This is a genomic window from Bacillus cereus group sp. Bce041, from assembly GCF_052646455.1.
This window is the reverse complement of the sequence record NZ_JBQXON010000011.1, coordinates 115344-171328: the sequence shown is the minus strand read 5'-3', so window position 1 is coordinate 171328 and position 55985 is coordinate 115344. Positions and strand designations below refer to the sequence as shown.

Below are 55985 nucleotides of genomic sequence, written 5' to 3'. Positions count from 1 at the left end.
ACCTTGAACACCTTGAGGTCCAGTAGCACCAGTAGCGCCGGTAGCACCTGTGTTACCTTGAACACCTTGAGGTCCAGTAGCGCCGGTAGCACCTGTGTTACCTTGAACACCCTGAGGTCCAGTAGCACCAGTAGCGCCGGTAGCACCAGTAGCGCCGGTAGCACCTGTGTTACCTTGAACACCTTGAGGTCCAGTAGCGCCAGTAGCGCCGGTAGCACCTGTGTTACCTTGAACACCTTGAGGTCCAGTAGCGCCAGTAGCGCCGGTAGCACCTGTGTTACCTTGAACACCCTGAGGTCCAGTAGCACCAGTAGCGCCGGTAGCACCTGTGTTACCTTGAACACCTTGAGGTCCAGTAGCGCCAGTAGCGCCGGTAGCACCTGTGTTACCTTGAGGTCCAGTAGCGCCGGTAGCACCTGTGTTACCTTGAACACCTTGAGGTCCAGTAGCACCAGTAGCGCCGGTAGCACCAGTAGCGCCGGTAGCACCTGTGTTACCTTGAGGTCCAGTAGCGCCGGTAGCACCTGTGTTACCTTGAACACCTTGAGGTCCAGTAGCACCAGTAGCGCCGGTAGCACCTGTGTTACCTTGAACACCTTGAGGTCCAGTAGCGCCAGTAGCGCCGGTAGCACCTGTGTTACCTTGAACACCCTGAGGTCCAGTAGCACCAGTAGCGCCGGTAGCACCTGTGTTACCTTGAACACCTTGAGGTCCAGTAGCGCCAGTAGCGCCGGTAGCACCTGTGTTACCTTGAACACCTTGAGGTCCAGTAGCACCAGTAGCGCCGGTAGCACCTGTGTTACCTTGAACACCTTGAGGTCCAGTAGCACCAGTAGCGCCAGTAGCACCTGTGTTACCTTGAGGTCCAGTAGGTCCGGTAACTCCTATACCAGTAGCGCCAGTGGCACCCGTGTTACCTTGAGATCCAGTAGCACCAGTAGCGCCGGTAGCACCTGTGTTACCTTGAACACCCTGAGGTCCAGTGGCACCAGTAGCACCTGTGTTACCTTGAGGTCCAGTAGCGCCAGTAGCGCCCGTGTTACCTCGAGGTCCAGTGGCACCAGTAGCACCTGTGTTACCTTGAGGTCCAGTAGCGCCCGTGTTACCTTGAGGTCCAGTGGCACCAGTAGTGCCCGTGTTACCTCGAGGCCCAGTGGCACCGGTAGGTCCAGTAGCGCCCGTGTTACCTCGAGGCCCAGTGGCACCGGTAGGTCCAGTAGCGCCCGTGTTACCTCGAGGCCCAGTGGCACCAGTAGCGCCTGCTGGTCCAGTAGGTCCGGTAGGTCCTTGAATGAACGAAGCAGAATTAACTAGAGCAGTTTGTAATGCTGCTATTAATTTAAGGAGCTCTTGAAGTGTGCAAGGGTCAATTCGGAATAATTTTGTAATGTATAGTAAATAGTTAATGAGATTTTGAAGCTCAATAAATACAGCGCTTGCTACAAAGGTTGGATTTCTTAATATAGTTATTAAGTTTTTAATAATAGCTAACCCTTGTGCTTTCAGGGAGGAAGTAGCGTCTAGTGAACAAATAAATTTACTCAGTAGGTTCAATGTATCGATTAGATCTTCAATATTTTGGGGAGATGGATTTGCGAAAAGTTTTGGGATTATTTTTGTTAAATCAATAATAATCGCACGAAATGTTCTAAGTTGAGCTTTAGTAATTGGGATTGATGGAGTATTTGGAATTCGTCCGGCGCTACTTGGAAAGCATGGTTTGGAGAATTTGTTTTGATTGTCGTTATAACGAGACATTAAATCTCTCCTTTCTCACGAAAATGTGAACGAAACTCATCATAGTAGATGCAGAAATTAGTTAAATGGTCATAATAAAATCGTTTGTTTAAAGAAAAAATAGAAAAAACGCCTTACAATAAGGCGTTTTTTCTATTTTCTGCGTATTGATAATATCGCTTTAATGAAATTTTTGATTTGAATCCAGCGAGTTTTATAATTTCTGATTCAGGAGTTTCTTTTTTTATTAAGTTTAAAATATAGGTGTTACGAAAATGTTGTCCTGAAATTCCTTTACGTAAATTGGCTCTAGCCACTTCGAGGCGAATCATTTTTTGTATAGCAATTTCCGTTAATGCCTTTGGTGCATCATTTTCATATACCCACCTGTATGTTCCACGGTTAAAATCGAATGCGACAAATAATGGATCATCACTATGGTATTTAGGACGAACTGGTTCCGGGATGCTTTTGTAATAATTATATAGTTGTTTTTTGTCTTCTTTTGCTAATGTAATTGTTCTTTCTACACCTGCGGTTGCTGGGATTGATAATGTGTTAGTTTCAAAGTGAACGTGATGCATTGTTAATGCTGTAAGTTCTTGTAAGGATAAACCGTAGTCAATCAATAGATTTAAAATAGCAATATTGCGATCCATTAATAAAGGGCGCACAGGAAGTTGTTTTTCTGAAAGTCCTTCTAATGAAGTGACTATATACTTTAACCTTTTTTCTTCATCAGGTGAAATGAAATCTTCGTTACGAAGTGTACGGTCTGGTTGAATAGAAATTTCCATATTTTTCAACGGGTTAGGAATGTTTAGAAAATGATGCATTCTATTTAGTACAATAAATACACGATGCATCGTTTTTTCTGAGTAATGTCGATTCGTTTTTAAATCGGAAAAGTAATCTTCGTAGTCTTTTGTACAAAGTGTAGCCCATATATTACTGGAAGGGAGCTTTTTGTTTTTTTCTAACCAATGTCCGAAGTCTTCAACGTCATAAACATAACGTTTAATAGTTGAGGGTTTTCGGCCTTTATTCAATAAAAAAATAGAAAAGGCTTGTATTGTATCATGGAATTCCGTTGTCTCCATAGTCCCACCACCTTAATTATTTCTTATATTATAGCAAACTTTTCTGAAAATAGGCATTTACAAGGGGGACAGGAATAATAATATTTGGTGAGTGGATAAAATGAGGTGATTGTATGGAACAATCGATGCGAAAGAAAAACAACAATCAAATTAATATTGTGTTAAACCATCGAAAGAAAATTTCTTTGCCAGCCGCAGAAAATAAAACGGTAATTTCAAATGAAACTACAATTAAACATGAAATGCTGCAGAGAATTGAAGAAGAGATGGGGAAGCTTGTTGGGATGGATGATATAAAAAAGATAATAAAAGAAATATATGCTTGGATTTATGTGAATAAAAAAAGACAAGAGAAGGGATTGAAGTCTGAGAAGCAAGTGCTTCATATGCTGTTTAAAGGGAATCCGGGTACAGGGAAGACAACTGTTGCTAGAATGATAGGAAAATTGCTGTTTGAGATGAATATTCTATCGAAAGGCCACTTGGTTGAAGCTGAACGTGCTGATCTTGTAGGAGAGTACATCGGCCATACAGCTCAAAAAACAAGAGACTTAATAAAAAAAGCAATGGGAGGTATTTTGTTTATTGATGAGGCGTATTCTTTAGCTCGAGGAGGAGAGAAGGACTTTGGAAAAGAAGCAATTGATACGCTTGTAAAACATATGGAAGATAAACAACATGGTTTTGTATTGATTTTAGCTGGATATTCAAGAGAGATGAATCACTTTCTTTCATTAAATCCAGGGCTGCAATCTCGTTTTCCATTTATTATTGAATTTGCGGATTACTCGGTAAATCAGCTATTGGAAATTGGAAAGAGAATGTATGAAGATCGTGAATATCAGTTATCAAAAGAAGCTGAATGGAAATTTAGGGATCATTTACATGCGGTGAAGTATTCGTCGCAAATTACATCGTTTAGTAATGGGCGGTATGTACGGAATATTGTTGAAAAATCAATTCGTACACAGGCGATGCGGTTGTTGCAAGAAGATACGTATGATAAAAATGATTTAATTGGAATATCGAGTATGGATTTGATGCTCGAAGAGGAGACGCACAGTACATAAACTGTGCGTCTATTTTTGTGTATAAGTTCGTTTACTCTTTTTTTGCTTTTTCTTGGTGCGCTTTATGGAAGCGTTCCATTTTAGCGCTCTTTTCGTGTGCTGAATTAGGATCGTGTCCAAATTGGTTTACTGAACTTTTTTGAGCTCCTTTATTAACGTGGTTTGTCATTTGTATTCACCTCACTTTAAAAATTAGTATAAACATTATATAAAGAAAAAATCGTTAGAAAAGAAAAACCTCTTTACGATATGTAAAGAGGTTAGATTGCTATTTATGGATTGAACGTTCTTTCGTTTCGATACGTCTGTGTGGTAAATGCCATTTGTAATGAATAGAAACCATGCGGAAGCAAACAATTAAAATGAATAAAATGTAAAGAGCCCAATCGCTAACAATAATTTGAGCGCCAATTAAAAAACCTGCTAAAATTGTCCAAAAGGCATATACTTCAGCTCGAAGAACGAGAGGTTTTCTGCGGGCTAAAAGGTCGCGAATGATACCACCGCCGATACCAGTTAAAACAGCTGCCACGATTGTGGCGCTAATTGGTAAATTTAATTTTTGAGCATATAATGCTCCTTGTACAGCAAATGCTGATAAGCCGATAGCGTCAGTGATATTTTCCCACTTTTTCCAATGTCTAATTAACTTATTTGGAAAAAGAAAAATAATAGTCATTGATAAAAGTGCGATTTGGAATAACATGTCTTGTTGCCAAAACGCGACAATCGGATAACCGATTAATAAATTACGAAGGGCACCTCCCCCAAATGCGGTTGCCATTCCTAAAATATACACCCCGAAAATATCATAATCCTCTTCCATTGCAACAATGGCTCCGCTTAGTGCGAAAGCGATTGTGCCTATGATGCTAAAAATCTCCCATGCCATGAATTTTCTCCCCCGCTAACTAGATGAAATGTGCTTCCTCTGCTATTATATTAGAAGGTTTAAATTTCGAAAAGGATGAGTGAACATATTTGATGGAAGAAAAAGAAAAAGTCATATTAGTAGGCTGTCAATTGCCACAAGATGATGATGAAAAATTTATGCATTCCATGAAAGAGCTTGCATCACTAGCGAAGACTGCACGAGCAGAATTGTTAGTGTCAACAACGCAAAAACGACCAAAGTTTCATCCGGCAACTTACATAGGTAAAGGGAAATTAGAAGAGCTTACAATGTTAACTCAAGAATTAGAGCCGGATGTTATTGTATTTAATAATGAATTAACGCCGAGTCAAATTCGGAATTTATCCTCAGTATTAAATGCGAGAGTAATTGATCGAACGCAACTAATACTGGATATTTTTGCGCAACGTGCGAAGTCGAGGGAAGGTAAGCTTCAAGTAGAATTAGCTCAGTTGCAATATACAATGCCGCGTCTTATGGGGCAAGGATTGTCCTTATCGCGTCTTGGTGGTGGTATTGGAACGAGAGGACCAGGTGAGACGAAATTAGAGACGGATCGTCGTCATATTCGATCCCGTATTGATGAAATAAAGAAACAACTTGCAGTTGTTGTGGAACATCGAAAAAGATATCGAGAGAGAAGAAAAGATAATAAAGTATTTCAAGTTTCGTTAATAGGGTATACAAATGCAGGGAAATCGACACTGTTTAATAGATTAACGGAAGCTGATACGTTTGAAGAAAACCTTCTGTTTGCAACATTAGACCCAACGACGAGGAAGATGCCGTTACCTTCTGGTTATACAGTATTACTAACTGATACTGTTGGTTTTATACAAGATTTACCCACTTCATTAATCGCTGCTTTTCGTTCGACACTAGAAGAAGCGGGGGAAGCAGATGTCATTTTACATGTAGTTGATTCCGCGGATCCTAACTACATAGGGCATGAAAAAACAGTAAAACGATTATTATCAGAACTTGAAATTAACCATATTCCTATTATTACGTTATATAATAAAAAAGATGAATTACATCAAAACTTTATTCCGTTTCCGAAAAGTGATTTCTTAATGACTAGTGCTTTTGAAGAAAGTGATTTATTGCGTATAAAAGAAGCGATAGAAACGAAGATGAAGAAAGAAATGGATTGTTATCGAGTGGAAATCCCTCCGAGTGAAGGTAAGTTGTTAACGCTTTTAAAGACGGAAACTCTATTAGCAAAGATGGAGTTTCTAGAAGATAAATTTGTATATGATTGTGCAGGGTATATTTTTACTCATTCATCGCTTAATGTGCAATTAAAGAGATTTTTAGTGGAAGAAGGAGAAAATAAAAATGTTTGATCGTTTGAAAAATGGAGAAAAAATTGCTCCAATTGTAAAAGAAGTAGAGAGTCAGATTACAGAAGTACATAAACGTGCGGATGAAGTGATTGAAAGTAATCAGTTTCGTGTATTAGAAAGTTTTCGGAAACATAAAATTAGTGACTCGCATTTTATCCCGACAACAGGTTATGGTTATGATGATATTGGCCGTGATACGTTAGAAAAAGTGTATGCTGATGTATTTGGGGCGGAAGCTGGACTTGTTCGTCCGCAAATTATTTCAGGTACTCACGCTATCTCTACAGCGTTATTTGGTATTTTACGCCCGGGAGATGAGTTATTGTATATCACTGGGAAACCGTATGATACGTTAGAGGAAATTGTTGGTGTACGTGGGAAAGGTGTAGGTTCATTTAAAGAATATAATATCGGTTACAATGCAGTTCCGCTAACTAGTGCTGGGCTTGTTGATTTTGAGGCTGTTGCAGCAGCGATTCATAATAATACGAAAATGATCGGTATTCAGCGCTCGAAAGGTTATGCTACTCGTCCATCGTTTACTATTTCTCAAATTAAAGAGATGATCGCGTTTGTTAAAGAAATTAAACCTGATGTTGTTGTGTTTGTAGATAACTGTTATGGCGAGTTTATTGAAGAGCAAGAGCCATGTCATGTTGGTGCAGATTTAATGGCGGGTTCGCTTATTAAAAACCCGGGCGGCGGAATTGTTAAAACTGGTGGTTATATTGTCGGGAAAGAACAGTATGTTGAAGCGTGTGCATATCGTTTAACATCTCCGGGAATTGGTGCGGAAGCTGGAGCGTCTTTATACAGTCTGCAAGAAATGTATCAAGGGTTCTTCTTAGCGCCACATGTTGCAGGGCAAGCGCTGAAAGGTGCGATTTTTACAGCTGCGTTTTTAGAAAAGTTAGGAATGAACACGTCACCAGCGTGGAATGCACCAAGAACAGACTTAATTCAATCGGTTCAATTTGATGATAAAGACCGTATGATTGCCTTCTGCCAAGCGATTCAATATGCATCTCCAATTAATTCGCATTTTACTCCGTATGCAAACTATATGCCAGGTTATGAAGATGATGTAATCATGGCGGCGGGAACGTTTATTCAAGGTGCAAGCATTGAATTGTCTGCTGATGGTCCAATTAGACCGCCATATGTTGCGTATGTGCAAGGTGGCTTAACGTATTCGCATGTTAAAATTGCGATTTGTTCTGCGATTGACGAATTGATTGAAAAGAATTTATTAACAATTTCTTAAAGGGAAGCTGTCGATGTCGGCAGCTTTTTTCGTATAAAAGTAATAATTTATGCGATTAGAAAAAAGAATGAAAAAATTTATAAAAAAAATTATAAAAAATCATGTAAGAAAAGCTAACATCTATTGACACTAAACATAACATGGTATAAAATGAGAAGCAGTTAAGGCGAAGGAGGAACTGAAAAATGAAAGAAGATAGACGTTCTGCCCCGCTGTTTCCTATTGGTATTGTTATGGATTTAACACAATTGTCTGCACGTCAAATTCGCTACTATGAAGAGCATAATCTTGTTTCTCCAACCCGTACAAAAGGGAATCGTAGATTATTTTCATTTAACGATGTAGATAAGTTGTTAGAAATTAAAGATTTGTTAGATCAAGGCTTGAATATGGCTGGTATTAAACAAGTGTTACTAATGAAAGAAAATCAAACAGAAGCAGTGAAAGTAAAAGAAGAAACGAAAGAAATTTCAAAAACTGAGCTTCGCAAAATACTTCGAGATGAACTACAACATACAGGTAGATTCAATCGAACTTCATTGCGACAAGGTGACATTTCAAGATTTTTTCACTAAAGATAACTGATTCTGAAGGCGATTAGAGGGACTAAGGAGGAATTTATAATGTCTAGATACACAAAAGAAGATATTTTCCGTTTGGCGAAAGAAGAGAATGTAAAGTATATCCGTTTACAATTTACGGACCTTTTAGGGGTAATTAAAAACGTAGAGATTCCAGTGAGACAATTAACGAAAGCTCTTGATAACAAAATGATGTTTGATGGATCTTCGATTGAAGGTTTCGTACGTATTGAAGAGTCTGATATGTATTTATATCCTGATTTAGACACTTGGGTAATTTTCCCTTGGACAGCTGAAAAAGGTAAAGTAGCTCGACTAATCTGTGATATTTACAATGCAGATGGCACTCCATTTGATGGAGACCCACGTAACAACTTAAAACGTGTGTTAAAAGAAATGGAAGCTTTAGGATTTTCAGACTTCAATCTTGGACCAGAGCCAGAATTCTTCCTATTTAAGGTTGATGAAAAAGGAAATCCAACATTAGAACTAAACGATAACGGTGGATACTTCGACCTTGCGCCGATGGATCTAGGGGAAAACTGTCGTCGTGATATCGTTCTTGAACTTGAAGAAATGGGATTTGAAATTGAAGCATCTCACCATGAGGTTGCTCCAGGACAGCACGAAATTGACTTTAAATATGCAAATGCAATTCGCTCATGTGATGACATTCAAACATTCAAACTTGTTGTAAAAACAATTGCTCGTAAACATGGTTTACACGCAACGTTTATGCCAAAACCACTATACGGTGTGAACGGTTCAGGTATGCACTGTAACTTATCATTATTTAAAAATGGTGAGAACGTATTCTTTGATGCAAACGGTGACTTACAATTAAGTGATGATGCTCGTCACTTCATCGCAGGTATTTTAAAACATGCACCAGCATTTACAGCGATAGCAAACCCAACTGTAAACTCATATAAACGTCTAGTACCTGGATATGAAGCGCCTTGTTACGTAGCATGGTCTGCACAAAACCGTAGTCCGTTAGTACGTATCCCTGCATCTCGTGGTATTAGTACACGCGTAGAAGTGCGTAGTGTTGACCCAGCTGCAAACCCATATTTAGTAATGGCTACATTATTAGCTGCAGGTCTTGATGGAATTAAAAACAAATTAACTCCACCAGCAGCAGTAGATCGTAACATCTATGTAATGACAAAAGAAGAGCGCGAAGAAGCAGGTATCGTTGACTTACCAGCAACATTAGCGCAAGCATTAGTTACATTACAATCTAATGAAGTAGTATGCGGTGCACTAGGAGAACACTTACTTGAGCACTTCATCGAAGCGAAAGAGATTGAGTGGGATATCTTTAGAACACAAGTTCACCAATGGGAACGCGATCAATATATGTCTCTATACTAAGAGGCTTGAACCCTTGATACAACTAGTATCAAGGGTTTTTTAATTCCCTATTATTACAATTTTATGTGGTTGCAAAATGAAAAACAACCACATAAAAGCCAATAATTAATAACAAGTAGTGATATCATAGAAAAACATTATCAGATAAACGTAAGTTTTATATAATTTATGAACTAAAAAAGCCTTGATACTACGGTATCAGGGCTTTTTTAGTGAAGTTATTGGATATATTAACTACTAGATAATGGATTGTTTTTGGTTATTTTGAATCATGTTACTAAGAAAATCTTTTCAAAAGAATTGATTTTATCTTTTTTAAATCACTTGTGCTATAACTTAATAATTCTTTACTGCCTGTACAACGCGAGCGATGATTTTTATGTCCTCATCTGCAAGGCTATAAGTTTGTGGCTTGTGAATCAGATTATCACTCAATGATATTAACGTAATGATGCTTAGTTATAACACAGTCTTATTCAGGATTTCGTTAGTTCATTTTCTAAATTTAGGGAATAAATATAGTTTAGTACCTTGCAATAAACAATACTAAGTGGTATATTATGGATAAAACAGGTACCGTGTATTGAACAGTACTAAGATAGGAAAGGAGGATGGCACTTGAACGTTCAGTTTAAAAAAGGTGTGCTTGAACTTTGTGTATTAGCACTTGTAAAACGTAAAGATAGTTATGGTTATGAACTTGTTCAGCAAATTTCTAATAAATTTTTAATATCGGAAGGGTCAGTATACCCTTTATTACGTCGTTTGACGAAAGAAGGGTATTTTCAAACGTATTTAAAGGAATCTACGGAAGGGCCACCTCGTAAATATTATCAATTAACAGAGCAAGGGGAGACGCAATTTCATTTGTTAGTAACAGAATGGCGTGATTTTGCGAAAGGGGTACAAGAAATTATTGAAGGGGTGGAATGGGATGAGTAAAGAAGGGTTTCTTAAAGAATTATCAAGTTATCTTAGAAAGTTACCAGAGGAAGAGAGGCAAGATATTTTATTGGATTATGAAGAGCACTTTCAGTTTGGACTAGAAGAGGGGAAAACTGAATCGGAAATAATACAGGGCCTTGGTTCTCCGAAAGTAATCGCGAAAGAATTACTTGCGATGTATCGCTTCGATGAAATGAAAAAAAATCCATCGACTTCAAATGTGACAAGAGCTGTTATGGCAGCGATTGGACTTAGTTTGTTTAATTTTATTATTGTGTTAGGCCCGTTAGTCGCAATTATTGCTTTTATATTTTCTTTTTGGATCGGTGGTATTGCTAGTGTAGTAACACCATTTTTCGTTATTGGAAAAGTATTTATGGGTACTTTTATATGGTTGGATCTTTTCGTTAGTATAACGTTTGTTGGGGTAGGTTTATTGTTATGTATTATCGCTTTTTATAGTACAAAGTGGTTTAAGAGATTGTGTGTACGATATGTAATATGGAACTTCAAAATGATAAAAGGAGAGTAAATGATGAAAAAACTATTTTTAATCGCTATCGCTTGTATCATTATTGGAGTAATAGGAATTTCCCAAACATATGAAAAAGCAGTACAAACTGCTGAAAAAGGAGATAAAGAAAATGTAATTAAAAACGAAACATTAAAAAATATAGAAGTTAAGTTAGATGCCGGGGATATTATTGTCCAAAAATCTCCTGACTCTTCTTTTTATGTAAAGCAATCGGGAGATGTACGTAAACAAGAGATTCGTATCGCAGAAGATGGTGACACATTAAAAATTATTGGGGAAAGAGAAAAAGGTGCTTCATTTGATTTTTCTTTTTACAATTTTAGGTTTCAAACGTCTAAATTGACTCTCCTTGTGCCCGAACGCTCTTACCAAGATATAAAAGTAAATTCATCTGCTGGACAAATCGAAATGAGTGATGTGAAAAGTGATAGCGTAAGTGTTAGAACACTTGCTGGAGAAGTAGAGTTGAAACAAGTAACGGCTAAGAATGTGGAGGGATCGACAAAAGCTGGTGAGGTGAACTTTAAGAAGGTATTAGGGAAAGTGACCGCAAAAACAACAAGTGGGGAAATAAATATTCAAGATCATGATTCTAAGTATAATCTAGAAGCAAGTTCAACTGCGGGAGATATAGATATTACTTTATCGGAAAAACCACAAGATGCGGTAATTACTGGGCAAAGTGCTGCTGGAGATGTAACAATTTTTAATGAAGAAAATAAAAATGTAACAATTGGAAATGGTAGTAAAAAGATTAGCGGTAAAACGGCTGCGGGAGATGTGACGATTGAAACTCGTTAATAAGAAATAGAATGCATGGAAATCTATCAAAATACAAAAAGAAGATAATTACCGTATATAAATAAGGTAATTATCTTCTTTTTGTTATTTTTAATGTAAATCACGATATACGCCAATTACTTTCCCGATAACTGACACTTGTTTTAAAATGATAGGTTCTAATGAAGAGTTTTCTGGTTGTAGACGGAAATGGTCTTTTTCTTTATAGAAACGTTTAACTGTTGCTTCGTTATCCTCTGTTAAAGCGACTACAATTTCACCATTATATGCAGACTGCTGTTGGCGAACAACAACTAAATCTCCATCGAAAATACCAGCTTCAATCATACTATCTCCAGAAATACGTAACATGAACACTTGGTCTGCTCCAGCAACAATACTAGCTGGAAGTGGGAAGTGTTCTTCTACGCTTTCGACCGCTGTAATTGGTAAACCAGCAGTGACTTTTCCGACAATTGGAACTTGAATAACAGATTGTGTTTCCGTATCCATTCGGTCTTCACCTAAAATTTCAATGGCACGTGGTTTTGTTGGATCGCGTCGAATGTATCCTTTTTCTTCTAATCGTGATAAATGTCCGTGCACTGTAGAACTAGAAGCGAGGCCGACTGCTTGACCAATTTCACGTACGGAAGGTGGATATCCTTTTTCTTGTACTTTTAGCTTAATAAAGTCGAGAATGTCTTGCTGGCGTTTCGTTAACTTTTCCATGTTTTCTAACACCTCGTTTTCTTTCATTTTTCTTATTAATAAGTATAACATGTGAAAAAACATTCTACAAACATAAGTTCGAACAAATGACGGATTTATGTTACACTATAGGGAAATAATAGGGAGAAAGAGGGGTTCAAAATGAATGCAATTATTTATGCACGTGTGAGTACAACGAAAGAAGCGCAAGAAACATCATTATTACGTCAAAAAGATGAATTATTGCATTTAGCTGAGCGCTATCAAATGAATGTTACTAAGGTGATTGAAGAGCAGGCTAGTGGATATACAATTGAACGTGACGGTATATTAGAGGTGTTGGATACAATTCGAGACGAACAAATTGATGTGTTACTTATACAAGATGAAACGCGTCTTGGTAGAGGAAATGCGAAGATCGCGTTAATGCATTGTTTACATAAAGAAGGCATAAAAGTATATACGCATACACATAATGGTGAATTACAATTGTCGGATTCTGATTCAATGGTATTAGATATTATTGGTATTGTTGAAGAATATCAAAGAAAGATTCATAATTTGAAAATTAAACGAGGTATGCAACGTGCAGTAGAAAAAGGTTATCGTCCAGAAAAAAATTTAAAAAATCGTCATTTAAGTGTAGGAAGAGAGAAAAAAGAAGTGCCGATTGAGGAAATTGTACGTTTGCGAAAAAGTGAACTCACGTTTGAAGAAATTGCAGCAACATTACGTGGATTTGGTCATAATGTTTCAAAGGCGACTGTACATCGTAGATATGTAGAGTATACGAAGCAATTGCTTGATAAAGAAGAGTAACTATTGTATGATAATAATCAGTTTTGATTAGAAGGGGGATTCGAGATGATTAATCACGAACTCGTTGAACGCATTAACTTCTTAGCGAAAAAAGCAAAAGCTGAAGGTTTAACTGAAGAAGAGCAACGTGAGCGTCAATCGCTACGTGAACAATATTTAAAAGGATTTCGTCAAAATATGTTAAACGAACTTAAAGGTATTAAAGTTGTTAACGAAGAAGGTACAGATGTTACACCGACGAAATTAAAAGCTTTAAAAAAGCAAGATAATGCAAAATTAAATTAAAAGATGGGCGAAGCCCATCTTTTTTATATGTAAAAATCGTTATTTAATAACTTTCCAGTTGTTATTAACTGTTGCTTCTATCGTTTTATGTTCCAATATATAATTAGCGATAAGTTCAGACATATCTGTGGGTATATCTTTTACTACCGGTTTGTTTTGAAACATAAAGAAATTTCCCCCGCCACTAGCACGATAATTATTCATTACAACGTCATATTCTTCATTCATATTAAGAGGAGCACTGTTATACTGTAAAGATTCTACTCTTTCACCAATTGGTTTTGAAATGTTTAATACGTATGAAATCCCTTCCCACATATCATAATTATAATGTTGTGGCTTTGGTTCTATGTAGGTAGGACTTACGGTGATGGATCCATCTGTTTTTAATGTGAAATAAGAAGCAGAGAGTTCAAGAGCATTTTTTATATCCGCTCCAGTTATTCTAATTACTTTTAATGTGTTTGGATAAATATAATTAGAAACGATGTCACGCATTGTTACATGTTCCGGGAAACCTGGAGATGTATTATGGAACAAACTTGTACAAGAAATTGATACATTAGCTATATCCATCTGTATTTTATTTATGAATTCGATAAAAGGATGATCATGCAAACGAGTTTGCATAGCATCTGAAATTTGCATATCCCCCTGAATGATTCCAATAGGTTGATCAAGCCACTTTTGTGTTTTCTCTTCGTAATCGGCTACCAATGAAAGTACATCTTGGTCAGCCTCAACTCCTTGTACAGATAATAATTCAGAAGAACTCTCTTTTTTAACCCATTTATGTTTTGTTTTTTCGAATGTTATTTTTACTTTTCCAACTGAGTTTCCATTACATCCGGTCTGTAAAATTGTTACACCGTTAGCCATTGTGTGAGCAATTTCCCGGTGTTGGTGGCCTGTTAATAAAATATCTATGTCGTCAATTTCATGGCACATTGCATATCCTTGGTTTTCTCCTGTTAAAACTTCAGTCGGTACCCCGGTTTGTAAATCTCGTTCAACTCCCCCGTGATACGCTACGACTAGTAAATCTGGTTTCTCATGTTTGCGAATGTAAGAAACCCACTTTTTCGTTGTTTCTAATGCATCTTCAAATTGTAAGTCTTTAATGTGATGGGGTTGTTCCCAATTGGTAATGTAGTGCGTTGTCACCCCTAAAATAGCAATTTTTATATTGGATTCAATCTGTTTGATTATATAAGGTTTTCCGAAATAAGGTTTCTTTATGTTTTTATCTAAAATGTTTGCTGATAGGTACGGGAAGTTCGCAGTAGTCACAGCGTTATTTAATATACCCATCCCGTAATTAAACTCATGATTGCCGATAATTGCAGCGTCATACTGTAAGTAATTTGCTAATAAGGACATTGGGTTTTTTTTGTTTTTTTCGTATGTAACATAATGATAAGTAAATGGTGTTCCTTGAATAAAGTCGCCATTATCAATTAAAAGAACGTTTGTATTTTGGGAACGTTCTTTTTTTATAAGAGTAGAAATTTTAGCTAAACCAAGTTCTGCTGGGGAGTTATCTTGGTAGTGAATAGGATAAACAGTGCCATGTATATCGCTTGTTAATAAGATGTTTAAAGTTACAGTTTGATTTTGTTCCAATATGACTCACCTTTTCTATTGTTATCTTCCAATTCATCATATCAAATATGTGAAGAGAATTTTAATGTGAGTGTATAGAATGTGTAAAGATTCTGTAAATAATCAATTATTTGTAAAAATATGTGATATATTTCTTCATGTTTATGAAAGGTTATTTTATAACAATGAAAAATGGAGGCATTAATATGTTGAAAAAAGTTTTTGCAATGAGCACAACAGTTGTACTAGCAGCGGGATTATTAAGTGGCTGTGGAACGAAGGAATCAAGTGCAAGTAAAAATGAAGATACGAAAAAAGGGTATGTACCGAAGACTTTAAATGTTCAATTTGTTCCTTCTCAAAATGCAGATACGTTAGAGGCGAAGGCAAAACCGCTTGAGAAGCTATTAAGTGATAAGTTAAATATTCCAGTAAAAGTTAGTATTTCAACGAACTACAATACAATTGTAGAAGCGATGGCATCTAAACAAGTAGATGTAGGATTTTTACCGCCAACAGCGTACGTATTAGCACATGAAAAGAAGGCTGCAAATGTAATTTTACAAGCACAACGTTTTGGAGTAGAGGATGAAACAGGAGCTCCTACAAAAGATTTAGTAGATTATTATAAATCTGAGTTTGTTGTTAAAAAAGACTCTAATATAAATAGTGTAAAAGATTTAAAAGGTAAAAAGATTGGTTATCAAGACGTAACATCATCAGCAGGGTATGTATGGCCTGCAGCTGTTCTATTAAAAGAGGGAATTGATCCGTTAAAAGATGTGAAACCTGTTACATTAAAAGGTCACGATCAGTCGCTTATTGCTCTTTTAAATGGTGACGTAGATGCAGCTGTTGTATTCCAAGATGCTCGTAATATTGTAAAAAAAGATTATCCGAATATATTCGAGCAAACGAAAATAGTGAAATTTACGGAGAAAATTCCAAACGATACGATTTCGGTACGTTCTGATTTAGATGAAGAGTGGAGCAAGAAATTACAGGATGCTTTCATTGAAATTGGAAAAAATGAGGAAGGTCACAAAATCATTAAAGAAGTATATTCACATGAAGGATATGTTAAATCTGATGATAGTAAATTTGACATCGTTCGTGAATATGGGAAGAAAGTAAAAACGCAATAATACATATGGAAATGGCAGCTAGCTGAAAGGGAATATTTTCAGTTAGTTTGCCGTTTTGAATACATAGAAGGTAGGTAAGATGTGTGATAGAATTTCGAAATGTCTCCAAAGTGTATCCAAATGGTACAAAAGGATTGAATAATATAAACTTGAAAATTCAAAAAGGTGAGTTTGTTGTAATGGTAGGGCTGTCCGGAGCTGGAAAGTCTACACTTCTAAAATCGGTAAATCGTCTTCATGAGATTACAGAAGGCGAAATCATGATTGAATGTGAGTCTATTACTGCTGCAAAAGGAAAAGATTTACGACGTATGCGCCGGGATATTGGTATGATCTTTCAAAGTTTTAACCTTGTAAAGCGATCAACAGTATTGAAGAATGTATTAGCTGGCCGTGTTGGATATCATTCGACATTGCGTACAACGTTAGGTTTGTTTCCGAAAGAGGATGTGGAGCTCGCATTTCAAGCGTTAAAAAGAGTGAATATTTTAGAAAAAGCATATGCACGTGCTGATGAATTATCAGGAGGACAACAACAACGTGTATCGATAGCTAGAGCATTGGCGCAAGAAGCAAAAATCATATTGGCAGATGAACCTGTTGCGTCGTTAGATCCGCTAACAACAAAGCAAGTATTAGATGATTTAAAGAAAATTAATGAAGATTTTGGAATTACAACAATTGTAAACTTACATTCTATTGCTTTAGCTAGGCAATATGCGACGCGTATTATTGGATTACATGCAGGCGAAATTGTTTTTGATGGTTTAGTAGAAGCAGCAACGGATGAAAAGTTTGCTGAAATTTATGGTGACGTAGCACAGAAAAGTGAATTGTTAGAGGTGGCAGCTAAATGAATGATGTGACGATATATTCGAAGTCGATACCGAAGCCGCCGAGTAAGTTAAAACATATGTTAACGTTTATTCTATTCATTTTACTGTTGTGGGGAAGTAGTATACAGGTCGACGCATCATTTTCAAAGCTAGTAGTTGGTTTTCCTAATATAATGGATTTGTTAAAAGAAATGGTGCCGCCAGATTGGAGTTATTTTCAAGTTATTACAACAGCAATGTTAGATACAATACGTATGGCGATTATTGGGACGACTTTAGGAGCGATTTTAGCTATTCCACTTGCACTGTTTGCGGCAAGTAATGTGTTTACTAGTACATTTTTATACAGTCCAGCTCGATTGATTTTAAATTTTATTCGAACGATACCAGATTTATTATTAGCGGCAATTTTCGTAGCTATTTTTGGAATAGGACCACTTCCGGGTATTTTAGCTCTTACTTTTTTCTCAATTGGGCTCGTGGCGAAATTGTTGTATGAATCAATTGAATCAATTGACCCTGGCCCACTAGAAGCGATGACAGCTGTAGGGGCTAATAAGGTGCAATGGATTGTTTATGGAGTCATTCCACAAGTAAAAGCACACTTTGTTTCCTATGTACTATATACATTTGAGGTGAATGTACGGGCAGCGGCTGTCCTAGGTTTAGTAGGAGCAGGTGGTATTGGACTATATTATGATCGTACACTTGGATTTTTACAATATCAACAAACTGCATCTATTATCATCTATACTCTTGTTGTTGTATTGGTAATTGATTATGTAAGTACATTGTTGCGGGAGAAATTATAATGAGTAAAACGACGATAATCGTACCAAAACCGAAGAAACCGAGTGTGTATCGCTCGTTTATTTTTATAGCACTTACATTTGTTTATATATGGGCTTTTTCAGGAGTACCGCTAGAGGGAATAAAGGAAACGGCGGGAGAAATTACAAAAGCAATTATGACAGGGATATTGACTCCAGACTGGTCGTATGTATCTTTGCCAGATGGTGAAGATTTATTACATGGATTAATTGATACGTTGGCAATTGCGATATTAGGTACATTTATTTCTGCATTTTTATCTGTTCCGTTTGCTTTTTGGGCGGCAACGAATATGAGTAGTGGAAAATTAACTTCAGGATTTGGGAAATTTGTACTTAGTTTTGTTCGTACGTTTCCTGAATTAGTTATGGCTCTTTTATTTATAAAAGCTGTTGGTCCAGGCTCTTTTGCAGGAGTATTAGCCTTAGGATTGCATTCTATTGGAATGTTAGGAAAACTATATTCAGAAGGAATTGAAAACATAGATAAAGGACCGACGGAAGCATTACTAGCAACAGGAGCAAATCGTTTTCAAATACTTTGGTATGCGGTGTTACCGCAAGTGTTACCAGATTTTCTATCGTATACGTTATACAGATTTGAAATTAATGTACGATCCGCTGCGATTTTAGGAGTTATCGGAGCAGGAGGGATTGGTACACCTTTAATTTTTGCGCTGAGTTCACGGAATTGGTCTCGTGTTGGTATTATTTTATTAGGTATTATTTTAATGGTAATTATAATTGATTTGATTTCAAGCTCGATTCGGAAACGGATTGTTTAACTTATTTGAAAAGCATCGAAGTTAGATGCTTTTTTATGTTTTTAAAAACTTATTTAAAAAAGTAAGTATAGAAGAAATTTGTATAAATATACAGATAATTCCCTTTCTTTTTAAAATAAAAATAATGAAAAAGTATGTCATATTGAATGCCCATACATTCCCGGAAACATTGATTTTTTTATAAAAAATCAAAAAAATATCAACATATTTGTCGATACATGTTGTATAATCTTGCGTGGGAAGCTATCATATAAATGTATAAAACGTTTACTAATATAAGCGAAGGGAAGAATAGCATGTCACATTCAATCGAACAACTTTCTATCAACACGATTCGCACATTATCCATCGATGCGATTGAAAAAGCAAACTCTGGTCACCCAGGAATGCCAATGGGTGCAGCACCAATGGCTTATACATTATGGACTCAATTTATGAAACACAATCCAAATAACCCAACGTGGTTTAACCGTGATCGTTTCGTATTATCTGCAGGTCATGGTTCAATGTTATTATACAGCCTACTTCACCTATCTGGTTATGATGTAACAATGGATGACTTAAAGAACTTCCGTCAATGGGGAAGCAAAACTCCAGGACATCCTGAGTATGGTCATACAGCTGGTGTAGATGCAACGACTGGTCCACTTGGACAAGGTATTGCAACTGCTGTAGGTATGGCAATGGCTGAAAGACATTTAGCTGCTAAATATAACCGTGATGCGTATAATGTAGTAGATCATTATACATATGCTATTTGTGGTGATGGAGATTTAATGGAGGGCGTTTCTGCTGAAGCATCTTCATTAGCTGCTCATTTACAATTAGGTCGTCTTGTTGTGCTTTACGATTCAAACGATATTTCATTAGATGGCGATTTAAATCGTTCATTCTCTGAAAGTGTAGAAGATCGTTACAAAGCATACGGATGGCAAGTAATCCGTGTTGAGGATGGAAACGATATTGAAGCAATCGCGAAAGCAATTGAAGAAGCGAAAGCTGACGAAAAACGCCCAACGCTAATTGAAGTAAGAACGACAATTGGTTTCGGTTCTCCAAACAAATCAGGAAAATCAGCTTCACATGGTTCTCCACTTGGTGTAGAAGAAACAAAATTAACGAAAGAAGCATATGCTTGGACTGCTGAGCAAGACTTCCACGTAGCAGAAGAAGTATATGACAACTTCCGTAAAACAGTACAAGATGTTGGTGAAACTGCGCAAGCTGAGTGGAACACGATGCTAGGTGAATATGCACAAGCATACCCAGAATTAGCAAACGAATTCCAAGCAGCAATGAACGGTCAACTTCCAGAAGGTTGGGAGCAAAACTTACCAACTTATGAATTAGGATCAAAAGCAGCAACTCGTAATTCTTCTGGTGCTGTAATTAATGCAATTGCAGAGTCTGTACCATCATTCTTCGGTGGATCTGCTGACCTTGCTGGTTCTAACAAAACATACATGAATAACGAAAAAGACTTTACAAGAGATGATTACAGCGGTAAAAACATTTGGTACGGTGTACGTGAGTTCGCAATGGGTGCAGCAATGAACGGTATTGCACTACATGGTGGTTTAAAAACTTACGGTGGTACGTTCTTCGTATTCTCTGATTACTTACGTCCAGCAATTCGCCTTGCAGCATTAATGCAATTGCCAGTAACGTATGTATTCACACATGACAGTATCGCTGTTGGTGAAGATGGTCCAACACATGAACCAATCGAGCAATTAGCAGCGCTTCGTGCAATGCCAAACGTTTCTGTTATCCGTCCTGCTGATGGTAACGAATCTGTTGCAGCTTGGAGACTAGCTTTAGAATCTACAAACAAACCAACTGCTTTAGTATTAACTCGTCAAGACCTTCCAACATTAGAAGGTGCAAAAGATGATACGTATGAAAAAGTAGCAAAAGGTGCATATGTAGTTTCTGCAAGCAAGAAAGAAACGGCTGACGTAATCTTACTTGCAACTGGATCTGAAGTAAGCCTAGCTGTTGAAGCTCAAAAAGCATTAGCAGTAGACGGCGTTGACGCAGCTGTTGTCAGCATGCCATCTATGGATCGCTTCGAAGCTCAAACTGCAGAGTACAAAGAATCTGTATTACCAAAAGCAGTAACAAAACGTTTCGCAATCGAAATGGGTGCTACATTCGGATGGCACCGTTACGTAGGTCTTGAAGGAGATGTGTTAGGTATCGATACATTCGGTGCTTCTGCTCCTGGTGAGAAGATTATGGAAGAGTATGGATTTACTGTAGAGAACGTTGTTCGTAAAGTAAAAGAAATGCTTTAATCATTTCAGAAAAATCTCTCCGGCATGGAGAGGTTTTTCTATGTAAATGAGTTTTTTCGACAGAAAAAGTTTTTTATCTCTCCGCAGTCAGACAATCATTGCAAATTTTCTTATATATAATGAAGAGAAAAGGTTGTCCAGATTGGGAGTGGAAAAATGAAAACGTATGAATTGTATTTAATTCAAGAGGATATTGCGAAAGCTTATTTTGGTCGTGAATATTTGTTTTTTGATTTATTTGCTCGATTTTCAGAATCTGGGTCCCTTTCGGAGAAAAAAGTGTTATATAAGCAAATGATGTATATAACGATGCCATTGCAAGTAATGAAAATTCATCATAAATTAGAACAAGCTTTGCGCGTTCTTGGTAAATATGATAGAACACATCATACACATACACTTTATACGGGAGCGGAGTACGGCGAAATAATGGTGAAACCGCACTATATTCGTATGAATACCTCTGGAAATGTCTCTATGGAAACGACGTTCTTTGAGGTGTTAAGAAAGTGTGAATTAACATTTTTAGCTATGGATTATGAAAATACAAAGTACGGATGGCTGAATCCTCTAAAACAAGTACGAACATATGTGTAAAAAATGTCGAATTGTATCTTGTCTTATTGAAAAGGTTTTAGTACACTGTAAGGTAGACAACATGAAGGAGGAAAATATATGCCAATTTGGTTAGGTATTCTAGTGGGCGTAGTAGCACTAGTAGCAGGCGTGGCGTTAGGATTTTTCATTGCCCGCAAATACATGATGAATTACTTACAAAAAAATCCACCAATTAACGAACAAATGTTAAAAATGATGATGATGCAAATGGGACAAAAACCTTCCCAAAAGAAAATCAATCAAATGATGAGCGCAATGAACAAGCAACAAATGAAATAAGCGCTAAAAGACACTCGCTAAGAGTGTCTTTCTTTTTGTTAGTTATAGTTTTTAAAACTTTTAAAAATTCTGTATTTTTGGTAAACTGAAAACATCGCTCATTTTAAGGGAGGAGGAAAAAAATGAAAGTGTTTATGAATTTAGCGTGGTTTTTTAAACAAGAAAAACGAGCGTACATAACTGGAATTATTTTATTGTTTGGCGTTGCACTTTTAGAACTTGTAGCACCAAAAGTAATTGGAATCGTTGTAGATGAAATTAATGATGGAACATTGACGACCGATAAGTTACTAAAATGGGTTGTACTATTAGTAATTGTAGGTATTACGATGTACATATTACGTTACATATGGCGTATTATGATTTTCGGGTCTTCATTAAAATTAGCTCGCCAATTACGAAAAAATTTGTATGAACATTTTACAAAGATGAGTCCATCTTTCTATCAGTCAAATCGGACAGGTGATTTAATGGCACATGCGACCAATGATATTCAAGCGATCCAGCAAACTGCTGGAGCAGGTGTTTTGACGCTTGTTGACTCATTAGCTGTCGGAGGATGTGTACTCGTAGCGATGGGTTTTACAATTAGTTGGAAGTTAACATTATTAAGTTTAATTCCAATGCCGATTGTAGCTATTTCGACAAATTATTATGGAACTTTATTACATAAAAGGTTTCATAAAGCACAGCAATCGTTTTCGGAAATCAATGATAAAGTGCAAGAGAGTATGAGTGGAATGAAAGTGATTCGCTCGCTTGGACAAGAGAAAGAAGATTTACAGGCGTTTCGAAGAAAATCAGAAGATGTTGTACATAAAAATGTGTTAGTTGCACGTATTGATTCGTTATTTGATCCGACAATCTCTCTTATCGTTGGATTTTCTTTTTTAATCGCAGTATGTTACGGATCGGTATTAGTTGTAAGAGGTGAATTAACAGTAGGTGATCTCGTTACATTTACGACATATTTAGGTACCCTCGTTTGGCCAATGTTAGCGTTTGGATGGTTATTCAATATTATGGAGCGTGGGCGTGCTTCATATGACCGTGTAGAAAAAATTCTTTCACAAAAATCAGATGTAGTAAATAGCGAAAATGCTGTACATACAATAGCGAGCGGTAATGTTTCGTTTGCCGTTGATTCATTTTCGTATAAGAAAAATGAATTGTTACATTTAAACGATATTCACTTTGATTTGAAGAAGGGCGAAACGCTAGGAGTTGTAGGACGTACAGGCGCAGGGAAAACGACTTTATTAAAATGTTTAATCCGTGAGTATGATCATTTTAATGGTGAATTAAAAATTGGGGAGCGAGATATTCGAGATATAACACTTCATGGTGTCCGTTCTGCCATTTCATACGTGCCGCAAGATCATTTTTTATTTTCAGCAAGTATTGGCGAGAATATTGCCTTTGGAAAGGCGGATGCTACATATAATGAAATTACCCAAGCAGCAGAGATTGCTTGTATTCATAATGACATCCTCCAATTTTCAGAAGGATATGAAACAGTAGTAGGGGAAAGAGGTGTTTCGTTATCTGGTGGTCAAAAACAGCGAATCTCTATTGCTCGTGCTTTATTAACAAATGCTGAAATTTTAATTTTGGATGATTGTTTATCAGCGGTAGATGCAAAAACAGAAGAGACGATTTTAAGTGCCTTAAAGAGGGAGAGAGCAGGGAAAACGACGATTATTACTGCACACCGATTAAGTGCAATTCAGCATGCCAATCTTATTCTTGTTGTTGATGAAGGTAGAATTGTACAAAGAGGTACACATGAGGAATTAATGAAGGAAAACGGCTGGTATAAGGAAATGTATGAAAGCCAGCAATTAGAAGCTTTAGTCGAGAAAGGAGGCGTATGATGGTAGAGAAGAAGCGAAGTGATTTAAGTAGATTGCTTTCCTATATGAAGCCATATAAAGGGTTACTATCTTTAGCATTTATCTTTTTAGTTGGTGCGACAGTAACGGAAATGATGGGTCCTTTTTTAATTAAACAATTCCTCGATGAACACCTAGTACCGCGGGATTTTGAACGATCAGCGCTCGTTACTTTATTTGTAATTTACATAGTTGCTCATTTATTAAAAGTACTATTTACGTATTTAAATCTATTGTACTTTCAGAACATTGCTTTTAAGATTGTTCAAGATATGCGAGTTGAAGTATATGAACATGTTCAAAAGCTGTCATTAAGTTTCTTTGATCGTACGCCGATTGGTACACTTGTATCGCGTATAACAAATGATACGGAAGCGATTAAAGATTTTTATGTCAGTGTATTATCAACATTTGTAAAAAATGTAGTCTTTTTAGTAGGTATTTTAGTAGCGATGTTTTTATTAGATGTAAAATTAGCGCTATTTTCTCTCGTATTAATTCCGATAATGTTTGCGATTATGGTATTATATCGCCGGAAAAGTGCAGCTTTTTATTTAGAAGTACGTAATCAACTAAGCGTGTTAAATGCAAAGTTGAACGAGTCCATACAAGGAATGAATATTGTTCAAGTGTTCAGACAAGAAAAACGTATGAGAAAAGAGTTTGAAGAAGTGAATAATAAACATTATAGTGCAGGGCGACGTACTTTGAAGTTAGACGCATTACTTTTACGACCAGCTACGGATTTAGTACATATTGTAGCTATTGCGTTAGTACTAGGTTTATTTGGGATTGATGCTTTAAAGAGCCCTGTTGAAGTAGGAGTTTTATATGCTTTTGTTAACTATATACATCGTTTCTTCCAACCTGTAAATGAGATGATGATGAAATTGTCCTTCTTCCAACAGGCACTTGTTTCGTCATCACGTGTATTTCATTTAATGGACGAGAAAGATTTAGCACCGGTTCAAAAAGGCAATGAGAATCCTCAAATCGTGGATGGAGATATTGAATTTAAAAATGTTACTTTTTCATATGATGGAAAGCGTGACGTTTTAAAAAATGTATCATTTCACGTGAAACAAGGGCAAACGGTTGCTTTTGTTGGGCATACTGGTAGCGGAAAAAGTACGATTATGAATTTGTTAATGCGATTTTATAATATTAAGTCAGGAAATATTGTAATAGACGGTGTAGATTTAGAAAAATTTGAAGAACGAGAAATTAGAAAGAAAATAGGACTCGTATTGCAAGATGCATTTTTATTTGCTGGAAATGTAAAGCAAAATATTCGTATGTATAATGAAGAAATTACGGATGAAGAAGTAAAAGAAGCTGCTCGATTTGTGCAAGCGAATACGTTTATTGAAAAGTTACCAAAACAGTATGAAACAGAAGTAGTAGAAAGAGGTGCAGCATTTTCAAGCGGTCAACGACAATTAATTGCTTTTGCTAGAACGATAGCAACGAATCCGAAAGTATTAGTATTAGATGAAGCAACAGCTAATATCGATACAGAAACAGAAGAGGCTATTCAAACAGCGTTGCAACAAATGCGAAAAGGTAGAACGATGATAGCCATTGCGCATAGGTTATCTACAATTCAAGATGCGGATCAAATTTTTGTGATGCATGATGGAGAGATAGTAGAGAGAGGGACACATCAAGAATTATTAAGTGAGCAAGGTTTGTATTATAATATGTATTTGCTACAAAATAAAGTGAGTTTGCAAAAGGCCTTGTAATACAAGGTCTTTTTTATTTTGTATACAAAATATGTTTACTCTTTGTTTCTATAGCATAAATGTCGTGTCCTCTTATGAAACTTGTACATATTGTATGTATACGAAGTAAAAAAATGATAGGAGATTTTATATGCAAAACAGATCAAGTTCAAATGTTACGTTTATTGATGTGTCTCATTGGGAAGGGAATATTGATTGGAATGCAGTGAAGGCATCTGGAATTCCAGCAGCGTATGCAAAAGCGACAGAAGGTGTAAACTACATTGATCCTACTTTTACTAAGAATGTACAAGCAGCACGAAATGCGAATGTATTAATTGGTGCATACCATTTTGCACGCCCAGAACAAAATGATGCAATTTCAGAGGCGAAATATTTTGTGAGTATATTACAAAATAACCAGACAGACTTAATGCCAGTTCTGGATTTAGAATCACCAATAGATCCGAGTAACAGTAATTTAACTGGTAACGCTATATCGAATTGGGCAAGAAGCTTCATAAATTATGTGAAACAGGCTACTGGAAAAGATGTAATGTTATATACAGGAGTTTGGTATATTAATGAGTTCGGAATTAGCGGATTAAGTGATATACCGCTTTGGATTGCTAAATACTCGAGTACACCGCCTGCTGATGCTGGTGGATGGACAACGTGGACAGCGTGGCAGTACACAGATTCTGGACAAATTTCAGGCGTAGGAAATTGTGATGTATCAGCTGCAGTTTCATTAGAAGCTTTAAAAGGGAATGGAGCAAGTGGTGGAGGTAATGTTTCCCCGCCTAATAATGCAACTCCAGTGTACGGGGTTGCTATAATTAATGGAGATAATGTGAATTTGAGAAGTGGACCATCTTTGCAGTCTAGTGTAATTCGCCAATTGAATCGTGGCGAAACATATGAAGTTTGGGGAGAACAAGATGGATGGCTTTGTTTAGGGACAAATCAGTGGGTATATAATGATCCGAGTTATATTCAGTATAAACATTATGTGGCGACTATTACTGGTGATAATGTAAATTTGCGTGATGCTCCATCATTAAATGGAAATGTTATAAGACAGTTACATCATGGTGAATCGTATCGAGTATGGAGTAAGCAAGATGGATGGCTTTGCTTAGGGACAAATCAATGGATATACTATGATCCAAGTTATATTCAGTATGGTGTACAATAGAGTGAAAATAAAAGGTGCCCCGTCAGAGGTGCCTTTTATTAAAAATATACAACTTTTACAAAGTCTATATCGAAACCATAGTATACTATAATAGATATATTTATAAAAAATAATCGAAAATGAAATAAAGGGGTAAAAATATGAATTATGTGCTAATAGGTGCGGTTTTAATATTATTAGCTGTAGTATTTGTGCTGTTTTATAAAAATAAACAGTTAGAATCAGAGAGTCAGCAAGTAGAATTTGAAAAGAAACAAGCAATTGAAACGTATGAAAACGAAATTGCAGCTACGGTGATAGAGCATAAAGAACAACAAAATAATTTAAAAAATATGGAACAGAAAAAATACAATGATTTACAAGTAAGTGCAAATAGAGAAATTGAAAATATGCGTATGATGAAGAATCAATTAGCTATGCAACATAGTAAAGAACGTGGTGAAATACAAAATAAACATAATAACGAAATACATATGTTTCAAAAATTAATTGCAAATTTACGAGAATATACTAAAAACGGCGCTGAAATGAATACGTACGAAACATTACATTATATGAAGCGAGGATTCATAGAGCAAGGCATCATATTAGATGCTGAAATTGAAATCATGCCGAATGTTTTTATTAAAAATAATAGTGAAATAAACGATAATCGAATCCATCATCTCATTTTGTGCAAAACTGGTATTTATCTACTTGAGACGAAAGAATGGGAAGAGAAATTAATTCATGGTTTAACGAAAGAAAATGCTGGTATATATTCATTTATGATTGATGAAATGGGTAAGTATCAACAAGAACTTGAAAAAGAAGAGACATTTGAATATATAGTAGGTAAAGATTCGGCAACTATACAAGTGAAAAATGAAGGGAATCCAGTATATAAGGCGAAGAAACTATCTCAAATTTTATACAATTGTTTGAAAGAAATGCAGGCTAATAGTATAAAAGAAAAGGTAAAACCAGTTGTATATTTTTATAATGAAAATGGAAAAGAAATAATAGATCTTTCAAGTGAGGAAACACCTAGATTAAAAGATCGGGAGCAAATTGTAACGTTCTTCAGAAATGAAATCTTAGCAGGAAAAATAGTATATACAGTGCAAGAATTAGAACAGATTCGAGAAATGATTAGCCGGATGAATTATATAGTGAGTTAAAAGGGGAGATCTTTCTGAACGCTATGCTACGTGGCATTTTGTATGTCTATTTTTGTTTGTATATAGTAATGTACATTGTATTTATATTCGTCATTGATATGGTCCATATACCCTTAAGTGTAAGGAGCATTTTTGTAGTATTCATACCATTTGTTTTATTAGTCATGATTCAAAGGGCTATTTTATATGTTTCTAAAAATCGTAATGAAGAAAAGAAGCAAATGTTGGGGGGTTAATAGTAGCACTCATACCATTAATAGTGTGCACTGTACAACTAAGTGTAAATGAATATACATCAAAGTTTAATCAAAATAGATGGTTAAATCATGCAGATAAGCGGGTACATATGGTAGATGATCTATTACAAAAATATAAATTAATAGGGAAATCAAATGAAGAAATTACACAATTGTTAGGAGCCCCAACGGAAACGAGAAGTGGGGGAGAAGGAGTTATCACTTTGTATTATCTTGGGACTGAACGTGGCTTTATCCCAATAGATAGCGAACAGCTTATTTTACAATTTGATAGAGATGGTAAAGTCATGGAATATACGGTGCATAAAGATTAAAGAAACGTGGAGGGAAGCTATATGTTATAGCTTCTTTTTTATTTTTCAATATGTCAAGGAAGGGGGAGAAGGTTTTTGAGTGGAATAAGGAATGAAAGCGGAGGTGATGCATATATATAGATGCATTGGGCGATTATTCGCCCGATTGGTGAGGGTTAATAATCAATAAGTACGGACCAAAACCCCACTGATGAAAGTTTCACTTTATCATATTGTATAAATGAAAAGGAGGTAAGACGGTGAAAGCAATCCCGACTGATGTCCTGAGTAAAGAATTGATGGAAAGAGAAGGAGTTATATCTATTACAGTAAAGGAATTTGAAAAAATAGAAGTAGCTGGAGTAGTAGTAGCTGGTCCAGCGGTTATTTTGATTAATCAAGATTAAGTACATACAAATAAAAAGCATCCATCTAGGATGCTTTTTATTTGTATGTAAGGATAAATATGATGGATAATTGTGTTACTGGAGGGAAAGTCTGTGGCAATTATTATAACAATGTTAGTAATGGGTATTTTATTAGGATTTGTTGGAGCTGGAGGAGCTGGGTTTATTATCGCGATACTCACTTTAGTATTTCATATTCCTATTCATGTTGCTCTTGCAACATCTTTAACTGCAATGGCGTTTACGACATTATCAGGTGTTGTCAGTCATTACCGTGAAGGTAATGTAGCACTTATTATAGGCGGGATTGTTGGGGGATTTGGCGCAATTGGCTCTTATATTGGTTCTAAATTTGGTTCACTTATACCAGCACATCTTCTTCATTGGTTTACAGCTGGGATGTTATTTTTATCGGCAATTTTTATGTTTATTAAATTAATTATGTTCCAAAACAAAGAACAGTCATCTTTATATAAGCATAAAGAGTTTTCCATGAACTACTTGTTGAAATGTATATGCCTTGGATTAGTTACTGGAATGATGGCTGGTTCATTTGGGATTGGTTCTGCACCGTTTATTCAGCTTGGATTAATGGTTCTATTGGGATTAACGATTCAGCAATCTGTAGGGACAACAATGCTTGTTATATTACCGATTGCAATTGGAGGCGGTCTAGGATATAGTTCGGAAGGATATTTAGATTATATATTGTTATTGCAAGTATTAATTGGGACCATGTTAGGGGCATATATTGGCGCGAAGTTTACAAATTATGCACCGCGAATGCTTTTGAGGTTTTCGATGATTATGACACCGGTTTTAGCTGGATGTATGCTATTGATGGAGTAAGGTGAAATTATAATAAGTAGGGGGTTACTGCTTACAAATAGCGGGATAAAATTAATATAGCAAACTATTAATATATTTTACGAATGAATTATGTAGGTAATTCATATTTCCCATATAAAAGGATTTGTTTTAATATTATGAGTGTAAAGTTCGAGTATTCGAAGTACTACTTGAATTATATCCCTATCCCTTTTCTAAAAATGCGAACAAGTTTTGCCCTATTCTATTCAATAGTTAATTGCATAGAAATATATTGTTCGATGACCATTATGGAACGTACATAATGGGAAAATCCCGATCCTTAAAGAGGATGCCCCTAATCTTCATGTGAAAATATGATCGGATAAGAAAGCTGACCAATTTATGGTCGGCTTTCTTTTTGTTCAAAAACAATTTTTTCTTTAATTTCTGTTTGTAATAATACAGTTTTTCCGAAGCGACGTTTGCATTCCGCACGCACTTTTTCAATGGCTAGTAGCTGAGTAGTCGCGGGAACTGTGACAATAGCTTGGCGAGCCTTTCGATTTTCTTCACAAAAGACACATTCCACAACATAATTAGAAATCATATTTTCATCCTTCCAGTTTTAATTTCTAAAAAAGGATTGTCTATGAAGTTGATATAATTTTTCGTCATTGTTTTATTATTTTCCTCTTTTTTTCAAGGGGAAAATAAAAAAGAGGGCGAATTTTAGTAGGGGAGGGATGTTTATGGAGAGATGGATAGGTAGTGCAGCGGTATGTGTAAATGAAAGAAATGAAGTTTTAATGGTACTGCAGGGCAAAGAGGGAGAAGAAAAAAGATGGTCTGTCCCAAGTGGAGGACTTGAAAAGGGAGAGACACTAGAAGAATGTTGTATCAGGGAAGTTTGGGAAGAAACAGGTTACAATGTGGAAGTGGTAAATAAAATATATGAAAAAGAGGGTATTACATACGGTGTTCCAGTGTATGTCCATTATTATTTTGTTAAACAAATAGGCGGTAATATGAAAATCCAAGATCCTGATGAGTTAATACATGAAATTGCTTGGAAAGGGATACATGAAATTGAACAATTGTGTTTAGCTTTTCCAGAGGATTATGAATTGCTGTGCCAATATATAGATAAAGAAGCAAGTATGTAAATACTTGCTTCTTTAATGTATCCAAGACAAGAAAAGCGGAACGATAACTAAACTAGCGCCTGCTGTTAAAAGCATGGATAAACTTGCAATTGTTCCTTCCACAGGACCGATTTCGAATGCTTTTGATGTACCGGTTCCATTTGCGCTCGTTCCTAACATAATACCTTTTGCGATTGCTGTTTTAATGCGGCAAATGCGTATGAGAGAAGGACCGAGCAATGCTCCTGTTAAGGCAGTTAAAACGACAAATACAGCAGTTAATTGTGACATACCACCAATCATTTCTGAAATAGCCATTGCGATTGGTGTTGTTACGATATGTGGCGCTAAACTATGTTCTAGTGATGAATCAATTTGAAAATAATTTGCTAGTAGTGCTGAAGTAATGACTGATAAAAACGAACCGACAATGACATTAAGTAAGATAGCCATTCCATGTTTCTTTAATAAATCAAAATATTTATAGATTGGCCATGCAAAAGCAACTGTTGCGGGCTTTAATAATTCAGTTAACCAGTGACCACCAGATTCATATGTTTCATAAGGTGTATCTAATCCGAGCAATAAAGCAATTAAAATAATGGGACAGACGAGAAGAGGAGAAAGTAGACTCCAATTCCAACGTTGATACATTTTTTTTGATATCCAATATGTGAATAGTGTTAATAGTAAACAAAGAAATCCGATCATTGCGTTGATCCTTTCCGCTTTAGTAGCAATTCTGTTAAAAGTCCTGTAACTAAGGTAACGCAAAGAGTGCTAATCATAATAATTAAAATGAGATCGATTCCATATTGTGTTAGTGTATCTCTGTAACGTATGACAGCGACTGCAGAAGGGATGAAAAATAAAATAAGTTCTTTTAATAAAAAATCTGCTCCGTCCTGTATCCATTCTTTCTTAACTAGGTTAAATTTTAACGAAATTAATAATAAAAAAATACCGATTATACTTCCTGGAACTGGGAGGTGTGCCTGTTTTGCAATCCATTCACCTGTCCAAGCGAAACAAAATAGTAACAAAATTTGTCCGCTTAACTTCCACCATTTCATACAGTAACCACCTCTTTCTTTTTTTACATAAAAATTGTAAAAAAGAATTAACAATTTCTACTATACGTTCATTCAAAATATTTGTCTAATATATAAATTATATGTTATTAATATATTAGACATATTAATCGAAAGTGAAAAGGGTGTCCAAAAATGGAATTACGGCATTTGCAATATTTTGTTGTTGTGGCAGAAGAGTTACACTTTGGACGGGCAGCTGCTCGTTTACAAATGACACAACCACCACTTAGTCAACAAATACAGCAATTAGAAAAAGAAATGGGAGTTACATTATTTTCAAGAACGAAAAGAAAGGTTGAACTAACAGAAGCAGGAGAAATGTTTTTAAAAGAAGTAAAAAAAGCGTTTGAACAAATTGAAAAAGCAGTAGAAGTTGCACAAAGTGCGCAAAGGGGAGAAGTAGGATCACTTTCAATTGGTTTTGTAGGTGCGGCGATATATGATATTTTACCATCAATTGTTAGGGAATATAGAAAGAAATTTCCGAGAGTGTCTGTTGCATTACATGAATTGTCAACACCAGATCAAGTTCATGCACTTCATGATAACCGTATTGATATTGGCTTTTTACGTCCACCAATTCCAACACAATTATTAGAATTAGAGCCAATTCAAAGGTTATCTTGTACCTTATGTTTACCAAAGGCACATCCACTTGCAGAGAAAGATGAAATACATATAGAAGATTTACGAGATGAGCCGTTTGTATTTATTACGAGACCAGTATGGCCAGCTTTGTATGATACAATTTTATCTCTTTGCAGAGAAGTTGGATTTAGTCCACGTATTGTACAAGAAGCAACAGAGTATCAAACAGTTATGGGGCTTGTAGCGGCAGGGATTGGAATTACAGTAATACCCGTATCGGCAAATAAGTTATATAAAACAGAAGTTGTATATAAAGAATTATATGATTCTAATTTTGTGGCAGAAATGTCAGTGGCTTACAAAAAAATGAATAGTAATCCAGAGTTGCTAGAGTTTTTAAAAATTGCAAGAGAGAAGAAAAGAATAGAAGTAGAAGATGAGTAATAGTAGTAACAGAAAATGAAGTTAATTCAGATTTATAAAAGTACACCTTGTTAAACAATAAAGCGGAAATGCAACTTAAGTTGCATTTCCGCTTTATTGTTCTTTTTTTAGCTCGATACTAAATAGATAAACGTGTTCATTTTCTTTTAAGAGTAAATCAATACCTTTGTCTTCGTCAATTGTAGGGACGCTTACAGTTTCTTTACTTGTTTGGATTACAGCAGCTAAAATTGTTTTTTGATTGTATTTTAAATTTTTTATAGATTGGATTGTAGTAGTTGCGGAGCTATTTACGCTTGGTGGTGCTTCTTCATGAACAAGCGTTGAAGCACCTTCAATATTCATATACCACTGCCTTTTTTCTTGTATATCTTTATCGAATTGGAAATGTGGTGGTAAAAAAGAAAGCTTTACTTTCTTTTTTGAAAAATGTGAGGTAGCTATATTAGCAATTTCTTTTGTTTTTTTACCATTGTTATAATAATCAATTGTAGCATTTATTTCATCTTTATCATTTTTAAGCGTAACGTTATAAAACATGCTATTTCCTTCTTGAAAAGGAGTCATTTGTAAAATAGAAGCTTGCTCTTTTGTTAATTTGTATGGCTCAACAATGGCAACTTCATTGTTTTTTATTTTGCTACAACTTGTGAGTAATAATAAAAACAAGATTGATAGTAATTTTATACGCATGCAATCTCCTCCTTTTTACAATTATATTCTAAATGTGATTTTTTATCATTTCGTTTTCTAGGACTAAAGACTTAGAAGAAATTCCGATTGTAGTGCGATGTTTAAAATGTCATATTTTTATACACTAGTAGTATAGAATGCGTATGTAATAAGGTAGGGGAAGAATTTTATGTCTTTATATCGGTTAGCGAGAAAAAATATTAGAACATTTGCTACCAAAAGGATGAAGCAATTTATGTGGATTGCTATGAGTATTATGATTTTGTTTTTTATGATATCGTTACAATTTAATGAAGGAGCTATTTTGAAAGTAGGGGATGCATTTGTATTTCAAATGTATTTTTACACACTGTTTATTGTACTAATTTTCATATGTATTTTTACTACATATAAAATGATGTACTCCCTTTTGCTAGTGAGGAGAGAGGAGTTTACATCTTATGTAGCAGAAAATATAAAAAGAAAAGAAGTACTATGTTTATTATGTCAGGAGCAATTATTCATTTATGGAGCAGCGTTTGTTTTTGGATTAGTTAATGGGATGTTATTTTTAAAATTATTTACGATTATCTTTATAAGAATAGCAGGAATACAAGGGATAAATAGTGCACCGATTACAATATATGCAATAGTAGTAGTGAGTATAATTATGATTGTTATCCTTCTATTATCGATGGTGCAATGTTTTCGATTTGTTCAAAGTTTACAAGATAAAAATTCGTTGCATTTCAAGAAAAAGGCATGAGAAATCATGCCTTTTTCCATTTTACACATAAAAATAATCATGTTACAGTGAAAAGACCTGACAAAGAATGGGAAGGAAAGGTTGTATAGAATGACAAATGAACAATCAATTGTAAAAGTCGATCGGTTAACGAAGCGAATCGGATCAAAGACACTTGTACAAAATATTAGTTTTGAAGTGAAAAAAGGCGAGGTTGTCGGTTTACTCGGACCAAACGGTGCTGGAAAAACGACTTTAATGAGAATGATGGTTGGTATGATCCGTATGACAGAAGGTGAAGTATGGATTGATGGTCAATCTGTGAAACAGCAATTCGAAAAAACAGCTGCGAAAATTGGAGCGGTAATTGAGACACCTGAATTTTATCCTTTTTTGAGCGGCTATGAAAATTTAACATATTTCGGACGAATGAATGGTAATGTGACCGAAGAACGTATCGATGAAGTAGTGAAATTGTTAGGGATGGGACAAGTAATTGATCGCAAAGTAAAAGCGTATTCACTCGGCATGAGACAACGTTTAGGAATCGCTCAGGCACTTATTCACGATCCAGACGTGTTGATACTAGATGAACCGACAAATGGATTAGACCCTAGTGGAATACATGAAATGAGAATGTACATAAAAAAAATTGCACATGAACAAGGAAAAGCTGTACTTGTATCAAGTCACTTACTTTCAGAAGTTGAATTAATGTGTGACAGAGTTATCATTATTCAGCACGGGGAATATGTGGCTACGCAAAATATTCAGCATAGCCAAAGCGAAGAGATGGAGACGATCCGTATACGTGTAGATGATGCGAATAAAGCAGCAGAAATATTAGGGCATGATGTTTTAGTAAAAGATAATGAATTACTTATTAATGTAAAAGATGAAGAAATCCCAAATGTTATTCGTACATTGCTTGAGAAAAATATTCAAGTGTATCGTGTATATGAAGAAAGAAAAACGTTAGAAGAGCAATTTTTAGAATTAACAGGGGGAAAAGATATTGTTTAATTTAGTATATAACGAACTGTATAAAATATTTAAGCGGAAGCGAACGATTATTCCATTTGCAGTTATTGCAGTATTAATAATCGGATTAGGATGGGTTACGGTAAAGTATTTTGAACCGGAAACAAAAGGATGGAAAGTAGATTATACAGAACGAACTGTAGAAATTGAGAAAAAGCTTGGCATGAAAAAAGAAGCTATTTTAGCAGAAAAATCAGGGGATGAGCTTGTAAAAGAATACCAGCTTAAGATGAAGCATTTAGATACGGATACAGCACCGGCAAGCAGTTCTCCACTTTCTTTCATGAGAGATACAGGTTTTATCGTATTTCCAATTTTGCTCCCATTTATCCTCGTGTATGCAAGTACAATTTTTGCGAATGAATATAGCTGGGGAACATATAAATTTTTAACGATACGACCAGCGAGTCGCTTTAAAATTTTAACAGCAAAATTTTTAGCAATCGTTATATTTGCAGCTTTATTATTTATATTTAATATGATCTTCTCCGCTTTATGTGGACTTGTTATTTATAAATTCCAACAGCCTGCATGGAGTGAGTTTATTTTCCAAGATGGAAATATAATAAAACAAAACATTTTTGTAGAAGCAAGTAAATATTATGTTTTATCGTGGTTACCAACGGTTGTGTACGCATCGTTTGCATTTATGATTTCTGTGTTAACGAGATCTAGTGGAGGTGCAATTGGTATTTCACTATTCCTTGCTTTATCAGGCAATATTGCGTTATTAGCAGCCACTAGATATAACTGGGCGAAATATTTATTGCCAGCAAACACAGATTTATATAGTATTTCAAAGAACGGAAGTTTTATTGATGGAGTAACATTCCCGTTTGCATCATGTATGTTGCTACTTTATTTGTTCGTATTTTTATGTATTTCATATACTGTGTTTTTAAAACGTGATTTAACTTAATAAGAAAAGCCGTTCAGGGTGCTGAGATGCACTTTGAACGGCTTTTTTTATGAGAATTGTTTAAGTGCTCTTTCGGCTAGTAAAGCAAAGTATTCTGCACTTATAGGCAGTGCCTCTTCATTAATTGTAAAAGCAGGATGATGCCATTCATGTGTACCGCTCGTTCCCATAAAGACGAATGAACCTGGTATTTCCTGTTGGTAAAATGAGAAATCTTCTCCAGCCATTGATAGACTAGGCGAGATGATATTAAGATTCATCTTTGTGGCAACTTGAGTAGATAAGTCTGAAAGAGCTTTATCGTTGTGAACAGCAGGAGGACCTGAATAAAAACGGAATTTCGTTTTTACACCTAATGCATCAGATACACCTTTAATAATACGCTCCATGAGTGCTGGAATCTTTTCACGTGTTTCAGCTTGGAACGTGCGAATCGTTCCTTCTAACGTAGCTTTTTCAGGAATTACGTTCCACGTATTTCCTGCGTGAATATTTGTAACACTAACAACCGCATTATGAGATGAACTTATATTTCGGCTTACAATTGTTTGCAGTGCCATCACAATCTGAGAGGATGCGACAATAGGATCTACGCCAGCATCTGGTACAGCCGCGTGTGTACCAACTCCGTGAATTTCAATTTCAAATCGATCAACTCCAGCCATCAGTGGACCATCTTTAATGCCAATTGTACCTACTGGTAAATCAGGTTTATTATGCATGCCGAAAATCGCTTGCACATTACGTAAATGTCCAGCATCAATAACTTTGCAAGCGCCATTACTACTTTCTTCAGCTGGTTGGAATATGAAGCGAACCGTTCCATTTAGGGAAGATTCTCTTTCTTTTAATAAGAAAGCAGTACCTAAAATGGCAGCTGTATGAAAATCGTGTCCACAAGCATGCATTTTTCCTCGTACTTTAGATGCATAGGACAAATGTGTTTCTTCTTGAATAGGAAGGGCATCAATATCAGCACGAACTGCTACAATTGGCCCGTTTTTATTACCAGACACTTCAGCGATAATTCCTGTTTCTAAATTGGAGTCAATGATAGTAATGTTTTTTTCTTCTAACCAATTTTTTATTGCTTTTGTTGTTTCGAACTCTTCATATGATAGTTCTGGATACTCATGTAAATGTCGACGGATGGAAATAAGTTTTTCTTTTAGTTGATTTGAAATAGATACCATGTAGTATGCCCTCTTTCTTCAGCAAAATATTTATCATAAGTATACAACAATAAAAGAGAGGATTCTCAAATGAAAATCCTCTCTCGTTTATCCCGTATTAATGGGCAGTCCGATTGGTTCAACTAATTAAAGTTTCGCTTTATGCTGCGACTTTTTTATGCGTATGATGTTTACGATAACGTCCACGCATTGCGTATGCAATTTGCGGGATTGCAATCCCGATTAAAATAAGTGATACACCGAACCATTGTGAAGATAGTACAGCCTCTTTTAAAACGAATACGGACATAATTGTTGTAACTGGTAGTTCCGCTGCACCAAGAATAGTTGCTAAGCCAGAACCGATTTTTGGAATACCGATTGTAAAGGCAATAGATGGAATTACGATACTAAATGTTCCTAATCCTAAACCGTATTTCCAAAGACCTTGAGAAATGGCACCATTAAAAATAAATGTTGGTGGGAATACAATCATGACTAAAGTTAAAGCACCAGTCATTAAGAGAACACCGCGCGGTAATGAAGGTACTTCAACAGCAACTTTTCCGCTCACGAAAATGTATGTTGCGAATGTAACAGCAGATAATAAACCTAAAATGATCCCAGTCGTATCGAAAGCACCTGCTGATTGTTCAAGTAAACCACTTGATAAAAATGTCCCTACAAGTAAGAAAATAACAGAAATAACTTTTTCTCTTGAAGGTAATGTTTTTGTTGCGACTGCTTCAATGATAATTCCGACCCAAACAAATTGGAATAAAAGAATAATTGCAATAGAAGCTGGTACAGTTTTTAATGAAGCATAATAAAAAATTCCGGTAAAACTTGCAGATGTTCCTGCAACGAATAAAAGTAATGCTTGCTTTAAAGGAACGCGATGTCTAGAAAATAGAAGTGTAATAGCAAGCAAAATAATCCAACCGAACAAATATTGGCTGCCAATTACCTCTCCAAGTGAAAATCCTTCTGCATATGCAAGCTTAACAAAAATAGCTAAAATTCCATAACTACACGCTCCTAATAAAACTAAAAGAGAATAACGAAGCATGAAAAATTCCTCCCATCTATATGAAGTTGTTCCGTATCGAAAATATATAACTAGAGGGAAGTATACAAAATTAGAAATAAAGGGTCAAATGAAAGAAAAGTATGACATTTTATAGAATAATAATAAAAGTATGATATTTATGCATAATCTTGAAATTATTAATAGTAGAAGTATTATAAAATCAACTTTGCATTGTATAGAGCCAGCATTTGAAAAAAATATTTTTTAAACCAATATGTATATAGACGTACTAGTAACGTGCTAATTATTTGAGAAACTATGTTACCTTTGTTATGGTAATGACAATTAAAGGAGTTTTCATAATCCATTTGAGTTTTTTCTATATAATAGAAGGAAATGAAAACGTTTTATTAGAAACTGTGAGGAAGTACGGTTTTTCTTATTGCCACGTTGTAAAAGTGATTTCACGAATTGTTCATAGTATTTTTATGTGTTTTTGTTACAATATTTAGGGAGAGGAGTGGAATGATGCAAGATATTAGTATTTTTTTAGCGTTTGGCGCCGGGTTCTTATCATTTATTTCCCCATGTTGCTTACCGCTTTATCCGGCATTTTTATCGTACATAACAGGTATGTCGGTTTCTGAATTGAAAGAAGAAAATGCAATGCTTCGCAAAAGAAGTATGATACATACAGCGTTTTTCTTACTTGGATTTTCAATTATATTTATTGCAATTGGATTTGGTACAAGTTTTATTGGAGGAATCTTTACTGACTATAAAGATTTAATCAGACAGTTAGGTGGTATATTTATCATCGTGTTCGGCTTAATTATTGTCGGGGTGTTTAAGCCGAAATTTTTAATGCAAGACCGTAAATTTACATTTAAAAATCGTCCAAGTGGCTATTTTGGATCAGTACTAATTGGATTAGCCTTTGCAGCAGGGTGGACGCCATGTACCGGACCAATTCTAGTGTCCGTAATTGGATTAGCAGCAACAAACCCAGAATCAGCAATGATTTACATGATTGCTTACATACTTGGATTTGCTATCCCGTTTTTCGTACTGTCATTCTTTATTACGAAAATGTCTTGGATTAAAAGAAATAGTATGGCCTTCATGAAAGTCGGAGGATATATTATGATTGTTATGGGGGTCTTCCTATACTTTAACTGGATGACGAAAATTATCGTATATTTCTCAAGTTTATTTGGTGGTTTTACCGGTTTTTAGTATTATTCTGCGAAAATGTTGGAAATACTAACGGAAAAGCATATAATGAAAGTATATTTTGCATATAGCCACAAAAAAGGATGAGAAAATATGAACATAGTTCTTTTATCAAGTATCGTTGCTGTTTGTATGGCTGTCGGTGCGATGTTTATTCGTTTAAAAGCAGCTAAGAAACCTGCAACATTGAAAAAAATTATACTTCCGCCATTTTTTATGAGCACGGGAGCATTGATGTATGTTTTTCCTGAATTTCGATTAACTCCAGCGGAAATGTTAGAAGCAATTGGCGTCGGTTTGTTTTTCTCTATTTTTCTTATTAAAACATCTAAATTTGAAATTAGAGGACAAGAGATTTATTTGAAGCGTTCAAAAGCCTTTGTTTTTATATTAATTGGATTACTTGTCGTGCGGATTGTATTTAAAACATACTTAAGCCAATCTCTTGATTTAGGACAACTTAGTGGCATGTTCTTCTTACTGGCGTTCGCGATGATTGTGTCATGGAGAATTGCCATGTACCGTTCCTTTACGAAATTACAAAAGGAAATGGAAAAAGAAGATGGTTTTTATAATGAAAAAGATATGAAGCTAACTTAAAAACTGTATATGTACCAAATAAAAAGACAGCGTCAAAGGCGCTGTCTTTTTTATCGAAAATAATATGAAGTTACTTTGCGAGTAAAGATCGATAGTTAGAATAATCAATCTTTTTTTCTTGTAGTTTTTTAATTAAAAATTTATGATCACGCTTTGGTGTGGCAATGATATATCCTTTAATAATTAAGTCTTGTGTAATTTGAGAGGCATTTTCTTGTAATGCAAGTTCCCCGATTTTTCCAGCAATCTTTGATTTTGCAACATCGCGAAATAGTTCTGGAACAGGACTTACAAGCTCTTCTAACAATTGTTTTTGTTCGTCAGCCCATAAATGTCTCGTTTTATTTATGTAGTGTTCTTCCCAATCCAAAATGGACATGCCGTCTTCTTTTGGTAAACGTTTTAAAAATTTTCTGAACATAAAGTATCCACCGATAGACATAAGCCCTAATAAAATAACCGTCCATAATACAATGAACCAACTGAACCATCCTTCGAGCAAGCATATCCCCCCTTAATGATAGCGGTTTTCTTTTATTCATATTATATACAGTGAGATTCATAGAAAGCAAGAACGCTTGGTCATTTTGACCAAGCGTTATCATTTAAACAAAGTATAGTTGTTCCACATGTAAATTATTATTATCATCTTCTACATATTCAATGATTAATGTGCCAACTTTACGATCTTTATCTTCAGTTGTGAAAATAGAGTAAGAAGTAAAACGTGTTTTTGATAGGCCGCTTATGTGTGTAGGTAAAGAAATGTAGTCGTTATCGCGGAAGAATTCCATCAGTTCAATATCCTCAAATTCTTTTCGGTCAACTTGTTTGTTTGTATAGCGGCGTTGAAGTTGTTTTAAAGATTCATTCCAAGAAATTGCTTTTGTGTCGTATACCATTGTTCTATCTCCTTACTGTATGTAATTATTAAGAACATACGTTCTAATCTAGTATACTCTTTTTATTAGAAAAGGGAAAGCAAAAAATAATGTAAGCTTGGATTTCCAAGCTTACATTATTGATGCGTCCGTCATAATCTCTATTTTTCATTATAAGTTAGATAAGAATAAGAAACAAGATGATATATATAATGTTGAGAGTTTTCAAGATTCTGTATATTATAGGTGTACTAAAGTGTAAGGGAATGAGAGGTGTGACATACGTAATTTCACTGCAAGGGCCGATGGCTAGCGGAAAAACAACATTAGCAAAAAGGTTAGAAAAGAGAGGGTTTCGAGTTATATATGAAAATCCATATCCAATTGTAGAGAAGCGAAAAAAATTGAATTTAGATATGAATTCAAAAGTAGGGTTTATTATGAATCAAAAAATGTTTATGGAAGCAAAAATAAAGGAGTTTCAAAATGTGAAAGATTCAGTCGTAATTTTTGATCGCGGACCAGAAGACATTGAGTTTTTTACACTCTTTTATCCAACGATTATAGGAGAAGAGTGGGATATAGAAACTGAATTGAAAGATGAATTATATAAATTAAGAGAATGCCGTTCGGATGTGATTTTTTACTTAGATGTTACGAAAAAGAATGTATATGATAGAAAAAATAATGATAGAACAAGAAACAGAAGTACATTTGAGGAGCAATTTAAATTAGCAGAAACTGAAAAAGACTGGTATAAACAATTTCCTGTAACTTATGTGGACACAAATAGATTAACAGTTGACGATTTAGAGGTATATTTTATGGACTGGTTAAAGGAGAGAGGGCTATGAAAAAAATACTTTTATTTGTATACCCAACATTTGCGGAGTTTGAAATAACAGTAGCGACGGCATTGCTGAAAAATAAATTTGAAATCATTACAGCGGGCTTAACAAAAGAATTGATTATAAGTGAAACAGGTTTGCAAGTGCAACCACATATAGAAGTAAGTGAAGTACGTGTAGATGAGTATGAGGGGGTACTTATTCCAGGTGGAGAAGAAGTACAGTTGAAAGATGCGAAATCTCTTTTTTCAGTCATTCGTCAATTTCACGAACAAGAAAAATTAGTGGCGGCAATTTGTGCTGGACCGTATGCGCTAGCAAAAGCAGGGTTATTTAAAGGGATTTCTTATACTGCGACTATAGATTATCAAAAATTCGATTGTTTTCCAGTAGAAAATTTCGTGTATGAAGAAGTTGTGCAACACTCAAATATCATTACAGCACAAGGGCATGCATTTGTACCATTTGGAATAGCGATTGCCTCTTATTTTGGAGTGGCAGACGAACATAATACAGATTTTTATTGTGGTAAAGGCAATGTAGTAATGGAGAAACTTTTACGAGAAAACGTGTAAAAGCTAGCAAATGCTAGCTTTTTTACACCGATAAATTACTAACGTTTTTGGATCGCGCCATATACCGTTATGGAGCGATAATTCCTTGTTGATTTCTTCTGTTAGCCATTCTTTCATCTCGGCTTGAAGATACATATTATCGGGTATATTTAACGATGGAAACATGCTGGAAATATAGTTTACTATTGGGGTAGCATGATGAAAAACGAGCGCATTATGAATAACTGTTTCTTCAACCGTTGGAAAAGCAGATGCTACTATCTCTTTACCATTTTCTAAACAAAATGGAGAGACTGCTGGTGATGTTTTCGGTAGATCAAATGCGTCAAGCATGTTGTTACACATTTCAACTATACGAGGTAATGAAACTTTAGAATTTGTTGTAGCTAAAAGTGTTCCGCCAGAACGAATGACTTTATAAAAGCCTTGAATTGTTTTTTCAACATCTTTCACATGGTATAACATATGTCTTGCAATTATTAGGTCATAACAATTTGTTTCGAAAGGAAGTTTACTAGCATCCCCTCGTTTCCATTCTATTAAGTTATTTATTTTAGCAGCTTCAGCAAGCATAGCTTCGGATTGATCAAACCCGGTTAATGGGCCTTTATGACCATTTGTTTGTAAAAGGGAAAGGAATTTTCCACTAGCGCACCCAACCTCTAATATGTTTTCATCCCCTTGAAGGTGTAAATGTTCAATGACGATCTTATCTAAATCTACGTGTTTTTCTTCGTAATGTGTATGTGTGTCGATGCGTGTTTGTAAATGGTTGCTAACGTTATATTGTCGTTTTACATCATTCATTTTGTCACATTCCACCTTTGTGCAAAATTGTTGGATTGCATGTGTTAATACATCTGTTTTCTTTAAACCTTCGTAATGGAGTGCTGATTCAAACCTTTCAAGTAATTTCTCTTCAATTCGAAAATGAATATCTTTTCGTTTTGTCACTGAAATTTCGCCCCTTTGCATCTGTTAGTGAGACTATAGCACGTCTGGAAATTTTGTGTAAATCATTTGTGTACACAAAATTAGGGGGATGAAAAAAATGTTTGAATATGATTTTAAACTATTGACGATTTAACCGTTTTCATATATTCTTAAATTAAGTAATATTCAAATAATTCAAAAGAAATGAGAGAGTCACATGCTTCTTCAAGGAACACATCGAATTGGTCGTATGGCCATGCTGTTGGCACTTGCGGATGAGAATGAAAGTCCTGTATTATCCATTCCAAAAGGTTGGAAGTATTGTACGGGGAAAGTGGGTTCGATGAATTCGCAAAAGGTTGTCGCAGCAATGGAAACAGCGGCTAAAAGCAACCAAGTTATTGAAACAGACGTTTACAGAGAAACACATGCACTTTATCATGCAATTATGGAAGCTTTGTACGGAGTGACGAGAGGTCAAATTCAGTTAGCAGACGTTCTTCGTACAGTAGGACTTCGTTTTGCGATTGTGCGCGGTACACCATACGACGGGAAAAAAGAAGGCGAATGGGTTGCTGTTGCATTATATGGAACGATTGGTGCACCTGTAAAAGGATCTGAGCATGAGGCGATTGGTTTAGGAATTAATCACATATGATTTGCCCATAGTCTATTAGTTAGAAGGGGGCCTTACTTTTTTAGGACAGAAGTCTGTCTTAAAAAGATAAGGTCCCCTTTTGCCTTTTTAAGGAGGAAAAATGATGATTACGTTAACAGGACATACATTGACAGTTGAAGAAATGAAGAGGTTATTACTGGAAGGAGAAGGTGTAACAGCTTGTCCAACTAGTATGCAAAAGGTAGCGGAGTGCCGCGAAGTAGTTGAGAAAATTGTAGAGGACGGAAAAGTCGTTTACGGTATTACAACTGGATTTGGAAAGTTTAGTGATGTGCTTATCCAAAAAGATGATGTAAAGGCACTTCAACATAATTTAATTCAGTCACATGCATGTGGGATAGGTGATCCATTCCCGGAAGAAGTATCGCGCGGAATGTTAATTTTACGAGCGAACACGATGCTTAAAGGAGTATCAGGCGTAAGGCCGCTTGTTGTAAATATGCTTCTTGAGTTTGTAAATCGTAAAATTCATCCAGTCGTTCCGCAACAAGGTTCACTTGGTGCAAGTGGAGATTTAGCACCTTTATCTCATCTTGCGCTCGTATTATTAGGCGAAGGTGAAGTGTTCTATAAAGGGAAACGCGTTCATGCAATGGTTGCTCTTACAGAAGAAGGGCTTGAGCCAATTGAACTTGAAGCGAAAGAAGGTCTTGCGTTAATTAATGGTACGCAGGCGATGACAGCACAAGGAGTTCTTTCTTATATAGAAGCAGAAGCAACGGCGTATCAAGCTGAACTAATTGCTTCGATGACAATTGAAGGGTTACAAGGCATTATTGATGCATTTGATGAAAATGTTCATAAAGCACGTGGCTATAAAGAGCAAGTGGATGTAGCAAGCAGAATTCGTGACATTCTTCATGATAGTAAGTTAACAACAAAACAAGGAGAACTACGTGTACAGGATGCCTATTCACTTCGTTGTATCCCGCAAGTACACGGTGCTTCTTGGCAAGTTTTGAATTATGTGAAAGAAAAATTAGAAATTGAAATGAATGCCGCAACAGATAATCCGCTAATCTTTGATGGCGGGGAAAAAGTAATTTCAGGTGGTAATTTCCATGGTCAACCGATTGCATTTGCGATGGACTTCTTAAAAGTAGGAATGGCGGAACTTGCAAACATTTCAGAGCGTCGTATTGAGCGTTTAGTAAATCCGCAGTTAAACGATTTACCGCCATTTTTAAGTCCAGAACCAGGACTTCAGTCTGGTGCAATGATTATGCAATATGCTGCAGCGTCACTAGTTTCTGAAAATAAAACGTTAGCACATCCAGCGAGTGTTGATTCAATCCCGTCATCAGCTAACCAAGAAGATCACGTAAGTATGGGAACAATCGCTTCACGTCATGCACATCAAATTATTCAAAATGTAAGACGTGTTCTTTCAATTGAAATGATTTGTGCGATGCAAGCGGCAGAATATCGTGGAATTGAAAACATGAGTACAGTGACGAAGAGCTTCTACCATCAAGGGCGTCAGCAAGTACCATCTATTACAAATGATCGCATCTTCTCAACGGATATTGAAAATATTGCACATTGGTTAAAAACGAATTATTCGATAAAAGAAAGATTGGATGTAAACGCAGCACTATAAAATGAGAAAAGGGAGAGATTGAAATGGAAAAAGTACAACAAACAATTCGCGCGCCAAGAGGTACAGAGTTACAAACGAAAGGGTGGGTGCAAGAAGCTGCACTTCGTATGCTAATGAACAATTTAGATCCGGAAGTTGCTGAAAAACCAGAAGAATTAGTTGTGTATGGCGGAATTGGCCGTGCAGCTCGTAACTGGGAAAGCTATCAGGCGATTGTAGATTCATTAAAAACGTTAGAAAGCGATGAAACGTTACTTGTTCAATCAGGAAAACCAGTTGCCATTTTTAAATCACATGAAGATGCACCTCGCGTTCTGTTAGCGAACTCAAACTTAGTACCAAAATGGGCAAACTGGGATCACTTCCGAGAACTAGAGAAAAAAGGTCTTATGATGTACGGACAAATGACAGCTGGTAGCTGGATTTACATTGGAACACAAGGGATTCTACAAGGAACATATGAAACATTTGGTGAAGCAGCTCGTCAACATTTCGACGGTTCATTAAAAGGTACATTAACACTTACTGCTGGTTTAGGTGGTATGGGTGGTGCACAACCTCTTGCTGTAACGATGAACGGCGGTGTTGTCATTGCTATTGATGTTGATAAGCGTAGCATCGATCGTCGTATTGAAAAGAGATATTGTGACATGTATACAGAATCATTAGAAGAAGCATTAACTGTTGCGAACGAGTATAAAGAGAAGAAAGAACCAATTTCAATTGGCTTGCTAGGAAATGCGGCAGAGATTTTACCAGAACTAGTGAAGCGTGATATTACGCCAGATTTAGTTACAGATCAAACATCTGCTCATGATCCATTAAACGGTTATATTCCAGTAGGTTACACATTAGAAGAAGCAGCGAAACTTCGTGAAAAAGATCCAGAACGTTACGTACAATTATCAAAAGAAAGTATGACAAAACATGTGGAAGCGATGCTTGCGATGCAAGAAAAAGGTGCAATTACATTTGATTATGGAAATAACATTCGCCAAGTTGCTTTCGATGAAGGTTTGAAAAATGCTTTCGATTTCCCAGGATTCGTTCCAGCATTTATTCGTCCATTATTCTGTGAAGGAAAAGGGCCATTCCGCTGGGTAGCACTTTCTGGTGATCCAGAAGATATTTATAAAACAGACGAAGTAATTTTACGTGAGTTCGCTGATAATGAACATTTATGTAACTGGATTCGTATGGCACGTCAACAAGTTGAGTTCCAAGGACTTCCATCACGTATTTGTTGGTTAGGTTACGGTGAGCGTGCGAAATTTGGTCGCATCATTAATGAAATGGTTGCAAATGGTGAATTATCAGCACCGATTGTTATTGGTCGTGACCATTTAGATTGCGGATCAGTAGCATCTCCAAACCGTGAAACAGAAGCGATGAAAGACGGTAGTGATGCAGTAGCTGACTGGCCAATTTTAAATGCATTAATTAATAGTGTAAACGGTGCGAGCTGGGTATCTGTTCACCACGGTGGTGGCGTTGGTATGGGTTATTCACTTCACGCTGGAATGGTTATCGTTGCAGATGGAACAGAAGCAGCAGCAAAACGTATTGAGCGCGTATTAACTTCTGACCCTGGTATGGGTGTTGTTCGTCACGTGGATGCTGGATATGACTTAGCTGTGGAAACTGCGAAAGAAAAAGGCGTTAACATTCCAATGATGAAATAAGGAGGAGAAAACATGCTGGACACTTTACTAATAAATATCGGTCAATTACTAACAATGGATCAAGAAGATGGCTTGTTAAGACGAGAAGCGATGAACACGCTTCCTGTTATCGAAAACGGTGCGGTTGGAATTGAAAATGGTGTAATCACTTTCGTTGGAACAGCGGAAGAAGCGAAAGGATTACAAGCGAAAGAAGTTATTGATTGCGGGGGGAAAATGGTTTCTCCTGGTCTTGTTGATCCGCATACCCATCTTGTATTTGGTGGATCTCGTGAAAATGAAATTGCGCTAAAATTACAAGGAGTTCCGTACTTAGAAATTTTAGAACAAGGCGGAGGTATTCTTTCAACTGTAAATGCAACGAAACAGGCGTCGAAAGAAGAACTTGTTCAAAAAGCGAAATTCCATTTAGACCGTATGCTATCTTTCGGCGTTACAACTGTAGAAGCGAAGAGTGGTTACGGATTAGATGATGAGACGGAATGGAAACAATTAGAGGCAACTGCACAATTACAAAAAGAGCATTCAATCGATTTAGTTTCCACATTTTTAGGTGCTCATGCAGTTCCGAAAGAATATAAAGGTAGATCGAAAGAATTTTTACAATGGATGTTAGACCTATTACCAGAAATGAAAGAGAAACAATTGGCGGAATTCGTTGATATTTTCTGTGAAACAGGTGTGTTCTCAGTAGAAGAATCAAAAGAATTTTTATTAAAAGCGAAAGAGCTTGGCTTTGATGTGAAAATTCATGCAGATGAAATCGACCCTCTTGGTGGTGCGGAAGCAGCGGCAGAAATCGGTGCAGCATCAGCAGACCATCTAGTTGGCGCTTCTGATAAAGGGATTGAAATGCTTGCAAACTCGAATACAGTAGCAACATTATTACCAGGAACAACTTTCTATTTAAATAAAGAAAGCTTTGCTCGTGGTCGTAAAATGATTGATGAAGGTGTTGCAGTTGCGTTAGCTACAGACTTTAACCCAGGTAGCTGTCCAACTGAAAATATTCAGCTTATTATGAGCATTGCGATGCTAAAACTGAAAATGACACCAGAAGAAGTTTGGAATGCCGTAACGGTTAACTCATCATATGCCATTAACCGTGGTGATGTAGCTGGGAAAATTAGAGTTGGTCGTAAGGCAGATTTAGTTTTATGGGATGCTTACAATTATGCTTACGTACCGTATCATTACGGCGTAAGTCATGTGAATACAGTATGGAAGAATGGTAATATTGCATATACAAGAGGTGAACAATCGTGGAGCACGGCCACTATTTAAAGAAAAACGCAAAGTTTATTGATCGTGAAGTGACAAAATGGAGTGAGATGATTAAAGATTGGGAGGAAGGTGTAGAAATATTCGGTGCTGCCTTAATTGGAGCACCCCTTTCTAAACCATCTATTAGTCATTCAGGAGCGAGTTTTGCTCCAAAGACAATTCGTGCGATGTTAGATGCATACAGCACATATGCAATTACAGAAGAACACGATATGAAAGAAAGTGTCTTATATGATTGCGGCGATATTACGATGCATGTGACGGATATAAAAGAAAGTCATAACCGAATTGCGAAAACAGTTGGTCATGTAACGAAAGTAAATCCGAACATGATACCAATCGTTCTTGGTGGTGACCACTCGATTAGTTTTCCGAGTATAACAGGCTTTGCAAACAGTAAAGGAAAGGTCGGGATTATTCAATTTGATGCTCATCATGATTTACGTAATTTAGATGATGGAGGCCCGTCAAATGGTACACCATTCCGTAGTTTACTAGAAAATGATGTCATTACAGGGAAACAACTTGTTCAAATTGGAATTCGTAATTTTTCTAATGCACGTGCGTACCATGAATATGCAATAGAGCATGGTGTAACAGTGTATACAATGAAAGACGTACGAGAGCGAGAAATAAAAGATATTATCACGGAAAGTATTGAATTATTAAGAAATCAAGGTGTGACTTCTATTTATATTTCTCTTGATATGGATGTGCTAGACCAAGCGTTTGCACCAGGTTGTCCAGCAATTGGGCCTGGTGGAATGGATAGTACGACTTTACTAGATGCGATTGAATTCCTTGGTAAAGAACCGCTCGTTCAAGGGATGGATATAGTAGAGATTGATCCAACTCTTGATTTCAGAGATATGACGAGTAGAGTAGCAGCGCAAGTGATTATGAGTTTTCTTTTAGCGAGGGAAACGGTTAGTAAGCAAGTTAGTATATAGACGGAAAAGTAGATCTTTATTTATGCCTTAACAAAAACACATCACTACTTAAATGTAGTGATGTGTTTTTGTATTAAAAGAGAATGAATGTGTGTGGAACCGTTAATGGAATTGCGATTTTTATAGTTTATTGTGTAAATTTAATTTCTTGCTTCTGAAGTGTTGACGTGTAAAATAATTTTATGATAAAATAAAAATTTTGCTAAAAAACTAAAAGTATGTTAAGCTTGAGAAGGTTACCATATATGGAGGTGGATTATTTGTTTCAAATTGGCGATAACATTGTTTATCCAATGCAGGGAGCAGGTATAATTAAAGCCATAGAAGAGAAGGAAATCTCAGGAGAAAAACAACAGTATTATGTTATAAAAATGTCGGCTAGTAATATGGAACTAATGATTCCAGCAGGGAGAATATTGAATTCGAATATACGTCCAGTTACGGATATAACCGCATTAGCACACATAATGGATATTTTTCAACATGGGGAATCAGATAGATTACTTACGTGGAAACAAAGGTATAAATTGAACACTGATAAAATAAAGACGGGTAAAATGCAAGAAGGTGCTGAAGTTGTGCGTGATTTAATGCGTATACAGAAAGAAAAAGCACTTAATGCAAGCGAAAAGAAGATGTTAGATAACGCATATGAATTTTTGATTAGTGAACTGGGATTAATTGAAGGTATCACAGAAAATCAGATAAAAAGCTTTTGTTAAGGTTCATTACAAATAATGTATTATATCCCAAAAAAGATCTTGAATTTTTTGGGAACATAATTATAGAAAATTTATCATTTCAAAGACATTCAACTCTTTCAAACCACTTTTAGAGCATTACCTCTATTGTTATTACTACAATCAAATCCATTTTTATTTTTTAATTTCATTTATGAATGTTCGAAGTTTAATTGAATACTTCGATAAAATAGTTACTTGATTTTTGCAATCCTGATTCACACTGGCACGGACGAGGAGCCGTAAGGATGAAAGAGAGGTAGGGCTTTCATTGTTTTAGGTATATAAGTTATTATTTTTAGAAGAATACTGAACCATTTTCATTTCTATTGATAAGGTGCTTTTTTATTAAAGAGATAAACGAATTGACAGCCATATATGGTCAACAAAAAAGGTTTCCTCCTAAGGAAACCTTTTTAATATTATTTATAGCGTTTTGTTTTTTGAATATTCGAATTTTTTATTTTAAAGTCGTAAAAATTGACGTTACTATCTAAAAGTAAGTATGATGCGATTATAGTAAGATTTTTTAGGGGGAAGAAAAATGACAAGTTCAAGTAATAAAGCAGCGAGTATTTATGAAGGAACAAATGTAAATGCTGGGGGATTTTTTGAAAACGTTGAAGAAACAAAGTTGTTTGATCCAATTCAAGTTGGAGCTTGGTCTCTTCGTAATCGTATAGCGATGGCACCGATGACAAGATGCTTTGCAGATAATGAGACTGGAGTAGTTGGTGCGGATGTAGTGGAGTACTACAGAAAACGTGCTGCGGATGGAATTGGACTAATTATTACAGAAGGAATTGTCATTAGTCCGAGAGCAAAAGGAAACCCAGGAGTACCAGGTATTTATACACAAGAACAAATCGATTCTTGGAAACCTGTTACAGAGGCAGTACATAAAGAAGGCGGGACGATTATTGCTCAAATATGGCATGTTGGGCGTATGAGTCATCATGAAATAATTGGTGGTCAAATGCCACAAGCGCCGTCGGCTATCGCTGCAGAGGGAAATGTTCCACGCTTTCGTAAACCGTTTGATATGCCAGAAGCAATGACGTTAGAAGAAATACAAGAAGTGATCGATCAATACGCACAAGCTGCGAAAAATGCGATCGAAGCTGGATTTGATGGAGTAGAAATTCACGGTGCACACGGATATTTAATCGATCAATTTACGTATGAGTTTGCGAATAAGCGAACAGATAAATATGGCGGTGATTTAAAACAAAGGTTAACGTTTATGAAAGAAGTAACGGCAGCTGTAATAGAAGCTGTTGGAGCTAATAAAACACTTCTTCGTTTCTCTGCTTTCAAAGGTGATAATCCTACTTATATGTGGGAAAACCCTGAGTTTGCAATTGAAACGTTCATAAATATGTTTAAAGAGGTTGGGTTAACGATGATCCATCCTTCAACGATGAATTATACCCAAGAGATTGCTGACGGAAAGAATTTTCATCAACTAGTAAGAAAATATTGGGATGGTACGATTGTTGGGGTTGGTAATTTAAATCCGAAAGAGGCCGAAGAAGTGTTGCAAAAAGGAACGATTGATGTAGCGGCATTCGGAAGACCGTTAATTGCTAATCCAGACTTTGTTCATCGAATTAAACACGCTGAAAGTTTAGTTGAATATGACGCGAAAGAGCATCTTGCTACGTTAGTATGAATAAAGATAAAAGGAGAACACATTTAGTGTTCTCCTTTTATTATGGAATTTCATAGGGGGAAGCGGGATGAGTGAAACGCTACTCGTTATTATTAGTATATTACTATTTTTAATGTTGCTTTTAATCGTCTTTTTTATCATTACATTTTTTATAAAAAAACGAACACATCATTCTATTTTAAAATTACATCCGTACTTAGGAAGAATGCGCTACTTACTGGAAAAGATAGGGCCTGAATTTCGACAATATTGGTTTGATCATGATACGGATGGAAAGCCTTTCTCACGTTATGATTTTCAAAGTGTTATGTTTTTAGCGAAATATCGCTCTGAAATACTTGGTTTTGGATCAAAACGAGATTTTGAAGCTTCTGGATATTATATTGCTAATACATTATTTCCGATATTAACGGAGGAATTAAGTGTGAATCTCACGCAAGAGCGAGAAGGTAAAAAGTACGTGATTCATAAAGAAGGGTTATTTTCAAGAAGAGAAAAATTGACAGCGGATACAACGAATCTTTGGCTGTACGAAGAAGATGATGCAATTATAGTCGGTGAGAACCGTAAATATCCGTGGAAGCTACATGGCATGTTTGGTGCATCTGCGACTTCTTATGGTGCGATTGGAGAAAATTATATTTTAGCGAGTGGTCTTGGAGCAAAAATGGCAGGCGGATCGTGGATTAATACGGGTGAAGGTGGCGTTATTCCAGAACATTTACATACAGGAGCGAATATCGTTGCGCAAATTGGTCCAGGGTTATTTGGATACCGTGATGAAGACGGTAATTTTTCAATGGGAAAATTCATGGAGAAAGTGAAAGAAAGTAATATTAGAGCATTCGAATTGAAATTTGGGCAAGGTGCTAAAATACGTGGTGGTCATTTAGAGGGGCAAAAAGTAAATGAGAAAATTGCGTTTGTTCGCAACGTCCGAAAGGGAGAGACGATTAATTCACCGAATCGATTTTCATTTTTAAAGAATGCAGCGGATACACTTTATTTTATTCAACAGTTGCAAGAAAGCGGCGGTAAACCAGTTGGAATGAAAATTGTAATTGGTCAGCAGAAGCCTTTGGAAGATTTAATAAAAACAATGAAAGAACTAAACATTTATCCAGATTTTATTACAATAGACGGTTCAGAAGGCGGGTCAGGGGCAACGTATAAATCGATGGCAGATTGTATGGGACTGCCGCTTATTCCAGCATTACTTACATTTATTGATACAGCAAACCATTATGGTGTTCGTAACAAGTTTAAAGTATTTGCATCGGGTAAATTAATCACACCAGATAAAGTAGCGATTGCTTTAGCGATTGGGGCGGATGCTGTAAGTTCAGCCCGCGGATTTATGATGGCAAGCGGCTGTATTATGGCCCTTCAATGTAATTCTGGCCAATGTCCATCTGGTGTAGCCACGACGAATCCGCATTATCAAAAAGCGTTAGATCCGTATGAGAAGAAGTGGCGAGTCATGAATTATATTATTAGTATGAGATATAGTTTATTTTCATTAGCGGCAGCGGTGGGAGTGAAGAGCCCGCGTCATTTAAAGAGAGAGCATATTGTATTTAAAGACGAGATGGGGCGGGTAGTTCCTCTCTCAGAATTGTTTCCTACTAGTAAATAGTAAGCTATGTTTAATAGATTAAAAGTCATACATTTGTATGGCTTATTTTTATTAAAAAATAAGGTGTTTAATTGTCTGAATATTTTTGCTTTAATTTATTTTGAAAACCGGGTAATCCACTGGGATAAAGGCGTTTATAAAGGTTTTAACATGTAGTAAAAAGCACCTGTTCACTTGAAAGAACAAAAAATGTTTGTTAAGGTAGGGAACCATAAGCGAAAACAAGAAAATAGAAAAAGTCATTTTTCGAAATTTTGAATGGCTTATGGACTAAGGGAGAGATTTGGTGAAGATTGAAATTATGGTTTCGCTTGCTATTTATATGGCAGGTATGTTGTATATCGGATATTGGTCTTATAAGAAGACATCCGATTTATCAGATTATATGTTAGGCGGGAGGGGACTCGGTCCAGCAGTTACAGCTTTATCAGCTGGTGCTTCTGACATGAGTGGTTGGATGCTAATGGGATTACCTGGTGCGATGTATGCAACAGGATTATCAAGTGTATGGATTGCGATAGGTTTATTAATAGGTGCGTATGCAAACTATTTAATCATTGCCCCGCGTTTACGAACGTATACAGAAGTGGCAAATGATTCAATTACGATTCCAGACTTTTTAGAGAATCGGTTTAAAGATCGTACGAAAATACTTCGTTTTGTCTCCGCTATCGTCATTTTAGTATTTTTCACATTTTATGCGTCGGCTGGTTTAGTTTCAGGTGGACGTTTGTTTGAAAATTCTTTTAACCTTGATTATAAAATTGGTTTATTTGTAACAGTGGGTGTCGTTGTTGCGTATACACTATTCGGTGGCTTTCTAGCCGTAAGTTGGACGGACTTTGTGCAAGGTTGTATTATGTTTATTGCGCTTGTATTAGTGCCAATTGTTGCTTTTACGGATGTCGGTGGTGTAACAGAAACATTTAATACGATTAAGCAAGTCGATGCATCGCATTTGGATATGTTTAAAGGGACTACAGTATTAGGGATTATTTCCTTTTTAGCATGGGGCCTTGGATATTTTGGTCAACCACATATTATTGTCCGCTTTATGGCAATTACCTCTATTAAAGATTTAAAAACTTCTCGTAGAATCGGTATCGGTTGGATGACGATTTCAATTATAGGTGCAATGCTTACTGGTCTAATTGGTATCGCCTATTATGCTAAAAATAATGCGATATTACAAGACCCAGAAATGGTCTTTGTAACATTCTCAAATATTTTATTCCATCCGTATATTACAGGATTTTTATTATCAGCTATTTTGGCTTCGATTATGAGTAGTATTTCCTCACAATTACTTGTTATTTCAAGTGCAGTAACGGAAGATTTCTATAAAACATTTTTCCGTCGTAATGCAAGTGATAAAGAACTTGTATTTATCGGTAGGCTGTCAGTATTAGTTGTAGCGATGATTGCAGTTGTTTTAGCGTATCATCCGAGTAATACAATTTTAACGCTTGTTGGATATGCTTGGGCAGGATTTGGATCAGCATTTGGACCAGCAATTTTATTAAGTTTATATTGGAAGAGAACGAACAAATGGGGCGTTCTTGCTGGGATGATTGTCGGTGCATTAGTTGTTATCACTTGGGTACAAATTCCAAGTTTAAAAGCGACTATGTATGAAATGGTACCTGGATTCTTCTGTAGTTTATTAACTGTTATCGTTGTAAGTTTATTAACGAAAGAACCCGTTAAGGCAGTTCATCGTGAATTTAATGAGATGGAAGCAGTACTGGAAGAAGAAAAGAAATGATTTGCAAAAAGAGTAAACGATGAATAGCGTTTACTCTTTTTACATGTAAAATGAAAGTAAGGACTTATTGACAATAAAAAATAAGTAACTTATAATAAATCTCGAGTTCGAGATAAATAACATGCATAATGAAGAAATATTATGGTTATAAATCGAACGAATATTTTTTGTAAATTATCTTGAGTTCAAGATAATTTGATAGGTTAGACACCAATAGGTATTTTTGTAATTAATATCTCGAATTCGAGATAAAATTATTATAACGGATTTTACTTTGCAGCATGGACAAAATGAATAATGAATTTAAATGTAAAAGAATTTTTATAATGAAATAAAAAAGGAGTGGAAGAAATGGAAAAGAAAACAATGGGAATCCATCACATTACAGCGATTGTAGGGCATCCACAAGAAAATGTAGACTTTTATGCTGGTGTATTAGGGTTACGTTTAGTGAAACAAACAGT

General features: G+C 35.9%; 58 protein-coding genes and 2 pseudogenes (1 of these 60 only partly in view). 44 read left to right on the top strand and 16 right to left on the bottom strand.

Annotation, left to right across the window (positions count from 1 at the left end; all coding sequences use genetic code 11):
* Together ACUN13_RS25500 and ACUN13_RS25495 are read right to left on the bottom strand one after the other, a co-directional pair.
* On the bottom strand, positions 1 to 1758 hold a 1758-nt coding region (locus tag ACUN13_RS25500; RefSeq protein ID WP_445424013.1), incomplete at its 3' end, for a collagen-like repeat preface domain-containing protein.
* Positions 1759 to 1871: 113 nt separating this feature from the next.
* Positions 1872 to 2837 (bottom strand): tyrosine-type recombinase/integrase, encoded by a 966-nt coding sequence (locus ACUN13_RS25495; RefSeq protein WP_000450326.1) that lies wholly within the window; start codon positions 2835 to 2837, stop codon positions 1872 to 1874.
* A gap of 113 nt (positions 2838 to 2950) precedes the next feature.
* Here ACUN13_RS25495 and spoVK point away from each other — a divergent pair, with 113 nt between their 5' ends.
* The gene (gene spoVK, locus ACUN13_RS25490) at positions 2951 to 3907 is read left to right on the top strand and encodes a stage V sporulation protein K (RefSeq protein WP_000438177.1); all 957 of its coding nucleotides are present in this window, start codon (positions 2951 to 2953) and stop codon (positions 3905 to 3907) included.
* Between the two features lie 31 nt (positions 3908 to 3938).
* Here the strand turns inward: spoVK and ACUN13_RS25485 are convergent, their stop codons facing one another.
* Both ACUN13_RS25485 and ACUN13_RS25480 read right to left on the bottom strand, forming a co-directional pair.
* Entirely contained in the window at positions 3939 to 4076 is a 138-nt protein-coding gene (locus ACUN13_RS25485) for a hypothetical protein (protein WP_000181505.1), read from the bottom strand.
* 99 nt (positions 4077 to 4175) lie between these two features.
* On the bottom strand, positions 4176 to 4799 hold the full coding sequence (locus ACUN13_RS25480) for a trimeric intracellular cation channel family protein (RefSeq protein ID WP_000312266.1): 624 nt from the start codon (positions 4797 to 4799) through the stop codon (positions 4176 to 4178).
* A 92-nt stretch (positions 4800 to 4891) separates the two neighbouring features.
* Between ACUN13_RS25480 and hflX the strand changes: the two genes are divergently transcribed.
* From hflX to glnA, 4 genes are all read left to right on the top strand, one after another.
* Positions 4892 to 6166, top strand: a complete 1275-nt coding sequence (gene hflX / locus ACUN13_RS25475; RefSeq protein WP_025686812.1) for a GTPase HflX — start codon at positions 4892 to 4894, stop codon at positions 6164 to 6166.
* Positions 6159 to 7430 (top strand): methionine gamma-lyase family protein, encoded by a 1272-nt coding sequence (locus ACUN13_RS25470; protein WP_025686811.1) that lies wholly within the window; start codon positions 6159 to 6161, stop codon positions 7428 to 7430. The genes hflX and ACUN13_RS25470 overlap by 8 nt, the downstream gene beginning before the upstream one ends.
* Positions 7431 to 7615: 185 nt before the next feature.
* Positions 7616 to 8005, top strand: coding sequence for a transcriptional repressor GlnR (gene glnR, locus ACUN13_RS25465; protein WP_000656783.1), 390 nt, complete (start codon positions 7616 to 7618; stop codon positions 8003 to 8005).
* A 48-nt stretch (positions 8006 to 8053) separates the two neighbouring features.
* Positions 8054 to 9388: a type I glutamate--ammonia ligase gene (glnA, locus tag ACUN13_RS25460; protein WP_000092763.1), complete on the top strand. Its 1335-nt coding sequence runs from the start codon at positions 8054 to 8056 to the stop codon at positions 9386 to 9388.
* A gap of 336 nt (positions 9389 to 9724) precedes the next feature.
* On the opposite strand, the pseudogene ACUN13_RS25455 reads toward glnA, so the two are convergent.
* Positions 9725 to 9844 (bottom strand): annotated as a pseudogene (locus ACUN13_RS25455) (LexA family protein); the annotation flags it as partial.
* Between the two features lie 162 nt (positions 9845 to 10006).
* Between ACUN13_RS25455 and ACUN13_RS25450 the strand changes: the two are divergent.
* Genes ACUN13_RS25450 through ACUN13_RS25440 form a run of 3 tightly spaced genes read left to right on the top strand, consistent with a single transcriptional unit; the run spans position 10007 to position 11669 of the window.
* A complete protein-coding gene (locus ACUN13_RS25450) occupies positions 10007 to 10330 on the top strand; it encodes a PadR family transcriptional regulator (RefSeq protein ID WP_001102628.1) in 324 nt (107 codons plus the stop codon).
* Entirely contained in the window at positions 10323 to 10865 is a 543-nt protein-coding gene (locus ACUN13_RS25445; RefSeq protein ID WP_000031383.1) for a DUF1700 domain-containing protein, read from the top strand. Before ACUN13_RS25450 ends, ACUN13_RS25445 begins: the two co-directional genes overlap by 8 nt.
* Positions 10866 to 11669 carry a DUF4097 family beta strand repeat-containing protein gene (locus ACUN13_RS25440; RefSeq protein WP_098214150.1) on the top strand — a complete coding sequence of 268 codons (804 nt, stop codon included), beginning with the start codon at positions 10866 to 10868 and terminating at the stop codon, positions 11667 to 11669.
* A gap of 90 nt (positions 11670 to 11759) precedes the next feature.
* Here ACUN13_RS25440 and lexA read toward each other — a convergent pair whose 3' ends face one another.
* Positions 11760 to 12380, bottom strand: coding sequence for a transcriptional repressor LexA (gene lexA, locus ACUN13_RS25435; RefSeq protein ID WP_000413738.1), 621 nt, complete (start codon positions 12378 to 12380; stop codon positions 11760 to 11762).
* A gap of 141 nt (positions 12381 to 12521) precedes the next feature.
* Here lexA and ACUN13_RS25430 point away from each other — a divergent pair, with 141 nt between their 5' ends.
* Together ACUN13_RS25430 and ACUN13_RS25425 are read left to right on the top strand one after the other, a co-directional pair.
* Positions 12522 to 13178 (top strand): YneB family resolvase-like protein, encoded by a 657-nt coding sequence (locus ACUN13_RS25430; protein ID WP_000991469.1) that lies wholly within the window; start codon positions 12522 to 12524, stop codon positions 13176 to 13178.
* 45 nt (positions 13179 to 13223) lie between these two features.
* On the top strand, positions 13224 to 13463 hold the full coding sequence (locus tag ACUN13_RS25425; protein ID WP_000607015.1) for a DUF896 domain-containing protein: 240 nt from the start codon (positions 13224 to 13226) through the stop codon (positions 13461 to 13463).
* 39 nt (positions 13464 to 13502) lie between these two features.
* On the opposite strand, the gene ACUN13_RS25420 is transcribed toward ACUN13_RS25425, so the two are convergent.
* Positions 13503 to 15086, bottom strand: a complete 1584-nt coding sequence (locus ACUN13_RS25420) for a bifunctional metallophosphatase/5'-nucleotidase (RefSeq protein WP_086401140.1) — start codon at positions 15084 to 15086, stop codon at positions 13503 to 13505.
* Between the two features lie 185 nt (positions 15087 to 15271).
* Here ACUN13_RS25420 and ACUN13_RS25415 point away from each other — a divergent pair, with 185 nt between their 5' ends.
* From ACUN13_RS25415 to ACUN13_RS25350, 14 genes and pseudogenes are all read left to right on the top strand, one after another.
* A complete protein-coding gene (locus tag ACUN13_RS25415) occupies positions 15272 to 16210 on the top strand; it encodes a phosphate/phosphite/phosphonate ABC transporter substrate-binding protein (RefSeq protein WP_000915065.1) in 939 nt (312 codons plus the stop codon).
* Between the two features lie 83 nt (positions 16211 to 16293).
* Entirely contained in the window at positions 16294 to 17067 is a 774-nt protein-coding gene (phnC, locus tag ACUN13_RS25410) for a phosphonate ABC transporter ATP-binding protein (RefSeq protein WP_000569244.1), read from the top strand.
* Positions 17064 to 17858 (top strand): phosphonate ABC transporter, permease protein PhnE, encoded by a 795-nt coding sequence (gene phnE / locus ACUN13_RS25405; RefSeq protein ID WP_001000763.1) that lies wholly within the window; start codon positions 17064 to 17066, stop codon positions 17856 to 17858. The genes phnC and phnE (ACUN13_RS25405) overlap by 4 nt, the downstream gene beginning before the upstream one ends.
* Positions 17858 to 18661, top strand: coding sequence for a phosphonate ABC transporter, permease protein PhnE (gene phnE, locus ACUN13_RS25400; protein ID WP_000047897.1), 804 nt, complete (start codon positions 17858 to 17860; stop codon positions 18659 to 18661). The genes phnE (ACUN13_RS25405) and phnE (ACUN13_RS25400) overlap by 1 nt, the downstream gene beginning before the upstream one ends.
* Positions 18662 to 18957: 296 nt before the next feature.
* Positions 18958 to 20958, top strand: a complete 2001-nt coding sequence (gene tkt / locus ACUN13_RS25395) for a transketolase (protein ID WP_000019766.1) — start codon at positions 18958 to 18960, stop codon at positions 20956 to 20958.
* Between the two features lie 156 nt (positions 20959 to 21114).
* Positions 21115 to 21555, top strand: coding sequence for a sporulation inhibitor of replication protein SirA (gene sirA / locus ACUN13_RS25390; RefSeq protein WP_000860645.1), 441 nt, complete (start codon positions 21115 to 21117; stop codon positions 21553 to 21555).
* Between the two features lie 78 nt (positions 21556 to 21633).
* Entirely contained in the window at positions 21634 to 21855 is a 222-nt protein-coding gene (locus ACUN13_RS25385) for a YneF family protein (RefSeq protein WP_001123317.1), read from the top strand.
* 122 nt (positions 21856 to 21977) lie between these two features.
* A complete protein-coding gene (locus ACUN13_RS25380; protein WP_000862455.1) occupies positions 21978 to 23729 on the top strand; it encodes an ABC transporter ATP-binding protein in 1752 nt (583 codons plus the stop codon).
* Positions 23729 to 25492: an ABC transporter ATP-binding protein gene (locus ACUN13_RS25375; protein ID WP_445424012.1), complete on the top strand. Its 1764-nt coding sequence runs from the start codon at positions 23729 to 23731 to the stop codon at positions 25490 to 25492. Before ACUN13_RS25380 ends, ACUN13_RS25375 begins: the two co-directional genes overlap by 1 nt.
* Before the next feature lie 130 nt (positions 25493 to 25622).
* Positions 25623 to 26669, top strand: coding sequence for a GH25 family lysozyme (locus ACUN13_RS25370; RefSeq protein ID WP_001181393.1), 1047 nt, complete (start codon positions 25623 to 25625; stop codon positions 26667 to 26669).
* Between the two features lie 140 nt (positions 26670 to 26809).
* Complete coding sequence (locus tag ACUN13_RS25365) at positions 26810 to 27829, top strand: NERD domain-containing protein (RefSeq protein ID WP_025689692.1); 1020 nt, start codon at positions 26810 to 26812, stop codon at positions 27827 to 27829.
* A gap of 23 nt (positions 27830 to 27852) precedes the next feature.
* Positions 27853 to 28400 (top strand): annotated as a pseudogene (locus tag ACUN13_RS25360) (hypothetical protein).
* Between the two features lie 239 nt (positions 28401 to 28639).
* Positions 28640 to 28786, top strand: coding sequence for a BC1881 family protein (locus tag ACUN13_RS25355; protein ID WP_000644411.1), 147 nt, complete (start codon positions 28640 to 28642; stop codon positions 28784 to 28786).
* Between the two features lie 93 nt (positions 28787 to 28879).
* Positions 28880 to 29635 (top strand): sulfite exporter TauE/SafE family protein, encoded by a 756-nt coding sequence (locus tag ACUN13_RS25350; RefSeq protein ID WP_000974659.1) that lies wholly within the window; start codon positions 28880 to 28882, stop codon positions 29633 to 29635.
* A 361-nt stretch (positions 29636 to 29996) separates the two neighbouring features.
* Here the strand turns inward: ACUN13_RS25350 and ACUN13_RS25345 are convergent, their stop codons facing one another.
* Complete coding sequence (locus ACUN13_RS25345; RefSeq protein WP_000625222.1) at positions 29997 to 30203, bottom strand: DUF3903 domain-containing protein; 207 nt, start codon at positions 30201 to 30203, stop codon at positions 29997 to 29999.
* A 142-nt stretch (positions 30204 to 30345) separates the two neighbouring features.
* Here ACUN13_RS25345 and ACUN13_RS25340 point away from each other — a divergent pair, with 142 nt between their 5' ends.
* Positions 30346 to 30759, top strand: a complete 414-nt coding sequence (locus ACUN13_RS25340) for an NUDIX hydrolase (RefSeq protein ID WP_000442981.1) — start codon at positions 30346 to 30348, stop codon at positions 30757 to 30759.
* Between the two features lie 12 nt (positions 30760 to 30771).
* Here ACUN13_RS25340 and ACUN13_RS25335 read toward each other — a convergent pair whose 3' ends face one another.
* Both ACUN13_RS25335 and ACUN13_RS25330 read right to left on the bottom strand, forming a co-directional pair.
* A complete protein-coding gene (locus ACUN13_RS25335) occupies positions 30772 to 31449 on the bottom strand; it encodes an LrgB family protein (protein ID WP_000578954.1) in 678 nt (225 codons plus the stop codon).
* A complete protein-coding gene (locus tag ACUN13_RS25330) occupies positions 31446 to 31811 on the bottom strand; it encodes a CidA/LrgA family holin-like protein (protein ID WP_000872365.1) in 366 nt (121 codons plus the stop codon). The genes ACUN13_RS25335 and ACUN13_RS25330 overlap by 4 nt, the downstream gene beginning before the upstream one ends.
* Before the next feature lie 153 nt (positions 31812 to 31964).
* Between ACUN13_RS25330 and alsR the strand changes: the two genes are divergently transcribed.
* On the top strand, positions 31965 to 32864 hold the full coding sequence (alsR, locus tag ACUN13_RS25325; RefSeq protein ID WP_000423234.1) for an acetoin biosynthesis transcriptional regulator AlsR: 900 nt from the start codon (positions 31965 to 31967) through the stop codon (positions 32862 to 32864).
* Between the two features lie 93 nt (positions 32865 to 32957).
* Here the strand turns inward: alsR and ACUN13_RS25320 are convergent, their stop codons facing one another.
* Positions 32958 to 33557 (bottom strand): hypothetical protein, encoded by a 600-nt coding sequence (locus ACUN13_RS25320; RefSeq protein ID WP_001220612.1) that lies wholly within the window; start codon positions 33555 to 33557, stop codon positions 32958 to 32960.
* Positions 33558 to 33726: 169 nt separating this feature from the next.
* On the opposite strand from ACUN13_RS25320, the gene ACUN13_RS25315 reads away from it, so the two are divergent.
* The 3 genes from ACUN13_RS25315 (at position 33727) to ACUN13_RS25305 (ending at position 36241) form a co-directional block, all read left to right on the top strand.
* Entirely contained in the window at positions 33727 to 34302 is a 576-nt protein-coding gene (locus ACUN13_RS25315) for an ABC transporter permease (protein ID WP_445424011.1), read from the top strand.
* A 90-nt stretch (positions 34303 to 34392) separates the two neighbouring features.
* Complete coding sequence (locus tag ACUN13_RS25310) at positions 34393 to 35304, top strand: ABC transporter ATP-binding protein (protein WP_000180622.1); 912 nt, start codon at positions 34393 to 34395, stop codon at positions 35302 to 35304.
* Positions 35297 to 36241, top strand: a complete 945-nt coding sequence (locus ACUN13_RS25305; protein ID WP_000482759.1) for an ABC transporter permease — start codon at positions 35297 to 35299, stop codon at positions 36239 to 36241. The genes ACUN13_RS25310 and ACUN13_RS25305 overlap by 8 nt, the downstream gene beginning before the upstream one ends.
* 47 nt (positions 36242 to 36288) lie before the next feature.
* Here ACUN13_RS25305 and ACUN13_RS25300 read toward each other — a convergent pair whose 3' ends face one another.
* Positions 36289 to 37434, bottom strand: a complete 1146-nt coding sequence (locus ACUN13_RS25300; protein WP_000253674.1) for a M20 peptidase aminoacylase family protein — start codon at positions 37432 to 37434, stop codon at positions 36289 to 36291.
* Between the two features lie 139 nt (positions 37435 to 37573).
* Entirely contained in the window at positions 37574 to 38482 is a 909-nt protein-coding gene (locus tag ACUN13_RS25295) for an EamA family transporter (RefSeq protein WP_000947043.1), read from the bottom strand.
* A 323-nt stretch (positions 38483 to 38805) separates the two neighbouring features.
* Between ACUN13_RS25295 and ACUN13_RS25290 the strand changes: the two genes are divergently transcribed.
* From ACUN13_RS25290 to ACUN13_RS25280, 3 genes are all read left to right on the top strand, one after another.
* Positions 38806 to 38955: a peptidase T gene (locus ACUN13_RS25290; protein WP_071732505.1), complete on the top strand. Its 150-nt coding sequence runs from the start codon at positions 38806 to 38808 to the stop codon at positions 38953 to 38955.
* Between the two features lie 16 nt (positions 38956 to 38971).
* Positions 38972 to 39679: a cytochrome c-type biogenesis protein CcdA gene (gene ccdA / locus ACUN13_RS25285; RefSeq protein ID WP_001152676.1), complete on the top strand. Its 708-nt coding sequence runs from the start codon at positions 38972 to 38974 to the stop codon at positions 39677 to 39679.
* Positions 39680 to 39769: 90 nt separating this feature from the next.
* Complete coding sequence (locus ACUN13_RS25280; RefSeq protein WP_001028439.1) at positions 39770 to 40276, top strand: CcdC family protein; 507 nt, start codon at positions 39770 to 39772, stop codon at positions 40274 to 40276.
* Positions 40277 to 40346: 70 nt separating this feature from the next.
* Here the strand turns inward: ACUN13_RS25280 and ACUN13_RS25275 are convergent, their stop codons facing one another.
* Positions 40347 to 40778: a DUF2621 domain-containing protein gene (locus ACUN13_RS25275; RefSeq protein ID WP_000889373.1), complete on the bottom strand. Its 432-nt coding sequence runs from the start codon at positions 40776 to 40778 to the stop codon at positions 40347 to 40349.
* A gap of 103 nt (positions 40779 to 40881) precedes the next feature.
* The gene (locus ACUN13_RS25270; protein WP_000262401.1) at positions 40882 to 41178 is read right to left on the bottom strand and encodes a hypothetical protein; all 297 of its coding nucleotides are present in this window, start codon (positions 41176 to 41178) and stop codon (positions 40882 to 40884) included.
* A gap of 245 nt (positions 41179 to 41423) precedes the next feature.
* Between ACUN13_RS25270 and ACUN13_RS25265 the strand changes: the two genes are divergently transcribed.
* Together ACUN13_RS25265 and ACUN13_RS25260 are read left to right on the top strand one after the other, a co-directional pair.
* Positions 41424 to 42011 carry an AAA family ATPase gene (locus ACUN13_RS25265; RefSeq protein WP_002041639.1) on the top strand — a complete coding sequence of 196 codons (588 nt, stop codon included), beginning with the start codon at positions 41424 to 41426 and terminating at the stop codon, positions 42009 to 42011.
* On the top strand, positions 42008 to 42580 hold the full coding sequence (locus tag ACUN13_RS25260) for a DJ-1/PfpI family protein (RefSeq protein ID WP_000722200.1): 573 nt from the start codon (positions 42008 to 42010) through the stop codon (positions 42578 to 42580). The genes ACUN13_RS25265 and ACUN13_RS25260 overlap by 4 nt, the downstream gene beginning before the upstream one ends.
* A gap of 3 nt (positions 42581 to 42583) precedes the next feature.
* On the opposite strand, the gene ACUN13_RS25255 is transcribed toward ACUN13_RS25260, so the two are convergent.
* Positions 42584 to 43534 (bottom strand): class I SAM-dependent methyltransferase, encoded by a 951-nt coding sequence (locus tag ACUN13_RS25255; RefSeq protein ID WP_000166759.1) that lies wholly within the window; start codon positions 43532 to 43534, stop codon positions 42584 to 42586.
* A gap of 196 nt (positions 43535 to 43730) precedes the next feature.
* Here ACUN13_RS25255 and hutP point away from each other — a divergent pair, with 196 nt between their 5' ends.
* The 10 genes from hutP to ACUN13_RS25205 all read left to right on the top strand — a co-directional run.
* Positions 43731 to 44171: a hut operon transcriptional regulator HutP gene (gene hutP / locus ACUN13_RS25250; protein WP_000926516.1), complete on the top strand. Its 441-nt coding sequence runs from the start codon at positions 43731 to 43733 to the stop codon at positions 44169 to 44171.
* A gap of 103 nt (positions 44172 to 44274) precedes the next feature.
* Positions 44275 to 45792 carry a histidine ammonia-lyase gene (gene hutH / locus ACUN13_RS25245; protein WP_000631874.1) on the top strand — a complete coding sequence of 506 codons (1518 nt, stop codon included), beginning with the start codon at positions 44275 to 44277 and terminating at the stop codon, positions 45790 to 45792.
* Between the two features lie 23 nt (positions 45793 to 45815).
* Positions 45816 to 47474, top strand: a complete 1659-nt coding sequence (gene hutU, locus ACUN13_RS25240; protein WP_000416944.1) for a urocanate hydratase — start codon at positions 45816 to 45818, stop codon at positions 47472 to 47474.
* Between the two features lie 12 nt (positions 47475 to 47486).
* The gene (gene hutI, locus ACUN13_RS25235; protein WP_000887531.1) at positions 47487 to 48758 is read left to right on the top strand and encodes an imidazolonepropionase; all 1272 of its coding nucleotides are present in this window, start codon (positions 47487 to 47489) and stop codon (positions 48756 to 48758) included.
* The gene (hutG, locus tag ACUN13_RS25230) at positions 48737 to 49708 is read left to right on the top strand and encodes a formimidoylglutamase (protein ID WP_000399838.1); all 972 of its coding nucleotides are present in this window, start codon (positions 48737 to 48739) and stop codon (positions 49706 to 49708) included. Before hutI ends, hutG begins: the two co-directional genes overlap by 22 nt.
* A gap of 260 nt (positions 49709 to 49968) precedes the next feature.
* Positions 49969 to 50430, top strand: a complete 462-nt coding sequence (locus ACUN13_RS25225; RefSeq protein ID WP_170317877.1) for a CarD family transcriptional regulator — start codon at positions 49969 to 49971, stop codon at positions 50428 to 50430.
* A gap of 562 nt (positions 50431 to 50992) precedes the next feature.
* Positions 50993 to 52120, top strand: coding sequence for an alkene reductase (locus ACUN13_RS25220; protein ID WP_445424010.1), 1128 nt, complete (start codon positions 50993 to 50995; stop codon positions 52118 to 52120).
* 67 nt (positions 52121 to 52187) lie between these two features.
* Positions 52188 to 53756 carry an FMN-binding glutamate synthase family protein gene (locus tag ACUN13_RS25215; protein WP_000005169.1) on the top strand — a complete coding sequence of 523 codons (1569 nt, stop codon included), beginning with the start codon at positions 52188 to 52190 and terminating at the stop codon, positions 53754 to 53756.
* A 286-nt stretch (positions 53757 to 54042) separates the two neighbouring features.
* Positions 54043 to 55521 carry a sodium/proline symporter PutP gene (gene putP, locus ACUN13_RS25210; RefSeq protein WP_409531790.1) on the top strand — a complete coding sequence of 493 codons (1479 nt, stop codon included), beginning with the start codon at positions 54043 to 54045 and terminating at the stop codon, positions 55519 to 55521.
* Positions 55522 to 55872: 351 nt separating this feature from the next.
* Positions 55873 to 55985: the beginning of a ring-cleaving dioxygenase gene (locus ACUN13_RS25205; RefSeq protein ID WP_000412739.1), read on the top strand. 826 nt of this gene lie beyond the right edge of the window; 113 of the gene's 939 nt are visible here — the first part of the coding sequence; it begins with the start codon at positions 55873 to 55875; its stop codon lies off the right edge, out of view.

Excerpts from the sequence above, each read along its gene's own strand:
- ACUN13_RS25480 (WP_000312266.1), bottom strand. The coding sequence starts at position 4,799 with ATGGCATGGGAGATTTTTAGCATCATAGGCACAATCGCTTTCGCACTA.
- ACUN13_RS25380 (WP_000862455.1), top strand. The coding sequence starts at position 21,978 with ATGAAAGTGTTTATGAATTTAGCGTGGTTTTTTAAACAAGAAAAACGA.
- ACUN13_RS25445 (WP_000031383.1), top strand. The coding sequence starts at position 10,323 with ATGAGTAAAGAAGGGTTTCTTAAAGAATTATCAAGTTATCTTAGAAAG.
- ACUN13_RS25430 (WP_000991469.1), top strand. The coding sequence starts at position 12,522 with ATGAATGCAATTATTTATGCACGTGTGAGTACAACGAAAGAAGCGCAA.
- ACUN13_RS25280 (WP_001028439.1), top strand. The coding sequence starts at position 39,770 with ATGAACATAGTTCTTTTATCAAGTATCGTTGCTGTTTGTATGGCTGTC.
- hutP (WP_000926516.1), top strand. The coding sequence starts at position 43,731 with ATGCTTCTTCAAGGAACACATCGAATTGGTCGTATGGCCATGCTGTTG.
- ACUN13_RS25215 (WP_000005169.1), top strand. The coding sequence starts at position 52,188 with ATGAGTGAAACGCTACTCGTTATTATTAGTATATTACTATTTTTAATG.
- ACUN13_RS25295 (WP_000947043.1), bottom strand. The coding sequence starts at position 38,482 with ATGCTTCGTTATTCTCTTTTAGTTTTATTAGGAGCGTGTAGTTATGGA.
- ACUN13_RS25375 (WP_445424012.1), top strand. The coding sequence starts at position 23,729 with ATGGTAGAGAAGAAGCGAAGTGATTTAAGTAGATTGCTTTCCTATATG.
- ACUN13_RS25335 (WP_000578954.1), bottom strand. The coding sequence starts at position 31,449 with ATGATCGGATTTCTTTGTTTACTATTAACACTATTCACATATTGGATA.
- ACUN13_RS25495 (WP_000450326.1), bottom strand. The coding sequence starts at position 2,837 with ATGGAGACAACGGAATTCCATGATACAATACAAGCCTTTTCTATTTTT.
- phnE (WP_001000763.1), top strand. The coding sequence starts at position 17,064 with ATGAATGATGTGACGATATATTCGAAGTCGATACCGAAGCCGCCGAGT.
- ACUN13_RS25315 (WP_445424011.1), top strand. The coding sequence starts at position 33,727 with ATGTCTTTATATCGGTTAGCGAGAAAAAATATTAGAACATTTGCTACC.
- ACUN13_RS25340 (WP_000442981.1), top strand. The coding sequence starts at position 30,346 with ATGGAGAGATGGATAGGTAGTGCAGCGGTATGTGTAAATGAAAGAAAT.
- ACUN13_RS25385 (WP_001123317.1), top strand. The coding sequence starts at position 21,634 with ATGCCAATTTGGTTAGGTATTCTAGTGGGCGTAGTAGCACTAGTAGCA.
- ACUN13_RS25320 (WP_001220612.1), bottom strand. The coding sequence starts at position 33,557 with ATGCGTATAAAATTACTATCAATCTTGTTTTTATTATTACTCACAAGT.
- ACUN13_RS25270 (WP_000262401.1), bottom strand. The coding sequence starts at position 41,178 with ATGGTATACGACACAAAAGCAATTTCTTGGAATGAATCTTTAAAACAA.
- tkt (WP_000019766.1), top strand. The coding sequence starts at position 18,958 with ATGTCACATTCAATCGAACAACTTTCTATCAACACGATTCGCACATTA.
- ACUN13_RS25220 (WP_445424010.1), top strand. The coding sequence starts at position 50,993 with ATGACAAGTTCAAGTAATAAAGCAGCGAGTATTTATGAAGGAACAAAT.
- ACUN13_RS25365 (WP_025689692.1), top strand. The coding sequence starts at position 26,810 with ATGAATTATGTGCTAATAGGTGCGGTTTTAATATTATTAGCTGTAGTA.
- hutI (WP_000887531.1), top strand. The coding sequence starts at position 47,487 with ATGCTGGACACTTTACTAATAAATATCGGTCAATTACTAACAATGGAT.
- ACUN13_RS25300 (WP_000253674.1), bottom strand. The coding sequence starts at position 37,434 with ATGGTATCTATTTCAAATCAACTAAAAGAAAAACTTATTTCCATCCGT.
- hutU (WP_000416944.1), top strand. The coding sequence starts at position 45,816 with ATGGAAAAAGTACAACAAACAATTCGCGCGCCAAGAGGTACAGAGTTA.
- ACUN13_RS25370 (WP_001181393.1), top strand. The coding sequence starts at position 25,623 with ATGCAAAACAGATCAAGTTCAAATGTTACGTTTATTGATGTGTCTCAT.
- ACUN13_RS25345 (WP_000625222.1), bottom strand. The coding sequence starts at position 30,203 with ATGATTTCTAATTATGTTGTGGAATGTGTCTTTTGTGAAGAAAATCGA.
- lexA (WP_000413738.1), bottom strand. The coding sequence starts at position 12,380 with ATGGAAAAGTTAACGAAACGCCAGCAAGACATTCTCGACTTTATTAAG.
- ACUN13_RS25310 (WP_000180622.1), top strand. The coding sequence starts at position 34,393 with ATGACAAATGAACAATCAATTGTAAAAGTCGATCGGTTAACGAAGCGA.
- ACUN13_RS25330 (WP_000872365.1), bottom strand. The coding sequence starts at position 31,811 with ATGAAATGGTGGAAGTTAAGCGGACAAATTTTGTTACTATTTTGTTTC.
- hflX (WP_025686812.1), top strand. The coding sequence starts at position 4,892 with ATGGAAGAAAAAGAAAAAGTCATATTAGTAGGCTGTCAATTGCCACAA.
- ACUN13_RS25265 (WP_002041639.1), top strand. The coding sequence starts at position 41,424 with ATGAGAGGTGTGACATACGTAATTTCACTGCAAGGGCCGATGGCTAGC.
- spoVK (WP_000438177.1), top strand. The coding sequence starts at position 2,951 with ATGGAACAATCGATGCGAAAGAAAAACAACAATCAAATTAATATTGTG.
- ACUN13_RS25425 (WP_000607015.1), top strand. The coding sequence starts at position 13,224 with ATGATTAATCACGAACTCGTTGAACGCATTAACTTCTTAGCGAAAAAA.
- ccdA (WP_001152676.1), top strand. The coding sequence starts at position 38,972 with ATGCAAGATATTAGTATTTTTTTAGCGTTTGGCGCCGGGTTCTTATCA.
- ACUN13_RS25485 (WP_000181505.1), bottom strand. The coding sequence starts at position 4,076 with ATGACAAACCACGTTAATAAAGGAGCTCAAAAAAGTTCAGTAAACCAA.
- alsR (WP_000423234.1), top strand. The coding sequence starts at position 31,965 with ATGGAATTACGGCATTTGCAATATTTTGTTGTTGTGGCAGAAGAGTTA.
- ACUN13_RS25415 (WP_000915065.1), top strand. The coding sequence starts at position 15,272 with ATGTTGAAAAAAGTTTTTGCAATGAGCACAACAGTTGTACTAGCAGCG.
- glnR (WP_000656783.1), top strand. The coding sequence starts at position 7,616 with ATGAAAGAAGATAGACGTTCTGCCCCGCTGTTTCCTATTGGTATTGTT.
- ACUN13_RS25260 (WP_000722200.1), top strand. The coding sequence starts at position 42,008 with ATGAAAAAAATACTTTTATTTGTATACCCAACATTTGCGGAGTTTGAA.
- phnE (WP_000047897.1), top strand. The coding sequence starts at position 17,858 with ATGAGTAAAACGACGATAATCGTACCAAAACCGAAGAAACCGAGTGTG.
- ACUN13_RS25440 (WP_098214150.1), top strand. The coding sequence starts at position 10,866 with ATGATGAAAAAACTATTTTTAATCGCTATCGCTTGTATCATTATTGGA.
- hutH (WP_000631874.1), top strand. The coding sequence starts at position 44,275 with ATGATTACGTTAACAGGACATACATTGACAGTTGAAGAAATGAAGAGG.
- ACUN13_RS25470 (WP_025686811.1), top strand. The coding sequence starts at position 6,159 with ATGTTTGATCGTTTGAAAAATGGAGAAAAAATTGCTCCAATTGTAAAA.
- sirA (WP_000860645.1), top strand. The coding sequence starts at position 21,115 with ATGAAAACGTATGAATTGTATTTAATTCAAGAGGATATTGCGAAAGCT.
- glnA (WP_000092763.1), top strand. The coding sequence starts at position 8,054 with ATGTCTAGATACACAAAAGAAGATATTTTCCGTTTGGCGAAAGAAGAG.